This is a genomic window from Massilimicrobiota sp. An134 (assembly GCF_002160815.1).
In the GTDB taxonomy this organism is placed as follows: domain Bacteria; phylum Bacillota_I; class Bacilli_A; order Erysipelotrichales; family Coprobacillaceae; genus Allocoprobacillus; species Allocoprobacillus merdigallinarum.
The window spans coordinates 1-47,657 of record NZ_NFLH01000017.1 but is presented as its reverse complement, the minus strand read 5'-3'; the positions used below and the strand labels follow the sequence as shown (position 1 = coordinate 47,657).

Below are 47,657 nucleotides of genomic sequence, written 5' to 3'. Positions count from 1 at the left end.
GGATAGTATCGAGAATATTCTTATAAGTCACATCACGCATTCTATTGTCATTGTAAAGCTTAGTAATATAATCGATATTATCAAAAAAAATATAACCAAAAGATTCTTTAGTATTCTTTTTTATATAAGAAGATAAGACAGCAGAATCGTATAAAAGAGTATCAGGAGTAGAGAGATCAATCATAAGAACACCACCTAAGATGATTATACAATACAAAAAAGCGATAATCATCAAAGATGATTAATCGCCATGGACAAAATTTATTTTGTCCTTTTTTTATATAGACGACATCACTCATAGTAAGCTTTCACGTCATGATAATCATCCTTTGTGAATAATATCGTATAAAATGATTTCAGACAAAACATATCTATTATATAATAGAAATATAAAGGAGTTGTTTCATATGAAAAATAAATATGACTATCCTCGTCCACAATTATATCGAGAAAGCTTTCAATCATTAGATGGAGAATGGTTATTAAACCAACAGATTATCCAAGTCCCTTATCCACCACAAGCTCCTTTGTCTTGTTATCAAGGGGAAATTGGTGAACATCTTCATTATCAAAAGACATTTATATTAGATGATCATATGCTTGGAAAAGAAAAAAGTATTCATTTGCATTTTGGTGCTGTGGATCAAATCGCAAAAGTCTATATAAACCATCAATGTGTAGGAGAACATCAAGGTGGATATTTACCATTCTGGTTTGACATTACATCGTTTATTCAAGATGGAGAAAACCTTTTAGAAGTTCAAGTCACTGATCAGCTATCTGATCTTTATCCTTATGGCAAACAAAAGAAAAAATCAGGTGGTATGTGGTACACACCAGTATCAGGCATTTGGCAATCTGTCTGGCTTGAAGCTGTACAATCACATTACATACAGGATTTAAAAATAACCCCATCTTTAGATCAGATACATCTTCATATTGAAACAACAGCTGATTACTATCAAGTCAGTATTGTCGCAGATGAATTATTTTTAAAAGAAACATTTCATGATAAAGATATTGATATAGACATACCGTCTTCATATCGTCATTTATGGACTACAGAAAATCCATATCTATATAGAATATTTATAGATACGGATAATGATCATGTAGAAAGTTATTTTTCTTTAAGAACAGTAGAGGTTAAAAATCAGGATATTCTATTAAATGGAAAGCCTATATTTATACATGGTGTTTTAGATCAGGGGTACTTCCATGATGGATTATATTTGCCTCATCAAATGAATGAGTATGAAAAAGATATTTTAAGAATGAAAGAATTAGGATTTAATTGTCTAAGAAAACATATTAAAGTTGAACCTGAAGCATTTTACTTTGCTTGTGATCAACTTGGAATGTTAGTTATACAAGATCATGTTAATAATGGGCAATATCATTATATCAGAGATACAGTTTTACCAAACTTAGGATTCAAATATCGCTTGGATCATGTAAGAGGGAAACAACTTCAAAAATATATATTTCAAAAACATATGTTGGACACATTGAAGCATTTATATAATCATCCTTGTATTATTGGATATACTATTTTTAATGAAGGATGGGGTCAGATTCAAGCTGATAATATGTATCAATTATGTCAAGACTATGATTCATCTCGTTTCTATGATGCCACTTCTGGCTGGTTTCATCAAAAATTAAGTGATGTTCAAAGCGAACATGTTTATTTTAGAAACAAGGTATTAAAAAATAAACAAAATCGACCTATATTATTAAGCGAATGTGGTGGTTATACAAGAATTGTTGATCAGCATGTCTATTCTTCTCGTCATTATGGTTATGGAACAACCCATAGTGAAGAAGAATTAACGGATCAGATGATAAAAATGTATGAAGAAATGGTGTTACCATCTATTGATCATGGCTTATGTGGATGTATTTATACACAATTATCAGATATAGAAGATGAAATCAATGGTTTATATACATATGATCGTCAAGTATGTAAAGTCAATAAACAGCGTTTATTGAAACTACAAAAACAAATTCAAAAAACATTTGAGGAAAAGAAAAGAATATAATGATGTTTATTCATTATATTCTGATACATTTTCCTCTTTTTCATTTTGAATATAATATTGAGTATCTTTAATAATATCTGCGAGTGTGATGCTTTTCAATTCATTTTCTAAAGCTTTTTGAACCTGTATTAATTTGTTATCCAATATATGATGAATATTTCTACCTACTGGGCATTGTGGATTAGGGTTTTCATGAAAATGAAATAATTCACCATTTTCAATACAGTCAACAGCATGATAAATATCTAAAAATGTAATATCTTTTGGATCTTTAGCTATTGAGGCACCTCCACTACCACGTTGCACATGAACAAGACCAGCATTTCGTAACTGAGATAATATTTTTCTAATAATCACTGGATTTACATTGACACTTTCAGCTAAAAAATCACTTGTTATTTTGGTATCTTTTTCAAAAGTATCGATACAAGAAAAAATATGTACAGCAATAGTAAAACGACTTGAAATTTGCATATCTACTCCCTCTTTCTTTTCTGCTTTGATTATATAGGGCATTTGATGTAATGTCAATGTTTACAATTACAATATTTGTTCCATCATGATTTTTAAAGGCGTCATACCACATTTTTCATAGAATTTCATTGCTGATTCATTTAAACACCAGACATTTAACGTCACATGATAATAATGTTGCGTTTTCGCATAGTTTAAAACATATTCATAAAGCTGTTTTCCAATATGCTGACCACGACATTTTTCATCTACACATAAATCATCAATATAAAGTGTTTTTTTATTTTCATAATGATGTTGTTCTATACAAAAGACGTATCCAAGTATTTGATGAAGATGATCTTCATAAACAAAGATTGGTCTTGTATCATCTTGTATGACTTGGATAAGTTGTTCATCTGTATATTTTTTACTTCCATGTTGGAATAAATCAGGTCGTCCATCAGCGTGTACATTATTAACTTGAAATAATAAATGATTAAGACTTGCTAAGTCTTGTATTGTTGCTTCTCTAATCATAAAAATCCTCCAATCTTTATTTCTATTTGTCAATATGATATTATGATTATTAATAAAAATCAAGGAGGTATCATATGTTACATCAAGGAACAAAGCGATTAGAGAGTCAGCGTTTTATTTTACGTCCGTTTCAAAAAGATGATGCCAAAGCCATGTTTGAACGTTGGGCAAGTGATGAAGAAGTGACACATTTTTTAACTTGGAAACCACATCAGAATATTCAAGTCACACAACAGATTTTAGACGATTGGATTAAACAATATCAGAATTTGAATTATTATAATTGGGCTATTATTATCAAGGATTATGACCATTTACCTGTTGGCAATATATCAGTTGTAGAAGTGAATGAGAAAACTCATTTAGCTGTTATTGGATATTGTCTTTCACGCCAATATTGGCATCAGGGAGTCATGAGTGAGGTTCTGGATAGAGTCATTGATTTTCTTTTCAATGAAGTAGGCTTTGAATGTATTCAATCTCATCATGATCCTTTAAATCCACATTCTGGACAAGTTATGTTGAAATGTGGAATGACATATGAAGGAACTTTGAGACATAGTGACTGGAATAATCAAGGGATTGTAGATGCATGTTATTATTCCATTTTAAAAGATGAGTATAAAAAGAAAGGTTAGACTTTCTTTTTATATATATTTTAAATATGAAGTAAACTTCATATTTCTATTGTATAATTATAAATAAGAATATATAATATATATGAAGTAAACTTCATATTGGAGGTGCTTATGAAAACAAGAGTTAAAGAATTTAGACTTCAAAAGGGAATGACACAACAGCAGTTAGCAAAGATGGTTCATGTTTCCAATAGAACCATTATTTCCATTGAAAAAGGACAATATAACCCATCACTTATGCTGGCATATCGTCTTTCTCAAGTCTTTCATGTTTCCATTGAAGAATTATGTTGTTTAGAAGATAATTTAAAGGAGGAAGAATCTCATGATCAAAAATAAAAGAAATTTTTTCATAGCTATTATCATGACGCTATTATCTTTTGTTGCCTTCATTATTTATATGAAGACTAATGAATATCGTTATTTCATAACCATGCTAGTAGGTATATTTTATGCAATGATACAATATTATCAGGCATTTTCTACAAGCATCTTTGAAGAATTGAAGATATATAATGATGAAAGAGATGATTTCATTATCATGAAAACAAGTCATCTTCTTTTAAGAATAATGAATTATATTTTATTTATAATGGTTTTTATTTTTTTAATGAGTTATGCGTTATTTGGTATTGGCACATTGCTGATTATATCTTTAACATTGATTGGAATATTAGTCTTTATATTTTTAGGGACACTGTTTATCAATATTTATTTAGAAAAAAGAAATTAAAAACACAGAAATACTACTTCTGTGTATAAATATGATGATTTTCATATAAATGAATATGTGCCGGTAAAGAATGATCAAGGACTCTTTTGACATTGATGCCATCAGAGTTTTCATAGAATTGTTTGGCTAAATGATAAGGAATACCACCCATCATTTTACGTTGAATCAAGCGTTTCTTTAGCTCTTGAATAGGAGCTTCAATAAAAAGAGAATCGTCAAATAAAGTGTGAATATCTTTCCATTTCTCTTCATTGAGCAATAAGTAATTACCTTCTAAAAGAACTATTTTTTGACAGATATGAATTTGATCTTCAACAGGATTATGCAAAACTCTGTCATATATAGGAAAATCAATATCATTTGTTTGCATATCTTTTATCTTATTAATGAATCTATCCACATCAAAAGTTTCTGGACAACCTTTGACATCTTTCATGCATATTTTTTGTTGATCTTTAATGATATAATGCGTATCCAAATAATCCTGATAACGATGAAAGCCATCCATGCCTAAAGCCTGTAAAGGTGTCACATTAGAAATATTTTGTGATAAATATTCAAGAAATAGTGAAAGTGTTGTTTTTCCAGTTCCAGGCGGAGCAGCTAAAAGAATCAATAATCTTTGATTCTTTTCTTTTTGCATTTGTGTCCATTTTTTCAATAAAGGAATAAATATATTTTGAATATTCTGTTCATCAAATTGAGCCTTTATAAGATGTCCATTGACATTAAGTTCATAAGTTTTCATAAGTCCTCCTAAGGAATAATAATTTTTCTTCTCTTTTTATGACAAGTTTTTTCATAGAGTAAAGATTGTATATTCATCTTGATGAGTTCATTACGACGAAAAGATAATGAATGGATTGTCTGTTTTTGAATATCAAAACAATAAAGTTTTGTGACACAATTGATAAAAAGATAATGATAGAAATCATGAGGAACATCTTTTTGGATTAAAAATGTTTTCAAGTTTTCTTGAGATAAATTATGACAGTGAGAAAAAATATAAAGTCCATTATGCAAATATCTTTCATACTTTTTACACTTGATAAGTTTACGTTCAATAGCATCATCTATTTTTTCAAAAACAAAAGAAATGTTTTGATCATCATGATCAAAGGGTGTCATATCCAATGTTTTATATAAAGGTTTTTTCATATCAGCAACCGCTTCTTCAGGTGTTAAAGCCTGAGTGACTTCTATGCCATGATGATAAAGAGGAATACGCAAATCAGGACGATCTGATAATAAGATGTCTTTTTCATCAATATCAAAGAAAGTAGCTAATGTTAAGGCAGCATATTTTTCAAAATAATTTTTACTATAAGTTTCACTCATTTGGACACCATCCTTTCTTCTATTATCTCATAGAATACAGGAAAACTCTAGAATCTATGCTATAATAAAAAAAGATTGGAGATAAAAATATGTGTGGAAGATATTATTTAATCAAAAGGATATATGAAGTTTTAAAAGATATGGAGATGGATGTTGCTTCATCATTACAAGTGACAGGAGATTGTAGGCCTCATCAGATGTTGCCAGTCATCATTCAAGAAGGAAATCATTGTCAGATAAAAATGATGCAATGGGGTTATACAATCAATTCAAAACTGATTATTAATGCCCGTAGTGAAACGATTTTAGATAAGACATTATTTCGAGAAGATATTCAAAATCGTCGTTGTCTTATTATAGCGAAAGGATTTTATGAGTGGGATATTCATAAACATCAGATATCTTTTGAACCAATGGAAGATATTTTATTGATGGCAGGCTGTTATAATAAACAAGGAGAATTTGTTATTATAACAAAAGAGGCTAATGATGTGATGCAACCTGTTCATTCGCGAATGCCAGTTATGTTATCACCTTATCAGATCAATAGTTGGTTTGATCAACAAAGCTATCAAAAATATCTTCAGTGTGAAATACCTTTTCATATTGTATCAGGCATCTTACAGCAATCTTTATTTTAAGCAAATGGATTGCATTTTCATAGCAGAGGTATTATGATGAAACAAAGGAGTGAAGGAAAGATGTTAGAAGTTGGAACAATGGCCCCAGATTTTACTTTATTAAATCAAAATGGTGAAGAAATATCATTAAGTCAATATCGAGGACAGAAGGTTATTTTATATTTTTATCCAAAAGATAATACACCTGGATGTACAAAACAGGCTTGTGGATTTGCGCAATTATATCCTGATTTTGTCAAAAAAGGAGCTGTTATTTTAGGTGTCAGTAAAGACAGTGTCAAATCTCATAAAAAGTTTGAAGAAAAATATCAGTTACCATTTACATTGTTATCAGATCCAGATTTGGTAGCTATACAAGCTTATGATGTATGGAAAGAAAAAAATATGTATGGTAAAAAGGTTATGGGAGTTGTTAGAACAACATACTTGATTAATGAAGAAGGGATTATTGAAAAGGCATATACAAAAGTCAAAGCAGCTCAAAATCCAAATGATATGTTAGAAGTTTTAAACGCATCTTTATAGATGTGCTTTTTTTTGTTATAGACTAGAAACAAGACTTGAATTTCTTTATAATAAAGCATATAAGGGGAGGAAGACAAATGATTCGATTAATTGCGACGGATATGGATGGCACTTTTTTAGATTCACAAAAAAAGTTTGATAAATCTTTTATAGATTTGTCTTATCAAATGAAAGAGAAAAATATAAAGTTTGTTATAGCGAGTGGGAATCAATATTATCGCTTATATCAAAAATTTTTACCTCTTAGTGATCAGATGTATTTTATTGCTGAAAATGGAAGTTACATTGCGAAAGGAACAACAGAATTGCATTGCGATGTGATTTCATATCAAAAAGTGAAAGAAATGGTACATATTTTATCACAATATCAACGTATTTTTATCATTTTATGTGGGAGAAAAGGTGCTTATATTTTAAAAGATTATTTTGCATATAAAAATGAAGTCAAAAAATATTATTGTGCTTATTCATTTATAGATTCTTATGATGAGATTCATGATGATATTATGAAGATTGCCATCTATGATAAAGAACAGCATATTCAGGATTTATTAGATGAGATTCGTCAACAGTTACCAGATGGCGTTAAGATTGTCACATCAGGAAATGAATGGATGGATATTCAAAATCAGCACATGCATAAAGGGGTAGGTATCAAATTTTTACAAGATACATACCAGATTAATCCAGATGAATGTGCAGCCTTTGGAGATCAAATGAACGATTATGAAATGTTGCAGGAAGTCAAATATGCTTATGCTATGTCAAATGCAGTAGAACCTATTAAAAATATTGCTTATGAGGTCATTGGATCAAATGATGAGCAAGCTGTGCTCAAGAAGATTCATGATATTTTAGAAGAAACTGAGGGAAAAATGAAGAAAGTAGAATTTGAACGTATGCAATCCGTTACAGTTGGATTTGGTGGAATAAAAGGAAGTAAATATCAGTTTGAAGGCATTGAAGAAAAAGTTAAGCAACGTATCTTGGATGGCTGGACTTATCTGGGGTATGTTCCAATCATAACGAGATCAACAGGAGATGTTGAAACAATTTCTCTTATTTTTGAAAAAGAGGAGACAGCATGAGTCAACGTATTCTAGATCGATTAAATGAAAACTATCATTTAAGTGAAAATGATCAGGTCATTGTCACATATCTGCTGGAACATTTAGAAGAAATTCCACAGCTTTCATCAAGAGAACTCGCCAAAAAAACTTATACCAGTGCAACAACAATCATTCGTTTTATTAAAAAAATAGGATATAAAAATTATAGTGATTTTAAATATCATATCGTTTTGATGTTGAAAAATATGAACTTAGATAATTATGATATCTTTTCTGGTGAAGATATACTTTCTATTTCACAGAAAGTAAGCCAATTAGAAAATGATACGATTCAAAAAACGAAAGATTCTTTAAATCAAAAGGATTTACAGGATATTGTTTCATCTATTGAATCACAAAAATATGTTGATATTTATGCTAATGATACAAATTCAACGATTTGTTATTATGCTGCGCATATTTTCAGTCGTCTTGGTATCTTTGTTCAAGTTTATAAAGATACAGATTTACAGATTAATCATGCTTTAAACATAAAAAATAATCATGTGATTATGATTGTGAGTAAGCATTCTCGAAATCCTTATCTCATTGATTTAAGTCAAACTTTATTACGCAGACATATTCCATTTATCGTTTTTACAGGACAAAATCAAAATCGTTTATCCCAAAATGCAACATATACGATTCATACACCTTTTGATCCACAATCATCCAGTATTCAAGAGTGGGTTTTTTATACATCTTTAAAATATATTTTTGATTTGATTTATAGTCTTTTATATTCTATGTCTTATGAAAAAACAAAAAAATACGAACAACTTTATGATCAAATCTTTTTTAAGAATCTGTAACATTGTTGCAGATTTTTTATGTTTATTTAATGAAATTGGTTGACAATGTTCCTCGATCATGGACAGGTCTTGTATTTAAAAATGAAAGACTTTATAGTGGAACTATCAAAAGAAGGAGGAATCAAAATGTTGAGGATTTTACTAGCATGTGCAGGTGGTATGTCAACAAGTCTGCTGATGAATAAGATGAAAGAAGAAGCAGATCAAAGAGGTATTGAAGTCAGTGTGGATGCTGTAGGTGAAAAAACAATTGGTAATCACATAGGTAATTTTGATGTTTTATTGTTAGGTCCACAAGTCAGATATGTTTTAAAGAACGTCCAAGATGTTGTTGATGACAAAGCTCCATTTGATGTGATTGATATGCGTGATTATGGAACAATGAATGGTGCAAAAGTTTTAGATCGGGCAATCAAGATGTATGAATCATTTTATCATAAGAAAGTGGGGAAATAAGATGTCTTTACCAAAGGATTTTTTATGGGGTGGCGCAACTGCGGCGCATCAGTTTGAAGGCGGTTATTTAGAAGATGGAAAAGGGTTATGTAGTGGAGATGTTGTCACAAGTGGAGATGGTAGAAATGGTATTCAAAGACGAGTCACTTATACTTTACCAGATGGTGAATATGGTTCTCAATTTGTCTTTCCTTATCAAGATTTACCACAAGATACAAAATTATCTTGTCATGAAGATGAGTTTTATCCAACACATGAAGCCAGTGACTTTTATCATCATTATAAGGAAGATATTGCCCTTATGGCGGAAATGGGATTCAAATGTTATCGTATGTCCATCAATTGGGCAAGAATATTACCACATGGTGATGATGAAATTCCAAATGAAAAAGGTTTAGAATTTTATGACCGTGTCTTTGATGAATGTTTGAAATATCATATCGAACCAGTCGTGACTTTGTTACATTTTGAAACACCAGTTTCGCTCATCAATAGATATGGAGCATGGATTGATCGTCGTTGTGTTGATGCATTTGTCAAATACTGTGAATTTGTGATGAAAAGATATCAGCATAAAGTCAAATATTGGATGACATTTAATGAGATTAATAATATGGAAATTCTACCTCTTTATGCTGGAGGATTATTAAAAAATGATGATCAGTCTAAAGCCACTGCGACTTATCATCAATTCATTGCAAGTGCAAAAGTTGTGAAAATGGCTCATGAAATTAATCCTGAAATGAAAGTTGGCATGATGATTGCTTATACAGCAGCATATGCTTTGACTTGTCATCCACGTGATGAATTGAAATTGATGAAAGACAATCAGATAAGACATTTCTATTGTGATGTACAATGCCGTGGTCATTATCCACAATATAAGTTAAAAGAATATCAAAGAAATGGAATTCATTTGCCTGTTTTAGAAGGGGATCAACAAATTTTAAAAGAAGGGACAGTTGATTATATTGGATTGAGTTATTATTCAAGTTCGTGTGTCAGTGATGATGAAAAGCAGGAAACGACATCTGGTAATATGACAACTTCCATCATCAATCCATATTTAAAAACAAGTGAATGGGGTTGGCTGGTTGATCCTGTTGGATTGCGTATTGCCTTAAATCAGCTCTATGAAAGATATGAATTACCATTATTTATTGTAGAAAATGGTTTAGGTGCTATTGATCATATGGAAAACGGACAAATCCACGATACTTATCGTATTGAATATTTAAAAGAACATATTTATGAAATGAAAAAAGCAATAGAAGAAGATGGTGTAGATTTAATGGGGTATACACCATGGGGATGTATTGATGTGATTTCTGCTGGAACAGGAGAGATGAGAAAAAGATATGGTTTTGTATATGTGGATAAAGATGATAGTGGAAATGGAACAATGAAGCGTTATAAAAAAGATTCATTTTATTGGTATCAAAAAGTTATACAGTCAAATGGAGAAGAAATATAAGATAAAGGAGATGTGTGAAAATGGCAAAAGTTAAAGTGACAGTTATTGATAAGAAATGTTATCCAGAATTACAGAAGAAATATTGTATGGATCCAGATGTAGGACTATGTCCAATGTTTGAAGTTGGACAAGAATTTATCATTGAAAAGGGAAATGGAAAAGATGATTTCTGGCATATGCTAGATGGCAAATTTTGTAGTGAAGCATGGGATTGTGTCAGTCGTTATATTTATGCTGGACTTCAGGGTGGTTCTATTATGAAAGATTGGATGAGACATGAAAATGAAATGATTGCCTGTTGTAATGATGGGACTAGACCAGTCATTTTTAAAATAGAAAGAATAGATGAATAAGCACTCTGTAGTGCTTATTTTCATAATATGAAAGGGTTTTTAACGATAAATATTTGGTATTTGATTTTGAAAGTATTATAATGATAGTAATAGAAAAGGAGGTTGGTTTATATGTTTAGTCTTTTTGATATTAATCATCATTTACAGAAATTGACTTTAAAAAGAATCAAGCAAATGTGTACTTCTAATAAAACTGACATTGATGATCAAAATCTTAAAGTCATTTTAAAAATTATTAAAGATAATCCACATGCTGTAATTGATGAAGATTATCATCCTTTGTTATTGGTAGAGATTAGTAAAGAAACCAACCTAGAGGTTTCCAACCGATTTAAGCCAATATTAGAAAACTATATAATGCGTGAAATTAAGTAGGATATTAAGCTCAGAAATGAGCTTTTTTCTTTTGGCTTAAAAGCAATAATTCATTATATTATTTATTCTAAAGGTTTCTGGTAAAATTGTCCTTTAATATCTTTTGAACAAATAATGTTGATAAAAACAGAAGAATCAAGTTTTTTACATAGATGACTGACATGTCTAACTTCATCAGCACCTATGACAGTATATAAAATAGTTTTTTGTTCGTGTGAATAACATCCTTCTCCTTGAATTAATGTAACGCCATGATGTGTTTGTTCCATTAATTTTTGACTTAAAAGATTAGGCTTTTGTGTAATGATAATAAGAGTAATCTTATGATCCTTTTGGTGAAACTTTTCAATGATCTGAGTCGAAACAAATTGAAAAATAATAGAATACATTGCAGCTTCAAAGCCAAATAGAAATCCAGCAATAATCAATATCAGCATATTAAAAATAAAAATGAAATTCCATGATGGCTTTTTAAGTTTATATGATAGATAGATGGCTACAAAGTCTGTCCCACCACTAGAAGCACCACCATATAAAGCAATCACAATAGCGATACCATTCATAATACCTCCAAATACAGAGACAAGTAATGAATCATAAGTTATAGGTGTACTTGGAATTATATCAACAAGAAAAGAATTAAAAATGATCATTAAAATAGAATAGCCTGTGAATTTTTTACCTATAAAATAAAAGCCAATAAGAGCAGGAAATACATTTAAAGATATATTGATAATAAAGTAAGGAATATTAATTTCAAAGAATTGATAAAAGGTTCTTTGCAACAATAAGGATAATCCATTAAAACCGCTTGGAATGAGACCAACAGCATTGACAAAAGTTTTAATATTAAAAGACATTATAAGTGATGCAAACAAAACACATAGAAAACAAAAAAGATGTTTTTTTAGAAAGTTATACATTTTATTGATTTAAATATTTTTTAGGGATTGGACATACGTATTCTTGATTTTGAGTACGTTTTTTTTGTTCATGTTTTGCTTGCAAAATAATATTTGTGTCTTCAAATAAACAAATGCATGTTTGATAAAGTACTTCACTGGCATATAACATCCCCTTAATCGCATAACTAGATGTCCCTTGTGCGACTTGAATCCAAGAATGAGGTTGTGTTCCTAAACAAAAACAGGCGCAATGAAGTTGGATAAGAGGAACTATTTGACTCACATCACCCATGTCTGAAGAAGCAGTTTCAATAACATCTTGTGGAGAATAGGGAAGAATAAAGTCTCCGTATGGATGATCTTGACATAATTTTTGTCTGACATCTAATTGAAAAGCGGGGATTAATCCTAAATCTTGATACCAATCATCACCAATGATTTTACGATAATTATTAATATATTGTTTTTCTTCAGTGTTATATTGAGGTAAAGGAACCGTCTGCATAACATTATAAACAAGAGTTGCTAAAGTATCATTAGGAATAACATTGCTGACGGCTTTATCGAAAACAATATCAACAGTTGTATCAGTCATAAGAGCAGCACCCTTTGCAATATTTGAGACTCTTTCAAAAAGTTTTTGAACACTTTGATTATTTCGACTACGAATGAGATAGAGAACTTCAGCTTCTGATTGAACAACATTTGGAGATATTCCACCAGTATTTGTTATAGCGTAATGAATACGATCTGTCATCTCCATATGCTCTCTTAAATAATTAACTCCAATATCCATAAGTTCAACAGCATCTAGGGCACTTCTTCCTTTTTCAGGAGCCGCACCAGCATGACTACTTAATCCATGGAAACGAAAGTAATATTGACAATTAGCTAGCATGCTTCCCACCATAACAGTGTTCATAGTACTTGGATGCCATGTTAAAGCAACATCAATTTGATCAAAAACACCAGCTCCGGCTAAATAAGTTTTACCAGCTCCATTTTCTTCAGCTGGACAACCAAAAATAACGATTGATCCACAATCAGGATGAAGGTCAATATATTCTTTTATTAATAGAGCTGAGCCCACTATACCTGTTCCTATTAAATGATGCCCACAACCATGACCATTATGTGTTTCCTCTCTAGGACAATATTTTAAATAATCAGCTTTTTGACTTAGACCACTTAATGCATCGTATTCAGCCAATAAGCCAATAACTGGTTTTTGGTGACCATAAGTAGCTTTAAACGCAGTCGCTATACCAGCAATATTTTTCTCTATTTTAAAACCATATGAAGCTAAAGTTCTTGTCAATAATTTAACGGTCTGAAATTCCTGATAACCTATTTCAGAAAAAGACCAAATTTGAGAATTGATAGACTGTAATAAATGTTTATATTGGTGAATACTCATAGAATCAACCTCCTATATTAAAAAGAAATAAACAAGTAAAGGAATAGTAATAACGGAAAGCAATGTAGAAATAAAAATTGTTTGTACAGCTAATTGTTCATTTTGATGATAAGTTTTAGCATATAATGCTGCACTGTTTGCTACAGGCATAGCCAATATAATTAATGCAATACCTTTAACAATATTATTCTGAATGAATTGAAATAAAGGCATAAAACAAATTGGTAATATAAAGTTAATAAAGATACAAAATAGATAAACACGGCCTTCAAATAACATTTGTTTAAGATGATATTGTGACATAGTAAGACCAATTATGAACATGGATAATGGAGTTGTCATATTTCCAATATTTGTACAAAAGTTAGCAATAGGCGAAGGAATGGTAATTGAGAAGGCATATATGAATAAAGCTAATAAGGAGGAAATAATACCTGGAGTTATTATTTTTTGAAAAGAAAAATGAAATTCATGCTTATTTTGATAGTTCATCATAAATATACCAATAGAAAATAAAGAAATATTAAAACCGATATTAATAATAGCAGTATATAGTAAAGCACCTTGTCCATAAATAGATTGAATTAAAGGAAAACCCATAAAACCCACATTAGGGTAACTTATCATAAACATATGTAAGGATGCATCTTTTTGGATATGGAATACTTTGATGATAATATAGGCAATAATAGGTAATAGAATAACTAATAAAAAACTAGCATAGAGAATATCTAAAATAGGCAATTGATCAAAATGAGATGTTGTTACAGAAGATAAAATCAAAAAAGGCATAGTGATATTCAAAACAAATTTTGTTAAATCATTAGAAAAATGATGATGAAAAAGGTGGCATTTACCAATGACAAATCCTAAACAGATCATCATTAATAATTGAAACAATTGTAAGCAAATGATAGTTATACTCATATACGTAACTCCCAATCAACATATTGAAGAATCAATGCCATAGCAACTTGAAACCCAATAGGAATACTGTTAATGTCAATCCATTCATGATAAGTATGAGCATCACCGCCAATAATTGTTCCTATCGTATTTGCACAAATACCATATGATAGTGGGATATTGGAATCAGTAGAATTTTCACATAAAATAATATTCTTTTTATAAAAATGTTGAATTATATTAAGATTTCTACTTGTAAATTTTCTCATTTTTTCTTGTGATAAAGGTCCATTACCAGGACGCTCTCCTAATACTTTGATTTGAATATCAATATGTTTATCATTTATATTATTAATGATTTTTTGAAACGATTGTTCCATAATATTTAGGCATTGTTGACTTGATGAACGAAATTCATATGTTACAGAGGCATGATTAGCAATAACATTAATAGCACTTCCACCTTCTATTTTTCCAAAATTAAAAGTTGTTTTTGCTTCAGTTGGTAAAGAAATTTGATTTAATTGTGTAATAATCTTTGCAATCCAGGCAATTGCGTTTTCTTGACCAAAATTAACATAAGAATGCCCTCCATGTGTTTTTACATCAATCTGATAACGTTTTGAGCCAACTGCACAATAAGTACATTCATTGAGATAGCCATCCAAAGAAATAAATTCCTTAATCTTTGAATGATATTTTTCTATAATCTGACGGCAACCCATAGAATTACCTAATCCTTCTTCTCCTGAATTGATGACAAATAAGATTTGATATTTTGGTTGAAGTCTCATCTTGATAATATATTGTATGGTCATTAACATATTGACCATATTAGCCGTATCATCTCCAATACCAGGAGCAAAAAGTTTGTTATCAACTTGTTTGACTTGAATATTCTGAATATCAGGAAAAGCAATATCATTATGAGCCATAATAATGATTAATGTTTCATTATTTTCCCCATTAATTGGACAAATAACATTATTAACATTATCCATATAAGCATTCGCACCTATTGATTGCAGCCAATTCAAGCAAAAAGTAGCACGTTTTTTTTCATGAAAAGTAGGTGAAGGAATTTCTGTCAGTGTTTTTAATAATTGAATATTCTCTTCAAGATGTTGTTGAACATATTTTATTTCATTATGTGTTAAATAATCCATAAGCGACTCCTTATTGAATTTCTGTTTTAGCTAATTGATCATACAATGCAATGTGATTTCTATGACAAAGTATATAAATAATCATAACGAAAGATAAAATAAAAACGAAAGTGTTTATATAAGGTGTTAATGAAATGGAAGAAAATAAAGAGATAAACTGAATGATTAAAGATGTAAGAGAAGTTAAGCAAACCATATATATACATTGTCTAATACATAATGATGAAAAAGATGAGTAACAAATTTTATATTTCATAATTTTCTTTCCGATCGTTTGTCCATGAAAGAAATATGGGATAACTAGAAAATATAGGATTAATGCAAATATACTTAATAAGAGTAAAATAGAAGATATAGGTTTAGAAAATAACGTGATATCTTGAGATATTTGATGAAATTGATAATAAGTAGTAAGAGAAATAGGAATTGTAGATAAAAGTGTACCTAAATATAAATCAATCATATAGGCAATAGCTCTTTTTATAAGTGATATATTATTCATTTTTTTATTCCTCCTGTGAAAAAAGGCATGCTTTTCATGCCTTTTGTTTTATTGTTTTGTGGCAAGCTGTTCATTATCGTATTCTTGTTTATCTTGCATTTTAAAGAATGGATAGTAGATAGCCATACTCACAAGAATAAGAACAATTTGTAAAACAGCACCTTGCCAACCACATAATAAGAATCCTGAAATAATAGGTGGAGTTGTCCATGGAACTTCGACACCAATACTTACTGGAACTAATCCAAAGAATGTGGCAGCATAAGTTACTATAGCAACAGCAATATTAGCAACAATAAATGGAATAGCCATAATTGGATTGAGAACAATTGGTAATCCAAAGACAATTGGCTCATTAATATTGAATAAAGCAGGGACAATAGATAATTTTCCTAATGCTTTATATTGAGATGATTTAGCTGTGAGAAGAATAACAATAGCTAAACCTAAAGTTGCAGCAGTTCCTCCGATTTTGACAAAGTTAGCAATAAATTGATAATTAACAATATTAGTAGCAGCTTGTCCTAGTTCAAGTGCAGCAGCATTTTCTGCAGAGAGTGATCTCCAAATTGGATTCATAACAGCAGAAACAATAGAAGAACCATGTAAACCAAAACACCATAAAATAGCTTCAATGAATAAAACAATACAAGTTGCTGGTAAAGTACTACCAAGAGATTGTAAAGGTTGTTGTAACATTGTAAAGATAAAGTTTTGTGCACTACCAAAATCAGTATTTACAAAAATTAAACGAATAATATTAAAGATAATAAAGATAAAAGCAACTGGAATTAAAGCTTCAAATGGCTTAGCTACGTTTTGTGGAACAGCATCAGGAAGTTTGATTGTCCATCCTCTCTTTAAGATAAAACGATATATTTCAACTGCTAAACAAGATGAAATAATAGCTAAAAACAAACCAGAAGCACCGAAATTATCAATTGGTAAACCTTTAGCATTGTCTGCATCTACAATCAAAGGAGTTAACATAAAATAAGAGACGAAAGCAACGATGATAGATTCACGACTTCCTATTTGATAGTGATTTGCTAAAGACTTAGCAATCCCTACGACAACATATAGTGACATGAGTCCATAACTGATACGATATGGAAACATAAAGATATCATTCCAATTTTCTCCTAATATACCTGCCATAAACTCTTCATAACCATTTATTGGAATGCTTGTAAGTAGTAGGAATATAGATCCTACAATAATAATTGGCATAACACCGAAAAAGCCTTCTTTAATAGCTGTCAAATATCTATTACTACTAATTTTCATAGCAATAGGGACAAGCTTTTCGTTCATTTTTTCAAACACATTATTCATTTTTTTACCCTCTTTCCTTAATCGAATTTTGTTTGACCATTTGTTTCAATGACTTTCTTATACCAATAAAAAGATTTCTTTAAGTAACGTTTTAATGTTCCTTTTCCTTCATCATCTTTATCAACATAAATAAAACCATAACGTTTTCTCATTTCACCTGTTCCTACTGAAACAATATCAATAGGTCCCCAACAAGTATATCCAATCACATCTACATCATCTTCTTCAATAGCCTTTTTCAAAGCTTCAATATGACTTGCTAAATATTCAATACGATAATCATCTTGAATAGAGCCATCTTCTTCAATATGATCAATAGCTCCTAAACCATTTTCAACAACGAATAAAGGTAATTGATAGCGATCATACAGCTCATTTAATGCAACTCTAAGTCCGGTTGGGTCGATTGGCCAATCCCAATCATTACGTTGAAGATATGGATTAGAACGTTCAACAATAAGTTCCTTACCATCAGGACTTGAAGCAATTGAAGAAAAATAATAACTAAAGGCAATAAAATCAACTTTTCCTTCCTTTAGGATGTCTTTATCTCCTTCTTCCATAGAAAGAGTTGCACCCATACGTTTTAATTGAGCTGTACATGTATTAGAATAATAGCCTTTACACATAACATCTCCATAATAGAAATTCGGCATCATATGATATCTTCTTGCAAGAATATCATTTGGATGACAAGTTTTTGGATATGTTGTTGGATATTGGAACATACATCCTACTTTTAAAGTGGGATCAATACGATGAGCCAATATAACTGCTTTTGCACTTGCTACCATCATATTGTGAGAAACAAGTACTTTTACATCAGCTGGATTTTCATTATCTTGATAAATAATACCTGCTTGATGATAAGGTTGTTTTTGATTCATAGTTTCATTGATTTCATTAAAAGTCAACCAATATTTGACTTTGTGATGATATCTACGGAAAATAACATCACAATAATGTTCAAAGAAATCAATCAACTTTCTATTTCTCCATGAACCATATTTCTGAACAAGATATAATGGTGTTTCATAATGAGAAATTGTGACGATAGGTTGAATACCATATTTAAGTAATTCATCAAAAACTTGATCATAAAAAGCTAAACCTTTTTCGTTAGGTGTCTTTTCATCACCATGTGGGAAGATTCTTGGCCAATTAATTGACATACGAAAACATTTGAATCCCATTTTTGCAAATAAAGCAATATCTTCTTTATAATGATGATAGAAATCAACACCTTCATGACTTGGATAATAGCAATCCTCATGAACATAGCTATGGATTTCTCTTGGAACACCATGACGGGCTCCCATTTCCACATCAGCAATGCTTAAACCTTTTCCATCTTCTAAATAAGCACCTTCATACTGATTCGCTGCTGTGGCTCCTCCCCATAAGAAATTGTCTCTTATTTTCATAAAAAAACCTCCTTGCATGTTTAAATATACATGCAAAGAGGCTTGAAAAAAATATTTATTGAACAACATTTAACACTGTTAAAAAATTTGTCAAAAAATTGAAATATAAAACTGAACAGTGTTATTTTTTATGAGTATTATCAATTAAGATAGGATTAGTAGAACTACGCTTATTTTCAAATTTATGAGTAACATTCATTTTATATTCAAGATTGTCCATATAATTTAATGAAAAGTAAGTAGCGTATAAAATGTCTAAAAGAAAGAAAATTGATAAATTACTATTAAAATTTGCGATATTATGAGTTAATCGTTCTCTGGTAGAAATAAAGAGATTGATATCACTCATTTGACTTAATGTATTTTCTCCAAAAGATGTCATAGAAATAAAGGGAATCTTTTTTATAATACAGGTTTGGGCCATATCAATAATATTTCCTGTCTCACCAGAATATGAAATAAAGATCACACAATCACGATTGGTAATACAATTCATTTCATATCTTTGATAATTTAAATTGTTGGTGATATAAACATTTTTTCCTATTTTCATCATTTTTTCTTTAAACGATTCTGCAATATTAAGTGCGGTTCCAAAAGAGTAAATATGAATATTTTGAGCTTTGGATAATGTAAGGACAGCTTTTTGTAAGGAATCATGTTGTAATAAGGATAAAGTATCTTTAATAGTCTCTTCATATAGAGTTCCCATTTTATTAGCAATCATAAAAAAAGTATCATTTTCATGAAAAGGAATATTAGGATCAACGGTTCCAAACTGCTGATCAAGATATTGTATTTCTTTTAAATATGCACTTTTAAAATGATCAAATCCTTTAACACCAACTTTTTCACATAGATTTAAAACTGTTCCTGGGGAAGTATATGTTTCTCTTGCGATTTTTCTGGCTGAAATATCTTTGATATCTTCACCAAGATTAATAATATAATCAGCGATAATCATTTCACTTTTTGAAAAATTATCTTTTTGAATTAATTTATCAACTAAAAGCATAGCCTCACACTCCTTATATCATTATTGTAACATATTATTCTCAAAGAAATCACGTGATTTCAAGACTTATTATTTAGAGATATTTCAATTATTCATTTTGATAAGGAGAGATATCTTGTAAGTTATTCTTTTTTCTATTAAATAATAGATTTTATATAAATGGGGCTAAATATATGGGCATAAACTGTATACCATTTTCCTGTTTGTAGTCTTTTTGCGAAAAGATATAACAATTTTTTATATGTTTTGAATATTTTTTTTCAAATTTACATATAGAATCATGTTTACCCGAACCTGAAGATTTGACCTCAATAGCTGAAATTTTACTACCTTCAGAAATTAAAAAGTCTATCTCATAATAATGAGTGCTATTTTCTTTTTGCCATGTATGATAATATAATTCTCTATCTTTTGAAGCTAATAATTGTGCCATTAAGTTTTCATATAAATATCCTAAATTTGCTGGTAATTTATCAGAAAGAAGTTTAGCATATATTTCATTTTCTGTAATAGGTCGGTCTATAAACATAAGTGTTACGAATAATCCCGTATCAGATAAATAGAGTTTATAGCTATTTAAATCTTTCGTTGAAGTCAAACTCACTTTAGGATCGGTTGAATTGTAGCAGGGTAATACAGTTTTAGAATCAAATAAATCAAATAATAATTCTTCTTCTTTAATCGTCGTTCTCTTTTTTAGCGCAGTGGACATACGGTATTTCTTTTGATCTTTAGCTAATTGAGCGGGGATTGAATGATAAAGCGCAGATATTTTTCCTGATGGATCTATTTTTTTGAAATCTTCTTCATAAAGATGAATAATTTGACGCTTTACATTATCTATAGTGGAAAAATTATTCCCATTCACATATGCTTCAACAGCTTGAGGCATACCACCGACTGCCATATATATCCTAATATCTCTCATGAGTTTTCTATTCACTTCTTGACCAATTGCTCTTTTCATATCAAACAATTGCTTTATTAAATTATAATTATTTCCTGTGGCATTGCAGAATTCTTCATAATCCATAGGATAGACTTCAATTTTCATTTCTTCAGAAGGGATTAAGATATCTTTCACATTTTTTTTAATGGATATTAAAGAACCAGTTTCAATATAATGATATCGTCCATCTTTTACCAAGTGCTTAATTGCTTGTCTGGCTTTAGGAAATAACTGTACTTCATCAAAAATAATAACTGACTCATGTTCATATAAATTAATTCCAGTGATTGCCTGTAACCTTAAAAAAAACATATCCAAATTATTAATATCATCAAAGCAGGATAATATATCAGCTGAAGCAATTGAAAAATCTATCAAAATGTATGATTTATACTCATTTTCAGCAAATAATTTAGCTATTGTTGATTTTCCTACACGTCTTGCACCTTCTAACAAAACAGCATAGTTATCAGCATAATTTGATTTCCAATCTATTAATTTATCGTAAGCTTTTCTTTTGAAATACACTGCCATCACTCCTTTTTACATTTCTTCAATATTGTTTTGTTCTAAATCATACATTTCTTCAATATTATTTTATGCTAAATCATACATTTCTTCAATATTATTTTATGCCAAATCATACATTTCTTCAAAATTATAGGTTATGAGATTGGGTATTAATATGTAATGTATATTTTATATTATGATTGATGAGATTATAATTATTCATTAATATAGGATTTTGAGTTATATTTTATAATTGATTTCAACTCATATATCTATGTATAAAATGAATATATCGTTTACTCAAATACTCACTCATGATGTCGAGTAGAACCGTTTTATATTAATCATAACAATAATATTTGTTTATTATTGTAAAGCTACGAATATAGAATGCTTTTTAGAAAATCTTTCATAATTTTTTTCATTATTCTTCTTTTTTTTATGTATAGTGAAGATAGGAAAGGTGATATTATGAAAGTTTTATTATATTTTGAAAATCAGAATATGATTAGAAAATCTGGTATCGGAAGAGCACTTAAACATCAAATCATAGCATTGCAATCTCAAGGAATAGAATATACTTTAGATCCTCGAGAATCCTTTGATATTGCACATATCAACACAGTTGGACTTCAGAGTCAGTGGCTCATACATCGTTGTCATCAAATGCACAAAAAAGTCATTGTTCATGCGCATAGTACGGAAGAGGATTTTAAAAATTCATTTATTTTATCAAATCAGATGTCATCTCTATTTAGAAAACGATTAATGACAATCTATTCAAAAGCGGATTGTCTTATTACACCAACAGCATATTCAAAGAAACTTATTAGTCATTATGTCAATAAAGATATACCTATATATGCTATAAGTAATGGTGTTGATATTGAAGAATATAATGATAATGAAGAGAGAATTCAATTGTTTAAACAATATTTTCATCTTACTTCACAACAAAAAGTTATTATCTGTGTTGGCTTGTTTTTCCAAAGAAAAGGAATATTAGATTTTATTGAAATCGCTCAAAAACTCCCCCAATATACTTTTATATGGTTTGGAGATATCTCTTTATATACCATACCTCAACAAATTCGAAATGTGATTAAACATCATCCATCCAATGTGATTTTTCCTGGTTATATAACCGGTGATATTATTAAAGGTGCTTATTGTGGGGCAGATGCGTTTTTCTTCCCTAGTTATGAAGAAACAGAAGGAATAGTTGTTTTAGAAGCGTTGTCATCTTATCAACAGGTTATTTTGAGAGATATACCTGTTTATGAAGGTTGGCTTATACATGGAAAGAATTGTTATAAAGGAAAAGATAATGATGAGTTTATAGAATTGATACAAAATGTTGTAGAAAAGAAGCTTCCGTATTTAGGGAAAGAAGGGAGAAAAGTAGCTGAAGAACGTTCACTTGAAAGAGTAGGAAAACAACTAAAAACAGTATATCACTCACTTCTTTGATGTGCTTAGGCACATCTTTTTGATTAAGGGTTGCATTTTGGATTTTACCCATTGTACAATGGTTAGAAGAGGGAGGAAAACGATGAAAAATATAGATATGATTGTGATGGATATGGATGGGACATTGTTAACATCTCAACAAAAAATACTCCCATATACAAAAGAGATTTTAATGCACTTACAAAAACAAGGCGTAGCTCTTGTTTTAGCAAGTGGCAGAGATGTCAGTAGCTTAGAGTATTATGGAAAACAGTTAGATATGGATCAATATCCTCAAAGTGGTTATATTGTTTTAAACGGATTAGAAATTTATAATTCAAAAAAAGAATGTTTGCATCGAGAACAAAGACTAACAAAAGATGATTTAATGATTTTGAATGAAATAGCACAAACATCTTTCTTTGATATGATTATTTTCTTTGAAACATGTTTATATATTTTTGATTATGGACATACAGGGATTATGGAAGAGCATTTTATTGATAGAGAAAGACATATGGTTGATGATATTCATGAAATACCAGAACATCTTTTTTCTACAATAAAGAAAGTTGCATTTGTGCAAAGTGAAACAATGATGAGTGAAAAAATACCAATTCTTCAAAAACAGATGTCTTCACGTTTTAGTATATGTAGAGTAGAAAAAGATTGGGTAGAAATTAATCCAGTTCATGCTTCAAAAGGACAGGCTCTTTTGAAGTTAGCACAAATTAAAAATATATCGTTAGAAAATATTATTGCATTTGGAAATGGTGAAAACGATATAGATATGTTAAAAATAGCGGGAACAGGTATAGCTATGGATAACTCTTTTGATACAGTAAAAGAAGTTGCAGATGCTATTTGTGAAGATAATGAACATGATGGAATTGGAAAATATTTAGAGGGAGAAATAAAATGTTAGATCAAGAGAATATTTGTTTATCAGTAGAAAAAACACAAAGAGAATATAAGAGTGTTGCGCCTGAGATTGTGCAAACATCTTCATTTCAATTTGATGATTTTCAACACTATGTTGATGTTAATATGAATAAGAAAAGTGCTTATACATATACAAGGGGAGAAAACCCAACATTAACAATTCTAGAAGAGAAATTAGCTCAATTAGAAAAAGGAGAATGTGCTAAAGTTTTTGCTTCAGGAATGGGAGCAATCAGCGCCACAATATTGAGCTTGGTTCAACAAAAGGATCATATTGTCATTGTGAATACTGTGTATGGATCAACTGTCAAATTCATTCAAAATCTTGAACGTTTTGGTGTTGAAAGTACAAAAATTGATGTATCTTCTACTGAAGATATATTCGCTTTTGTTAAGGACAATACAAGAATGATTTATTTTGAAAGTCCTTCTTCTCAAAAGTTTGAAATGCTTGATTTAGAGATGATCAGTCAATTTGCGAAACAAAGAAATATTATCACAGTTATTGATAATACATGGGCAACACCATTATTTCAAAATCCTTTGGTGCATGGAATTGATATTGTTATACATTCTTGTTCAAAATATATTGGAGGACATAGTGATTTGGTTGGTGGCGTTGTCATTTCTAATCAAAAATATATACATGAAATCAATGAATTTGGTCAAATCTTTTTAGGAGCAACAATGTCCCCAATGAATGCCTGGTTAGCATTAAGAGGATTACGAACATTGCCTGTTCGTTTAAAATCTCAAGAACAAAGTGTTAAACAAGTGATACAATTTTTAAAACAAAGTCCATATGTTAAAAAAATATATCATCCTATGGTCCATACATCTACTGATTTAACAGATAAGTATTTAAAGGGATATGGAAGTTTATTAAGTTTTGTGTTAAAAGATGCAACCCCAGATGTTATTGAAAGATTTGTTGATTCTTTAAAACATTTTACTTTGGCCTATAGTTGGGGTGGCTTTGAAAGTTTAGTCATGCCTGTATGGAAAGGAAGCAACGAGGAAGAATTGAAAAAAAGAGGCTTAGATATTGGACATATCAGAATGTATATTGGATTAGAAGAAGTAGAACTTCTTATAGAAGATTTACAAAATGCTTTCAATCATGCCTACAAATAAATATCTTTGTTATATGATATAGAAAAGGAATTGAAATAAACTGCTTGCGTATTTCAATTCCTTTTTCTATTGAATGTTAATAATATCTAAATCATCAGGGATCCATATATTTCCCTGGAAATATTGTTTGGCTTCTTGCATGTAGAGAGAATGACGTTGTTTGATATTTTTATCTTCAGTGTGATACAAAAGAAGATTTTGAATATTTAAAGACTGAGCTAATTGACAGGCATCTTTCACTGTCGAATGATGTTTTTCATAAGGATGAAAAATATCAGCTTCACTATGTAAACAAAAAGCTTCATGAAGTAACCAATCACTATTTTGAATATAATCTTCATTGATTTGATGACATGGTTCATCTCCACAACAAGATAACTTTTTATTGTGATCTAATTGCATTTGAAAACCAAATTGTTTTGTTTTTGTAGAATGAATATCAAAAAAAGTGACTTGATGATTGATAATCATATGACTATCATGATCTTGAATTTCAATCAAGTAAATGCGTTTGTTAATAAATTGTGTATGCTTTGCTTCTAAAACCAGATGAACCATTTGCATGATAATATCAATAAGTTCTTTATGAGCATATATACGCACTTCACCTTGATATTTTCCTTGACTCATATGTTGACCAATCATACGAATCATCCAGATAATTCCCATCAGATGATCAATATGTTTATGTGTGACAAAGATATCTTTAATATCCTGCCAATTAATATGCGCTTTTTCTAGCTGTGATAAAAGGGTATTTCCGCCACCACCATCAACTAAGAAATATTGATTTTGATTTTCAAATACAAAACAGGTATTATAACACTTTGTTACTAAAGCATTTCCTGTACCTAGCATAATTAATTTCATAGAAAACCTCCATTTCTTTTTTGATTTTACAAAAATGAGAATCATGAATCAAGATATTTTTTCGTTGGATTTATATGGATTTTCAAAGAAGAGAAATGATATAATGATGGCAAGGAGAATGATAAAATGAAAATAGTTTTCTTTGATATTGATGGAACTTTAATAAATGCTCAAGAAGGTATGACGCAACCTCGTCATCAAACAAAACAGGTTTTAAAAGATTTTCAGAAACAAGGCAATAAGATCGTCATTGCTTCAGCAAGAGGGGCTATCCCTGAAGGATTAAAAGATATTCCATTTGATGGTTATGTTTTATGTGATGGACATTATATCATTTATAATAATGAGATTCTGGTTGATGAAGTTTTAACCACTCCAGAAATACAAAAACAAATGGAAGTTTATCAAAAATACCAAGGGCGACCTATGTTTTATGGACATCATGGAGAATGGTGTGATTGTTTGGATGATGAATTGATCGTTAAACATCGTGTGATGTTTCAGGGAACAGATCAAAGACCTGAGAATGTAGTAGAAAGATATGAGGCTCAGGATGTAGATGCTATCAGTTGCTGTGTTTTGTTTGAAACAGTGGAACAAATGTGGAAAGCATATCATGAATTAGAAAATGACATGACAATTGTTGCTTATGATCATGGATTGATTCGTATGGATGTTTATCATAAGGGATTTAAAAAAGGAACAGCCTGTAAGTATTTATATCAAAAATTAGGAATTGATCAAAAAGATACTTATGCTTTTGGTGATGGTGTGAATGATATGGAAATGTTTGAGTTGGTTGGACATGGTATTGCGATGGGAAATGCAGTAGATCGTTTAAAAAACATTGCAGAATTTGTTACTGATTATGTTGATTGTGCGGGTATTGACAAAGCATTTTATAAATATTTTGGAAAGGATTTATCATAATGGCATTAGTACAAGTTGATTTTTTCTCAGAAAAGTTAATGCGCACAGTCACAATTAATGCTATTATTCCTGTTGATAAAAAGGTAAACCAGCCAAATAAAAAATTCAAAACATTATACTTATTACATGGGATTTTTGGAAATTATACAGATTGGGTATGTGGTACACGTATTCAAAGGTGGGCACAGGATCATGATTTAGCTGTTATTATGCCTTCAGGAGAGAATAAATTTTATGTTGATAATGAAAACTCCCATGAATATTATTCACAATTTATTGGTGAAGAACTTGTTTCTATCACAAGAGCCATGTTCCCTTTATCACAACGTCGAGAAGATACATTTATTGCAGGGTTGTCTATGGGTGGATATGGAGCTATTATCAATGGACTCAAATATTATCAGACATTTGGTTATATTGCCGCATTGTCTTCAGCGTTATTGATTGACACTTTTATTAATGCTAAGGATGGTGACGACGTACCTTATATGTATAAAAGAAGTTATTTAACTTCTGTTTTTGGTGATTTACATAAGTTAAAAGGAAGTGACAAAGATTATAAGGCACTGATTCAAAATATGGCTATAAAAGATGTGCCTGCGATATATATGGCATGTGGCACTGATGATTCACTGATTAAAGAAAATCGTGATTACCGTGATTTTTTACTTCAACAGGGAATCAATGTCACTTATGAAGAAGGACCAGGTGCGCATGAATGGGATTTTTGGGATCGTTATATTGAACGTGTTTTAGAATGGTTACCACTTGATAAGAAGAATGAAGGAATCAGCAGTGGTCATATAGAATAAGATGAAGAAAGGTGATCCTTTCTTTTTTCTTGACCTAAAGTTAACTTTAGGGTGTATAATAAATAATCGAGTAGGAGGAAATGATATGACAAAGAAATTAGGTTTTGGATTAATGAGATTACCATCACTTGATGAAAACGATCCTTCAAAGATTGATATTGAACAAGTGAAACAAATGGTAGATACTTTTATAGAAAATGGATTTACTTATTTTGATACAGCGTGGATGTATTGTGGATTTAATAGTGAAAATGCAGCGAGAGAGGCATTAGTGAAACGTCATGATCGTCAGACTTATACACTTGCTACAAAATTACATTCAGGTTTTATTCAGACAAAAGAAGATAGAGATAAAATCTTTAATGAACAGTTAAAGAAAACTGGTGTAGAATACTTTGATTATTATCTTTTACACGATATTAATACACATAGTATTGAAACATATGAAAAGCTTGATTGTTTTACATGGATTCAAGAAAAGAAAAAACAAGGATTGGTTAAAACTATTGGATTTTCATTCCATGATGGACCAGAATTATTAGAAAAGGTATTACAGGAACATCCAGAATTTGAATTTGTTCAATTACAAATTAATTATTTGGATTGGGATAGTGTAGGTGTTCAATCTCGTCAATGTTATGAGGTGGCAACAAAATATCATAAACCTGTTATTGTGATGGAACCTGTTAAAGGTGGAACATTAGCGAAAGTTCCTGAAAAAGTTGAAAATATGTATAAAGAATATCATCCAGATATGTCAGTACCTTCATGGGCTATTCGTTTTGCGGCAAGTCTTGATAATGTCATGATGGTATTAAGTGGGATGTCTAATATGGCTCAATTAGAAGATAATATAAGCTATATGAAAGATATGCAGCCACTTCATGATGATGAATATCAATTGATTCGTCAGGCTGTTGATATTATTAATTCAACGATTGCTATTCCATGTACAGGATGTTCATATTGTACAGAAGGATGTCCAATGCATATAGCTATTCCTAAATATTTCTCATTATATAATGCTGATTTACAGGAAGTAGAAGAAAAAGGATGGACACCTCAAGGTGAATACTACAATAACTTGACAAAGACTTTTGGTAAAGCAAGTGAATGTATTGGATGTGGGCAATGTGAAAATGTATGTCCACAACATTTACCAATTATTGAAGACTTACAAAAAGTAGCACAGCATTTTGAAAAATAAAAGTCAGCATTAGCTGGCTTTTTGCATGTATTCATATTCAAATAAAAAGTGAATAAGATATTGTAAATCATATTTATGTATAAGATATGATTTTTATGATATATTGAATTGATATAAAAGAAGAAAGGAGAAAAGTATGAAAAAGAGAATTGGAGTAACATGTAGTGAAGAACTACAAAATGATAAATATATACATTTTATTAAACAAGATTATTTACAGGCTATTATTGCAGCACAAGGAATCCCAGTTTTATTGCCGCCTGTTCCTATTGAAGATATAGATATGCAATTAGATATGATTGATGGTTTAATGATTATTGGTGGTTGTGATGTCAATCCATTACTCTATCATGAAAATCCATTACCCTTATTAGGTGAAACAGATTATCCTAGAGATTTATATGAGATTGCCTTGATAAAAAAAGCAACACAAAAAAATATACCTATTTTTGGTGTATGTCGAGGACTTCAAGTGATCAATGTAGCTTTTGGTGGAACGCTTTATCAAGATTTATCTTATGCTCCACAGAAAATACTTTTACATTCTCAAAAAGAAAGAAGAGAATGTGCAAGTCATACAATAAACATTCAAGAAAATAGTTTTTTATATCCTATCTTTCAAGATAGAGGATATGTGAACAGTTTTCATCATCAAGCTATTGATCATTTAGGAAAGGGATTAAAAGCTGTCGCATACAGTGAAGATCAGATGATTGAAGCTATTGAACATATATCTTTACCGATTACAGCAGTTCAATTTCATCCTGAAGATATGTGTAAAACTGATCAAAAAATGCAGGAGATTTTTAATCAGTTTGTCGCCAAATGTTAATGCTTTTTAAGCATTGTTGATAATAAAAAATAGGTATTAGATATTTTTGTTTGGTAGATATATAATAGAAGCAGATAGGAGGTTAGAAGAGTATGAAAGATGTTAAAACATTATTTCCCGTTGGAGAAGAAAATACAGCGTTTGCTCAATATTTTATTGGTCAAAGTTATTTACAGCCCCTTGCTGAAAGTTTACCAGTAAGTAATGTCACATTCGAACCAGGTTGTCGCAATAATTGGCATATTCATCATAAAGGTGGACAAATTCTACTGGTTACTGATGGTAGAGGATGGTATCAGGAATGGGGGAAACCTGCTAGAGAATTAAAACCAGGTGATACTGTGGATATTCCTCCAGAAGTGAAACATTGGCATGGTGCTGCTAAAGATAGCTGGTTTGCTCATATTGCAATTTCTGTACCGGCAGAAGGGGCTTCTAATGAATGGTTAGAACCAGTAAGTGACGAAGAATACAATAAGTTAAAATAAATATGATATTGAAAAGGATGAAATGAATTCCGTTATTTGGGAACTATTTCATCCTTTTTTATAGATGATATAATAAAGTTCTTAATTGAGCTTCGTTTTCTCTAAGATACCAGCAGTAGAACGTCGCATGTGACTGGGCATCTGAAATAGGGATGATCACTCTATTTTGAGGCATGATTTCAGTTTTCATAACATAGTCAGATGTAAATGAAGGTAATGTAGACAGTTCTACCAAATCATAGAAAACAGAACGATCGTTTTGAATCAGAAATTTTGTATGGGGCATTGTTTTTTTATGCATATCATTCCAAAAACCAATATTTGACATTAATAACATTTTCTCTCCATCCATTTCCTTTAATGAGATGGATTTTTTATGAGCTAAAGGATGCGTTAGAGGTAAAGAAAAAAATAATTGTTCTTCCATAAATGGAATACTTTCAATCTGTTCATCTTCTATGTCATAAGGCATGATAATGATTGTATAGTCTTTTTCCTTTAGACCTTTGATTAAGATATGCATATCTTTAATTTCTGTTAATAGTGTTCTTTGAGGATAGAACTGTGAAAATTTACGACTTAAATAAGATAATGGTGCTGGCGCACATGAACCAATCGCAAAAGTATGTAGTTTTCTATCAAAATCTACAAGTTGTTTTTTCATATCTTTTGTATCATCTAAAATACGTTTTGCTAGAGAAACAGCTAATAGACCTGTTTCATTAAAAGCAATTTTATTTTTAGTTCTGTTAAATAAATTGACTTCTAACTCTTCTTCTAATTTTTGCATAGAACGTGTTAAAACAGGTTGTGATATATGAAGCTGTTTAGCTGCCTTGGATAATGTCTGACATTCTTGAAATGTAACTAAATGTTGTAGTTGTTCTAATTCTATCATATGAGGACCTCACTATTCTATTTCATTATAGCAGATTTCCATATTGATATTGTACAAAAACAATAAAAATGCTTACAATATCATTGGAAAGAAGGTAGAAACATGATATTTTATTATACGGCAACAGGAAACTGTTTATATGTAGCAAGACAGATTGAAGAAGATCTTTACAGTATTCCACAGGAATTGAAAAAAGAAGATTTACGATATAAAGCTGATAAGATTGGGATTGTCGCTCCTATTTATGCTGGAGAGCTTCCTCAAACTGTTAGATGTTTTTTAGCAAAAGCCAAATTTGATACACCTTATTTTTATATGTTATTGACTTATGGAAATAGAGATACAGTAGCTGGTGTATGGAGTGAAAACTTTTGTAAAGAGCATGGAATACATGTTGATTTTATTCAAACAATTAAGATGGTTGATAATTATTTACCTTCATTCGATATGGAAGAACAGATGGCTATCAATAAGCATGTAGATGAACAAATTCAAGAAGCGAAAGCTAGACTTGAAGCTCAAGAAAAGGATATACCTCAACCAACAAAAGAAAGCCAGGAAGCTTACCAAATGGTGACAAAAAGATTTACGGATCATCCTGAATTGAATAATGGAGAAACAATTCAAATAACAGATCAGTGTGCGGGATGTACAATATGTGAGCAAGTCTGCCCTATTGGTAATATTCAAATGGTTAATGGAAAAGCTCAAAGAAAGTCAAAAACATGTGATTTTTGTTTGGCATGTGTACAAAACTGCCCATTTCATGCGATTGCGTTGAAGTTTGATAAGAATCCAAATGCAAGATATCGTCATCCAAAAATCACATTAAAAGATATAGTGAAATCAAATCATCAGGGAGGAATAGAAAAATGAAAAAAACACTTTATTTAATGCGACATGGACAAACTTTATTTAATGTTCAACACAAGATACAAGGATGGTGTGATGCCCCTTTAACAGAACTTGGGATTAAACAAGCAAAGATTGCAGGTGAATATTTTAAAAATAATCATATTACATTTGATCATGCTTATTCTTCTACATCAGAAAGAGCTTGTGATACTTTAGAAATCGTTACTGATTATCAGATGCCTTATACAAGAGTGAAAGGTTTAAAAGAATGGAATTTTGGTGTTTTTGAAGGAAAAGATGAGTGTTTGAATCCACCTTTACCATATGGAGATTTTTTCAAAGGATTTGGTGGAGATAGTGAAATGGAATTAAGAGAAAGAATGTCAAACACATTAACTGAAATCATGAATAAAGAAGATCATGAAGTCGTTTTAGCCGTTTCTCATGGTGGGGCATGTGCTCAGTTCTATCGTGCATGGGAAGAATATGCAAAAGTAAAGAAAACAGAAAGATTTTATAACTGCTGTATTTTAAAATATGAATACGAAGATGGAATTTTTACATTAGTAGAAATTATCAATCGTAATGTGACTGAATAGAGGTAGACATATGGAAGGTGCAAAAAGAAAAAGCTTTTTTCAGGCTGATGTTGATCTGATTCATGGACCTATATTTCAATCATTGATTACTTTTGCTCTTCCATTACTTGTTTCTAATGTGTTCCAACAATTATATAATACTGTCGATACAATGGTTGTTGGAAATTATTTAGGTGATGTATCATTAGCTGCTATTGGATCATGTACATCTATTTATGACTTATTAGTAGGGTTTGCATTAGGAATAGGTAATGGATTGGCAATTGTTACAGCCAGAAGTTTTGGATCACAAAATCGAGAACTGTTAAAAAAATCAGTAGCAAGTTCTATTGTTATTGGATTGATTGTTTCTATCGCTTTAACAACAATAGGAATGATATGCTTACATCCTTTACTTGAATTATTAAATACACCAGTAGATATTATTCAGGAAGCATATAGTTATATTTCAGTTATTGTTTTATTCATTGTTGTTATGTTTGCTTATAATCTCTGTGCTGGTTTAATGAGAGCCATTGGAAATAGTGTGATGCCACTTGTTTTCCTTATCGTTTCGTCTTTATTAAATATTGTATTAGATATTTTCTTTATTACACAACTCAATATGGGAATTCAGGGTGCAGCTGTCGCAACGGTTATTTCTCAAGGTGTATCAGTTATATTATGTATTATTTATATTTTCAAAAAGACACAGATCTTATTACCATCAAAAAAACATTTTGCAGTCGATAAAGAATTATATAAAGAATTATTAGGACAAGGCTTTTCAATGGGATTTATGAGCAGTATTGTTTCTGCAGGATCAGTCATTCTTCAGTATGGAATCAACAATTTAGGATATCTGATTATTGCGGGACATACAGCAGCCAGAAAACTCTATATGTTCTTTAATATGCCTTTTACAGCTATGGCGCTTGCAATCTCAACATTTGTCTCACAAAATAGAGGAGCAAATCAGCGCGAAAGAATTCAAAAAGCGATGAAATATGCTTATATTTATGATGTTGTTATGGCAGCTATTGTGACTATCATTATTCTATTATTTGGGTCATCACTTGTAAAATTAATTTCAGGTTCTAGTGAAAGTGTTGTTTTAGATAATGGAACACTTTATTTAACAATTGTGGGACCATTCTATGCAGTATTAGGAATTTTGATGCAAACACGTTATGCATTGCAAGGATTAGGACAGAAATTATTACCGTTGATATCAAGTATTATTGAATTTGTAGGAAAAATTATATTTGTATTTATTTTTATCCCTCAATTCCAATATATGGCAGTTATATTCTGTGAACCCGTTATATGGTGTGTGATGTGCATACAGCTTGTTTATTCTTTATATACAAATCCATATATGCGAGGAATCAAAGAAGATTAGGAAATGCTATCAGGCATTTCTTTTTTTGTTATAGTTATAACTATTGATATTACAACTAAAGAGTGATATATTTTGTGTGAGGGTTGTAATGATTTTTGTTACATTAAAAGTGTTATAAATTTTAAAATCATAAAGGAGTTTCAATATGATGACACATGAAATACTGAAAATTTTACAGGAAGATATTCATACAACTGTTATAGCAACTATAGATGATCAGGGAATGCCGTATACCTGTGCTATTGATATGATGTTGTTAGAGGATGATTATTTATATTTTTTAACCGCAAAAGGGAAGTCTTTTTATCAAAGATTAATGAAACATCCCCATATTGCTTTAACAGGAATCAAAGGTAAAGATACGTTATCTGCAGTTGCTGTTTCTTTAAATGGAAAAGTCAAAAATATAGGTCATGATAAATGAGAGGATATTTTTGTAAAAAATTCTTATATGAACCAGATTTATACTCCTGAATCAAGGGATGTTTGAGAGGTCTTTCAAATATATGAAAGCAAAGGAGAATACTTTGATTTAAGTCGAAAACCTATATATAGGCAAAGCTTTACGGTGGTAATGACGATAGAAAATGAAGGCTATATAATTACAGACAAGTGCATCAATTGTCAAATGTGTTATGATATCTGTCCCCAAAAATGTATTCATTTATCAAGTCAATCTTTTATGATTGAACAACATCATTGTTTACATTGTGGAAAATGTCAGGAAGTCTGTCCCGTACGTGCGATTATCAAAAGGTGGAGAAAATGAAAAATAAAGATATGCTTATCAAACAAATTGTTAAAATCATGACATCATGTGATGCTATTGTTATAGGGGCGGGATCAGGTTTATCATCTTCAGCTGGACTCACATATTCTGGAGAAAGATTTGAAACTTATTTTAAGGATTTTATTGATACATATCATTTACGTGATATGTATTCAGCAGGATTTTATCCGTATGAGACATTAGAAGAATATTGGGCTTACTGGTCTAGACATATTTATTATAATCGCTATATTGATTCTCCTAAAAAGACTTATCAGATTCTTTTAGAACTCGTTAAAGACAAAGACTATTTTGTTATAACGACAAATGTAGATCATCAGTTTCAAAAAAATGGCTTTGATAAGACAAGATTATTTTATACACAAGGAGATTATGGTTTATGGCAATGTTCTAAGCCTTGTCATCAGCAGACTTATGATAATGAAGATATAGCAAAAGCTATGTTAAAGCAACAAAAAAATATGAAGATTCCATCTCAACTCATTCCATATTGTCCTCGTTGTGGAGCACCAATGACAATGAATTTAAGATGTGATCAGACATTTGTACAAGATGAAGGATGGTATCAGGCACAACAACGTTATCAAAACTTTCTTCAAAAACATCAACATAGAAAGGTATTATATTTAGAATTAGGTATAGGAGCCAACACACCAGTGATTATAAAATATCCATTTTGGAATTATGTATCCCAAAATAAGAATGCAGTATATATCAGTATAAATTTAGATGATCTCTATTGCCCTGAAAACATTCACAAACAATCTATCTTAATTCAAGGAGATATCCATAATATTTTAAATTCTGTAGCGAATGAAATGAGGAATGACCATGACACAAAATGAAAGATTAATCTATTTAATTCAATATTTATTAGATGAAAACAATATGCATATAGACTTACCTCAAGGTCATGATGAGTTATTTGCGCTTTATCGTGCTTTAGTGAATATCAGGGAAGCCAAATCAGTTTCACAGACATTCTTAAATATTCAAGATGCTATGTTACAAGAAGAAAATGCGAAAAAGGGCGTTGTTTCTTTTGACGAGGCTTCTGATCGTATTCTTTTATGGAGAGGGGATATTACAAGATTAAAAGTAGATGCCATTGTTAATGCTGCTAATAATCAGATGGAAGGATGCTTCGTACCTGGACATCAATGCATTGATAATGCCATTCATACATTTGCTGGAGTACAACTCAGGAATGAATGTCATCATCTTATGCAAAGACAAGACTATTTAGAACCAACAGGTCAAGCAAAAATAACGAAGTCTTATAATTTGCCTTCTCGATATATTTTGCATACTGTAGGTCCAATAGTAACAGGAGCGGTTACCCATAAAGATGAGGTTTTACTGGCATCATGTTATGAAAGCTGTCTAAGATTAGCAGAAAAGTATCAGCTTCAATCAATAGCATTTTGTTGTATTTCAACGGGTGTTTTTCATTTTCCCAATGAACATGCAGCGAAAATCGCATTCAAGACAGTTCATGAATATCTTCAACATTCTACAATTGAAAAAGTTATTTTTAATGTTTTTAAAGAGTGTGATGAAAAAATTTATTTAAAATTATTTGATTGAAAAGATAAATCTGATATTTAAAAGGCTTACTTGTGTTTAAGTAAACCTTTTTAACGTTGAATAATATCTTTTTAACCTGTTTGTACTAAAGAAGTTCAATGATTTTATCTTCAATTTCATAGGGTGTGACTAATGGTTCAAATCTTTCAACAACATGACCGTTTCGATCAAGTAAGAATTTTGTAAAATTCCATTCAATCCTTTTTGATAACTCAGGTTTTTGTTGTTCTTTCAAATATGTATATACGGGAGATTCTAATGGACCATTCACATCAATTTTAGCAAATTGAGGGAAACTGACACCATAAGTATCGGCACAAAAAGACATGATTTCTTCCATTGTACCTGGGGCCTGTTCACCAAACTGATTACATGGAAAATCTAAAATTGTAAAGCCTTTTTCATGATACTTTTCATATAAATCTTCTAAATGATCATACTGTTCTGTAAATTCACATTCTGTGGCAGTATTGACAATTAACAAAACTTGACCTTTATATTTTGATAAGGATTCTTTTTGATTATGACTATTTATAACTTCTATATCATATAAATTCATTTTTATCACCATTTTTACTATAACAAGTTCAATATCAAAAGTCAAAGCATGTGTTTTGTTAAAAAGATATTGACAGGCATGGAATAATAGGTTTATTATATAACTGTTTAAAATAAAACAGTTAAGGAGAGAACTATGAAAATCAAAACAGAAAAGGGAATTCAAAAGTTTTTTTCACTGGGAATGCACCCTTATATCATTAAAAAGTATAATTCATTATTTGATGAATTGTTAAAAGAGTATCAGATGACACAAGTTGAAATTGATGTCTTGGCTTTTTTAGCAAATAATCCAGAATATAATCATGCACAAGATATTGTCAATGTGCGTGGTATTTCAAAAGGACATGTCTCATTAGCTATTGAAAAGTTGGTGAAACGAGGTTTAGTGACAAGAAATCCTGATCCTGTCAATAGACGTTGGAATATTTTATGTGTTGAAAAAAAGGCAGGTGAGTTAGTAAAAAAAATTCAAAATATTCAACATGCTTTTGATGAACAGGCATATCAGAATATTTCACAGGAAGATATTGTCAAATATCATGAAATTTTACAACAGGTTTATCATAATTTAGGAGGTGGACAACATGAATGAAAGACTGGAAAATGAGAAAATATCAAAATTATTACTTTCACTTGCGATACCCTCTATTCTTGCTCAACTGGCAACGCTTATCTATAATATGGTAGATAGAATATATATTGGACAGTTAGCTGATGGTGCTTTAGCCATTGCAGGGATTGGATTATGTACATCTATTATTACAATTATTACAGCTTTTACCAATTTATTTGGAAGAGGCGGAGCTCCTTTGGCATCTATTAGAATGGGTGAAAAGAGAATGGATATTGCTGAAAAGATACTTGGAAACTGTGTCTTTAGTTTGGTGATTTCTTCACTTATTATTATGGCAGCCCTGTTAATTTTTGGTGAAGATATTTTAATGTTATTTGGAGCCAGTGAGAATACATTACCTTATGCTATGGACTATCTTTCTATTTATTGTTTAGGAACGGTCTTTGTTCAATTGAGTGTTGGTCTAAATTATTTTATCAATGCACAGGGTTTTGCAAAATATGGAATGTTTACATTACTTATTGGTGGTGTTTTGAATATTATTCTTGATCCTATCTTTATTTTTGGTTTACACATGGATGTTGCAGGAGCTGCAATTGCAACTGTGATTTCTCAATTTGTTTCATGTGTTTGGGTTATGAAGTTTTTATTAGGAAAGAAAACAACTATCCAAATCAAAAAAGAATATTTTAAATTTGATTTAGATATCATGAAAAGAGTCTTAGGTTTAGGTTTTTCTCCTTTCTTTATGAGTGCAACTGAAGGCATACTGCAAGTTTCCTTTAATCGTCAACTTTTATTCTTTGGGGGAGATTTAGCAGTCAGTTCTATGACAATTATGTTATCTATGAATCAGATTCTCCAATTACCAATGGAAGGTATTGCACAAGGAACACAGCCTATTATCAGTTATAATTATGGGGCTAAACAATATGATCGTGTTAAAAAAGCTATCTCTTTAGCTATGAAAGTATCATTAATTTATTCTATTGTGGGTGTTTTGTTGATGGAATTTGTACCACAAGTATTTGTACAGTTATTCTCTAATGATCCAGAGTTAATTGAATTAGCAAGTCGTATGTTAAGAGTTTATATCTTTGGTTTCATTATTATGGGAGCGAACTCAACTTATCAACAATCATATACATCACTTGGATTTGGTAAGATTTCATTTTTCTTTGCTTTTTATCGAAAGATTATCTTATTAATACCACTCATCTATATCTTACCAATATTTATATCAGATGGTGTTTTTGCGGTTATGTTAGCTGAACCTCTTTCAGATTTAATCACAACAATAACAAATACATTCTCATTTAGAAGATTTATGCATAAGCATTTAAAAACAGAGTAGTTCATAACTTTTCTTGTTCTTGAATATGAAGATATGCTAGAATAAGGAAAGAGGAAGTGAATGTAGATGAAAAAAGCAGTTATATTTGATATGGATGGTTTGATGATTGATAGTGAAAGAGTGACATATAATGAATATGTAAAAAAATTGGCGCAATTAGGACACCATGATTTTACAGAAGAATTATATAGAAATTGTTTAGGAAAAAATAAACCGGGAATCTGTCAGGTATTTATTGACCATTATGGTCAAGACTTTCCTATGACAGAAGTCTGGGATGATGTTCATGTATGGATTGATGAAAGTTTAAGACAATATGTTCCTAAGAAAAAAGGATTAGTAGAATTATTAGAATACTTAAAAGCAAATAATTATAAAACAATTGTGGCAACATCAAGTGGGAGAGCACGTGTTGATGAAATCTTAAAAAATGCAGATCTAACAAAATATTTTGATGATACAATTTGTGGAGATGAAGTGACTCATGGTAAACCTCATCCAGAAATCTTTTTAACAGCATGTCAAAAACTCGATGTCAAACCAGAAGAAGCTTTGGTTTTAGAAGATAGTGAGGCAGGTATTTTAGCAGCATATGATGGACGTATTGATGTGATTTGTGTACCCGATATGAAATATCCTGAGCCACAATTCGTTGAAAAAGTGACCAAAATTGTTGATTCATTAGATGAAGTGATTGATTATTTAAAAGCACAATAAAAGAAGATGTCATAGGGTAGAGTTAATGTAAATGGACATCTAGAATGACAAAGGCTATACAATGACTGGAATCTATATTATTGTGAGGTCAATCACACACCAAATAATTGAGGAGTTATGAAGATAGAGATTTACAAAGGACGTTAATAAATGCGTCCTTTTTATATTAATGAAAACATATTTCATGAAAAACTATTTAGAATTAATCTTGAAATGTGCTGGATTTGAAGAAAAATATATAAGATGTATTAGAAGATAATAAGAACTATCTACATTGAATAAACTCGTATTTTTAACGACACTATCAAAAATAGAGAGGAGGGACAAAATCCAACACTCAAATTTCTTTTTTTGCAGGAGAAAATCAGTGCGATTTTTGGAGGTTTATGTAGAAATTTTATTGCGATTTTTGGATATAATAAATTTATAGGAGGAATTTGCCAATGTTTAAGCGAAAAATTTATGAAAAAACAAAAGAGTGGAAAAGAGAATCAAATGGGAAGACAGCCCTACTTATTGAAGGAGCACGCCGTGTTGGGAATCAACTATAGTAGAAGAATTTGCAAAGATGGAATATGATAGTTATATCCTCATTGATTTTTCTATTGCTTCTGCACAAATTAGAGAGTTATTCGATGATATGTCTGATTTGAATTATTTTTTTCTTCAACTTCAATTGCAATATAAAGTAGACTTAATCGAAAGAAAGTCTGTTATTATTTTTGATGAAGTACAGCTTTGCCCTTATGCAAGACAAGCAATCAAGACATTGGTAAAGGATGGAAGATATGATTATATTGAAACTGGTTCAGTGATTTCAATCAAAAAAAATGTGAAAGATATTCTCATTCCAAGTGAAGAAAGAAAACTGCAAATGCATCCAATGGATTTTGAAGAATTTCTTTGGGCTTTGAATGATAATTCTACTATGAAGTTATTGAAAAGCGTATTTGATAATAAGAAGAATTTTGGAGACAGGCTGAATCGAAAGTTGATGCGTGATTTTCGTTTATATATGCTGGTAGGTGGAATGCCACAATCTGTCAATGAATACATTACAACGAATAATTTTAGAAAAGTAGATATGGTAAAAAGAGATATTCTAAATTTGTATGAGGATGATTTTAGAAAAATTGATTCTACTGGAAGATTGGCAATGCTTTTTGAAGCAATTCCATCCCAGTTAAACAAGAACACCAGAGGATTTCAAACGAAGAAAATGTTGAATTCATATAAAACGACTGATAACTCTATTTTAAGTATGATTTCAGAGCTAAAGGATTCTAAGGTCGTGAGTGTTGCATATCATGCAAATGACCCTAATGTAGGATTGTCTGCATATAAAGATTTAAACAAATTCAAGTTGTATCTGGCCGATACAGGACTGTTTGTTACACTTCAATTTAAGGATAAAGACTTTACAGATAATATTATCTATGAAAAATTATTGAATGACAAACTTTCTGCAAATTTAGGCTATTTATATGAAAATGCAGTTGCACAGATATTAACGTCAACAGGAAATGAATTATTTTATTATACTTTTTCTAATGTTAAGCAAAAGAAAAATTATGAGATTGATTTTATACTATTTAGGAAAAATAAGATTTGCCCTATTGAAGTCAAATCATCAAATTATAAGGTTCATACTTCTATTGATGAATTTTATGTTAAATTTTCTGACAGAATTCTTAATCGCTATATTATTCACTCAAAAGATGTATCTAAAGATAAAGATATATTATGTATTCCATTTTATTTGACACAGTTTATTGCTAAAAAGAAGATATATAAACTAGGGTATTAACTAAAGGGTCAAATCAAAAATAAGTTCATCTAAAAAAGTAAGATGAATCAATTATTTTGATATAATCAAAAAGGTACCAATTTTCAATTGAACCAGTACCTTAACTTAATCCTTAAAATCTTATATCATTCTTATTGACTATAATTATCATTTCATAGCTTTGATTTCTTCACCACCACTACCCATGGCTACACCAACGTGGCAATATTCCAACATTGGGATATCAATTTTAGCATCTCCAAAAGCTAGGGTATCTTCTATACTGGCATGAAGATGTTTCAGAAGTTCATCAATTACATGAGCTTGTTGGATGGCAATGGCAGCAGATTCAGGTAATTTGTTTTCATAGTTTCATAATGTTCCATCAACATTAATAAATACGATTTTATTCATTTTTTCACTCGTTTGCTTGATACCTTTATTATAGAAAACAATACACGTAAAGCTATATGCTTTTATGAAATCAAAAAAATATGCAGAAATAAGATATGAACTTTAATTTTCATGAAAAAAATTATCATTTAGAAAAGTATATCTCTCATTATAAAAGAGATATATTTTGCTAAACATATAACAAGAAGTCATCATTCTATTTTGTTATAACATTTTAAATTGGCAATCGCTTCAGCAACACTATGAACATGATACAGGGTAATATCTTGTAATGTTTGAGGAGCATCAACAAAAGTGATAGGAATATCAACATTTGTCAGCATTGATAAATCATTATAAGAATCGCCAATACCCGCTAAAGAAGTTATTTGATAATAGTCTTTAACTCTTTTTAATGCCTCTCCTTTAGAACAACCCTTTGGCACAATATCAATGGAATCTTTGTTTTGAAAGGCTTCTATTTCTTTAAATGTTTGATTTATTTTTTGTGTTTCTTGTAATGCTGTTGTTTCATCATGAAAAACCAAAGAAATTCCATAAGCAGAATCCTCAAAATCTTGAAGGTCAGATATCAAATAACAATCATCTTCTACAAATTCTTTATCTGTTTTATATGTAAGATGATGACTAGCATGAATAATAATCAGGGCATGCTAATTATATTGATAAAATAACTGATGCAGTATTTGATAATCTATAAACTTTTCATAAATTACATGTAAAGCACGATCTAAAATAAGAGCTCCACTTGTGATAATATAGAAATCAGGGTGAATCTGGTCAGATAGGTGTACAACACCTTGATAAGGACGACCACTACATAGACCAAAGAGATGTCCAAGGCTTTGATAATTTTGAATGGCTTGGCAGTCTTGAATTGAAATTTGTGGATTTCTTTCTTGGAAAAATAAAGTGTGATCAATATCACTTGCTAGAGCCTGCAACATCATAACCTCCTTTTGAATCGTTTCTACTTTATAAAATAATGTATCAAATCAGTCTTGTCAAAAATAAATCTTTTTCATGTCAATCAAAACATGATATGATACATATAAGGAGGAAAACATCATGAAACCAAAAATACATTTTACAGCACCATATCATTGGATTAATGATCCTAATGGTTTAATTTATTATAAAGGAAATTATCATATTTTTTATCAGCATTTTCCATATGAAAATTTTTGGGGAACAATGCATTGGGGACATGCAACGACAAAAGATTTTATTCATTTTCAGCATTACCCTATTGCCTTATATCCATCAAAAATTTATGATCGCAATGGTTGTTTTTCAGGTTCAGCTATTGAAAAAGATGGAAAATTATATCTTTATTATACGGCTATTCGCTATGCGAAAGAAAATCCTGAGTATGTACACATCCAATATAGTGATGATGATTTGATTGCATCACAGGCATTAATGATATCTGATGATGGTTTTCATTTTGATAATAAGGATGGAAAACAAAAGATTATTGATGTCATAGAAGATAAAGCTTTAGGAGATGTGAGACATACAAGAGATCCGAAAGTGTGGAAAATGAAAAATGGGAAATATGCTTTAATTGTAGGTAGTAAAGTTCCAAGTGAAACAGGCTATTGTGGAGAAGTTTTATTATATGAAAGTGAAGATGCTGTTCATTTTACATATAAGAATCGTTTTTTAGATGATTGTATTGGTGATATGTGGGAATGTCCTGATTTGTTTGAAATCAATGGACAATACTTTATGATTTTTTCGCCAGAACATATTCGAGATTCACAGCCAGATAGTGTTGCTGTTATTATGCCTGTAAGCTTTGATGAAGAGACTATGACAATTACAAAACAGGGAGATTATATGTATCTGGATTATGGTTTAGATTTTTATGCGCCTCAAACTTTTCTAGATGAGAATGGTCAGCGCACAATGCTAGCTTGGATGCGTATGCGTGAACCAGTTGAAAATGAATCATGGACAGGATTATATATATTGCCAAGGGTTTTTGAATATAAAAATCATCATGTTTATCAGTCAGTACATCCACATGTTCAACAATACTTCCATCGTCAAGTAGATAGTGTCAGTTTGAAAGAACCATTTTATATGCATGTCAAATTATACTCAAATAGTCAAATTTGTTTAGGTGGCATGAAGCTTTTTATACAGGATGATTGCTTATGTTGTGATAGAATGGAAGTTTCCATTCAACATGATAAAGTTTGTAATGTGAATAAAACACCACCATTAAATGGACATTATGATTTAGAAATTTATTATGATTATCATATTTTTGAAATTTATATCAATGGTGGATATTATGTACTGAGTCAAATTGTCTATGACATCAATGATCATATTGATTATCAAAATGTAGATATCATAGAGATGAAAATGAATTAATGAAAAAAGATTCTAACGATAAGTTAGGATTTTTTTATATGATAATCAATGACATTTGATTTATGATAGCTTATAATAAAATTATCAGCTTGCCCCTTGCAAAAATATCGGAAGGGGGGTATATAATAAAAAAGAAAGAGGAGGGATGATATGATAGAAATACGACACCTGACAAAAAAATATGGAGATTTTAAAGCAGTCGATGATGTTGAACTGATTGCTGAAAGTGGAAAGATTACCATCCTATTAGGACCTAATGGAGCAGGAAAATCAACCACAATTAAGAGTATAGCGAATCTTTTAAAGTTTGAGGGGAGTATTGACATTTGTGGTTATGATAATGCCTCAATTGAGGCGAAACGATGTTTTGGATATGTGCCAGAAACACCAGTTCTCTATGATTTATTAACTGTTGAAGAACATATTGATTTTATTGGTCATGCCTATCAGATTGAAAACTATAAACAAAAAGCAGAAAAATATTTAGAATTATTTCAATTGACTGAAAAAAGAAAGAAGATGGCCAAAGAATTAAGTAAAGGTATGACACAGAAATTAAGTATGTTATTGGCCTTTATGATTGAACCAAAAGCATTATTGGTTGATGAGCCAATGGTGGGGTTAGATCCAGCAAGTATTGAAGAAACACTTAAATTATTAAGAAATATAGCTGATAATGGATGTGCCGTTTTAATCAGTACACATATTATTGATATTGTCAGTGATATTTTTGATGAAGCATATATTATGAAAGAAGGACATATTATCAAAAGAATCAAAAAAGATGAACTTCAAGAAGAGAGCTTAAAAGATTACTTCTTTGAATTAACTGAAGGAGAATAGTATGAAATCATTATGTTTATTATGGTTTATGAAAACAAAAGCGACAGTGAGAAATCTCTTTAAGAAGCCATCAAGTGCAATCTTTACGATCTTTATTGTTCTTTTATATGGTTTTGTATTTTATAGTTTCTTATTTTTGCCAAAAGATCAAAGTTATATGGCTGTGAATTTTGAATTGCATTCATCTATTTTACTATTTGTTGGATTTTTGGCTTTAATGTTATTTTCTACGATGCTTTCTTCAAGAAAAGCTTTGTTTTCTGGAGAAGATGCTTATTTCTTATTTAGTGGACCCTTTCATAAAAAGCAAATTATGACATTCTTAACATTTCAAACCTTTTTGCAATCCATATTGTTATCATTTTTTGCATTGATTTTCTTTATTGGTATGAATATGGGAATGAGTGTAGATTTTGGATTTATAGGACTAGCATTATTAGGTAGTATGTTAACTATTATGATCTTTCTTGTTTTTATTGATTATAGCTATATTTTATCAATAGGTGATCAAAAATATAAAAAGATAAATTATATAATCGCAGGAATATTTGGGATTGTGCTGGTGATTATTTTAGGACTGACATATTTAGAAACAGGAAGGATTCAAACAATTATGATTGATTTTATTGAATCACCACTGTTTTATTTTGTACCTGTTTTTGGTTGGTTAAAGTTGACTTTGATTTCTTATGTGACCTCTCAAATGGGGATGGTTTGTTTAGGATTATTGCTTTTGGTTATAAGTTTAGTCATTATCTATCTATTATTTATTACTTACAAAGGTGATTTTTATGAACAGGCATTACAAGATTCATTAGAGTTATCTAAACAATTAAAAGAATTTAAAGCAGGTAATCAGGATGCTTTAAGAAATGTGAAAGTGAAAAAAACCAGTGTAAAAAGGTTTTATGATGGTGCTTATGCAGTGTTATCAAAAAATCTATTATTGATGAAAAAGAAAGGGAATATAATCTCATGGAATGATATTATTTCCATAGGTATTTATTTGGTTATAACTATTTTTTCTGATTTAGGATTTGGTTTCTTTATCTATATGATGATAATCTGGTTATTTATGATGATGCAAACCAGTGATTTAGTAGGTGAATTAAAAAATTATCAGATCTATCTTATACCTGATAAACCTTATAAAAAGCTTATTGCTGTGATGATTCCAACTTTTATGAAAGTATCCATCATTGGAACTTTGTCTTTTATTGTTGTGGGAATGTATTATCATGAAACATTTTTAACCATTTTCATGTATCTGATCAATATGTTTGGTTATATTTTTATCTTTATGAGTGCCAGTGTGCTGACAATACGATTGTTAAAAAGTCGTACAACACAAGTCTTTGAAAACATGATGCGTATGTTGATTATGATTGTCAGTGCTTTACCAAGTGTTATATTAACAGTGATTTTTATGATGACAAATGCATTAACGCCAACGGTTCTTACTATGCTTTCAATGGCCTCATTAGCAATGAATTTTATATTAGCGCTTATTATTCTATGGGCATGTCAAGGTATGATGAATGGCAGGGAGTTAAAGAGTGAATAAAATAGATTTAACAGATATGAAAATCAAATGGAAAAGAAAAAATCAAATTCTTTTTTCAAGGGAAAGTGCCTGTTTACAGGACTTACTGGCAGATATCAAAAAGCAATCTCATCAGGCCCTCGTTTTGTGGGCATTGAAATTTGTAGAAGAAATCGTCATCACATTAGAAAATAAATATCCAGATGACAATCGACCTAGAGTCGCTATTGAAAAAACACGTCAATGGGCAAGAGGAGATATCAAAATGCTAGAAGCCAAAAAAGCTATACTTGCTGTACATGCAATGGCTAAAGATATAACAGATGTATCAGATCAGGCTTTATGCCATGCTGTTGGACAGGGTTGTGGAACAGTTCATGTAGAAACACATGCAATTGGACTGGTTTTCTATGAATTAACAGCTATTGTCAGAAGGTATGGTATTGATGATTGTGAGCAGATGTTAATCAAAAGAATCAATGAATATCAGACATATCTTCCTGAATGTGCTAAAAAGACACATCAGTATCAATGGGCAAAATTTATTAGTGATGATTCTCATGCGAATAAGGAATATTTATTAGGACTAAAAAAAGGATAAGTTTAAAATACCCCGTTATGAAAATAGACAAATAACGGGGTTTACTCTTATTCTTTTAATAGTTTTTGATGTAAATATTGAATCATATGTTCAATTTCTGCTTCATTTAATGAATAATAAATACGATTATTCTCTTTTCTAATACGAATAAAATCTCCATCCAACAAAGCATCCATATGATAAGAGATTGTTGGAGTTTTGAGATTCATAGCTTTCGCAAGTTCATGACCATACATAGATTTCTTTTTCAACAAAGTTAAAATTTCAAACTTGGATTTATCACTTAAGACTTTTAAAAAGTATTCTAATTTTTGTTGTTCACTACGTGATTCATGATATGAAGTTAATGCTGTATTTTCTAGACCTGCTCCTATCAATAAAATATAATGATAATCTTCAACCATTAATATAAGCTTATTGTAATTAACAAAAGTAGGATAAATAGAGATAGGTGTTTCATCTATTTTTAAACCAATATGTCCAA

General features: G+C 30.4%; 53 protein-coding genes and 2 pseudogenes. 35 read left to right on the top strand and 20 right to left on the bottom strand.

The window, feature by feature from the left end:
* Positions 1 to 184, bottom strand: a pseudogene (locus B5E79_RS08265) (IS91 family transposase); the annotation flags it as partial.
* Positions 185 to 407: 223 nt separating this feature from the next.
* On the opposite strand from B5E79_RS08265, the gene B5E79_RS08260 reads away from it, so the two are divergent.
* Positions 408 to 2,045: a glycoside hydrolase family 2 protein gene (locus tag B5E79_RS08260; protein ID WP_087297646.1), complete on the top strand. Its 1,638-nt coding sequence runs from the start codon at positions 408 to 410 to the stop codon at positions 2,043 to 2,045.
* A 6-nt stretch (positions 2,046 to 2,051) separates the two neighbouring features.
* On the opposite strand, the gene B5E79_RS08255 is transcribed toward B5E79_RS08260, so the two are convergent.
* A complete protein-coding gene (locus B5E79_RS08255; RefSeq protein ID WP_087297645.1) occupies positions 2,052 to 2,519 on the bottom strand; it encodes an Rrf2 family transcriptional regulator in 468 nt (155 codons plus the stop codon).
* A gap of 66 nt (positions 2,520 to 2,585) precedes the next feature.
* A complete protein-coding gene (locus B5E79_RS08250) occupies positions 2,586 to 3,038 on the bottom strand; it encodes a GNAT family N-acetyltransferase (RefSeq protein ID WP_087297644.1) in 453 nt (150 codons plus the stop codon).
* 74 nt (positions 3,039 to 3,112) lie between these two features.
* Here B5E79_RS08250 and B5E79_RS08245 point away from each other — a divergent pair, with 74 nt between their 5' ends.
* The 3 genes from B5E79_RS08245 (at position 3,113) to B5E79_RS08235 (ending at position 4,409) form a co-directional block, all read left to right on the top strand.
* Positions 3,113 to 3,676: a GNAT family N-acetyltransferase gene (locus B5E79_RS08245; protein WP_087297643.1), complete on the top strand. Its 564-nt coding sequence runs from the start codon at positions 3,113 to 3,115 to the stop codon at positions 3,674 to 3,676.
* 111 nt (positions 3,677 to 3,787) lie between these two features.
* Positions 3,788 to 4,015, top strand: coding sequence for a helix-turn-helix transcriptional regulator (locus tag B5E79_RS08240; protein ID WP_087243620.1), 228 nt, complete (start codon positions 3,788 to 3,790; stop codon positions 4,013 to 4,015).
* Entirely contained in the window at positions 4,002 to 4,409 is a 408-nt protein-coding gene (locus B5E79_RS08235) for a hypothetical protein (protein ID WP_087243621.1), read from the top strand. Before B5E79_RS08240 ends, B5E79_RS08235 begins: the two co-directional genes overlap by 14 nt.
* A 13-nt stretch (positions 4,410 to 4,422) precedes the next feature.
* Here the strand turns inward: B5E79_RS08235 and B5E79_RS08230 are convergent, their stop codons facing one another.
* Together B5E79_RS08230 and B5E79_RS08225 are read right to left on the bottom strand one after the other, a co-directional pair.
* On the bottom strand, positions 4,423 to 5,157 hold the full coding sequence (locus B5E79_RS08230) for a nucleoside/nucleotide kinase family protein (protein WP_087297642.1): 735 nt from the start codon (positions 5,155 to 5,157) through the stop codon (positions 4,423 to 4,425).
* A gap of 8 nt (positions 5,158 to 5,165) precedes the next feature.
* Positions 5,166 to 5,747 carry a hypothetical protein gene (locus B5E79_RS08225; protein WP_087297641.1) on the bottom strand — a complete coding sequence of 194 codons (582 nt, stop codon included), beginning with the start codon at positions 5,745 to 5,747 and terminating at the stop codon, positions 5,166 to 5,168.
* 89 nt (positions 5,748 to 5,836) lie between these two features.
* Here B5E79_RS08225 and B5E79_RS08220 point away from each other — a divergent pair, with 89 nt between their 5' ends.
* The 8 genes from B5E79_RS08220 (at position 5,837) to B5E79_RS08185 (ending at position 11,492) form a co-directional block, all read left to right on the top strand.
* Positions 5,837 to 6,388, top strand: coding sequence for an SOS response-associated peptidase family protein (locus B5E79_RS08220; RefSeq protein ID WP_087297640.1), 552 nt, complete (start codon positions 5,837 to 5,839; stop codon positions 6,386 to 6,388).
* 60 nt (positions 6,389 to 6,448) lie between these two features.
* Positions 6,449 to 6,913, top strand: coding sequence for a thioredoxin-dependent thiol peroxidase (bcp, locus tag B5E79_RS08215; RefSeq protein WP_087297639.1), 465 nt, complete (start codon positions 6,449 to 6,451; stop codon positions 6,911 to 6,913).
* Between the two features lie 77 nt (positions 6,914 to 6,990).
* The gene (locus tag B5E79_RS08210) at positions 6,991 to 8,001 is read left to right on the top strand and encodes a Cof-type HAD-IIB family hydrolase (RefSeq protein WP_087297638.1); all 1,011 of its coding nucleotides are present in this window, start codon (positions 6,991 to 6,993) and stop codon (positions 7,999 to 8,001) included.
* The gene (locus tag B5E79_RS08205) at positions 7,998 to 8,834 is read left to right on the top strand and encodes a MurR/RpiR family transcriptional regulator (protein ID WP_087297637.1); all 837 of its coding nucleotides are present in this window, start codon (positions 7,998 to 8,000) and stop codon (positions 8,832 to 8,834) included. The genes B5E79_RS08210 and B5E79_RS08205 overlap by 4 nt, the downstream gene beginning before the upstream one ends.
* Before the next feature lie 126 nt (positions 8,835 to 8,960).
* The gene (locus B5E79_RS08200) at positions 8,961 to 9,290 is read left to right on the top strand and encodes a PTS sugar transporter subunit IIB (RefSeq protein ID WP_087297636.1); all 330 of its coding nucleotides are present in this window, start codon (positions 8,961 to 8,963) and stop codon (positions 9,288 to 9,290) included.
* Between the two features lies 1 nt (position 9,291).
* Entirely contained in the window at positions 9,292 to 10,764 is a 1,473-nt protein-coding gene (locus tag B5E79_RS08195; protein WP_087297635.1) for a family 1 glycosylhydrolase, read from the top strand.
* 20 nt (positions 10,765 to 10,784) lie between these two features.
* Positions 10,785 to 11,117, top strand: coding sequence for a TIGR04076 family protein (locus tag B5E79_RS08190; RefSeq protein ID WP_087243629.1), 333 nt, complete (start codon positions 10,785 to 10,787; stop codon positions 11,115 to 11,117).
* A gap of 111 nt (positions 11,118 to 11,228) precedes the next feature.
* Positions 11,229 to 11,492, top strand: coding sequence for a hypothetical protein (locus B5E79_RS08185; RefSeq protein WP_087243630.1), 264 nt, complete (start codon positions 11,229 to 11,231; stop codon positions 11,490 to 11,492).
* Positions 11,493 to 11,554: 62 nt separating this feature from the next.
* Here the strand turns inward: B5E79_RS08185 and B5E79_RS08180 are convergent, their stop codons facing one another.
* The 9 genes from B5E79_RS08180 to B5E79_RS08140 all read right to left on the bottom strand — a co-directional run bounded on the left by B5E79_RS08180 (position 11,555) and on the right by B5E79_RS08140 (position 21,639).
* Positions 11,555 to 12,415 carry a YitT family protein gene (locus tag B5E79_RS08180; RefSeq protein WP_087243631.1) on the bottom strand — a complete coding sequence of 287 codons (861 nt, stop codon included), beginning with the start codon at positions 12,413 to 12,415 and terminating at the stop codon, positions 11,555 to 11,557.
* Position 12,416: 1 nt separating this feature from the next.
* Positions 12,417 to 13,814 (bottom strand): amidohydrolase, encoded by a 1,398-nt coding sequence (locus tag B5E79_RS08175; protein WP_087297634.1) that lies wholly within the window; start codon positions 13,812 to 13,814, stop codon positions 12,417 to 12,419.
* Between the two features lie 12 nt (positions 13,815 to 13,826).
* On the bottom strand, positions 13,827 to 14,741 hold the full coding sequence (locus B5E79_RS08170; RefSeq protein WP_087297633.1) for an AEC family transporter: 915 nt from the start codon (positions 14,739 to 14,741) through the stop codon (positions 13,827 to 13,829).
* The gene (locus tag B5E79_RS08165; protein WP_087243634.1) at positions 14,738 to 15,886 is read right to left on the bottom strand and encodes a M20/M25/M40 family metallo-hydrolase; all 1,149 of its coding nucleotides are present in this window, start codon (positions 15,884 to 15,886) and stop codon (positions 14,738 to 14,740) included. Before B5E79_RS08165 ends, B5E79_RS08170 begins: the two co-directional genes overlap by 4 nt.
* A gap of 10 nt (positions 15,887 to 15,896) precedes the next feature.
* Complete coding sequence (locus B5E79_RS08160) at positions 15,897 to 16,388, bottom strand: RDD family protein (protein ID WP_087243635.1); 492 nt, start codon at positions 16,386 to 16,388, stop codon at positions 15,897 to 15,899.
* A gap of 48 nt (positions 16,389 to 16,436) precedes the next feature.
* Positions 16,437 to 17,723, bottom strand: a complete 1,287-nt coding sequence (locus tag B5E79_RS08155) for a PTS sugar transporter subunit IIC (RefSeq protein WP_087297632.1) — start codon at positions 17,721 to 17,723, stop codon at positions 16,437 to 16,439.
* 17 nt (positions 17,724 to 17,740) lie between these two features.
* Positions 17,741 to 19,147 (bottom strand): 6-phospho-beta-glucosidase, encoded by a 1,407-nt coding sequence (locus tag B5E79_RS08150; RefSeq protein ID WP_087297631.1) that lies wholly within the window; start codon positions 19,145 to 19,147, stop codon positions 17,741 to 17,743.
* A 121-nt stretch (positions 19,148 to 19,268) separates the two neighbouring features.
* Positions 19,269 to 20,162, bottom strand: a complete 894-nt coding sequence (locus B5E79_RS08145; protein ID WP_087297630.1) for a MurR/RpiR family transcriptional regulator — start codon at positions 20,160 to 20,162, stop codon at positions 19,269 to 19,271.
* A 151-nt stretch (positions 20,163 to 20,313) separates the two neighbouring features.
* Positions 20,314 to 21,639: an ATP-binding protein gene (locus tag B5E79_RS08140; protein WP_087297629.1), complete on the bottom strand. Its 1,326-nt coding sequence runs from the start codon at positions 21,637 to 21,639 to the stop codon at positions 20,314 to 20,316.
* Between the two features lie 453 nt (positions 21,640 to 22,092).
* Between B5E79_RS08140 and B5E79_RS08135 the strand changes: the two genes are divergently transcribed.
* The 3 genes from B5E79_RS08135 (at position 22,093) to B5E79_RS08125 (ending at position 25,146) form a co-directional block, all read left to right on the top strand.
* Positions 22,093 to 23,091, top strand: a complete 999-nt coding sequence (locus B5E79_RS08135; RefSeq protein WP_087243640.1) for an LTA glycolipid anchor biosynthesis glycosyltransferase, IagA/BgsA family — start codon at positions 22,093 to 22,095, stop codon at positions 23,089 to 23,091.
* Positions 23,092 to 23,173: 82 nt separating this feature from the next.
* Entirely contained in the window at positions 23,174 to 23,995 is an 822-nt protein-coding gene (locus B5E79_RS08130; RefSeq protein WP_087297628.1) for a Cof-type HAD-IIB family hydrolase, read from the top strand.
* Complete coding sequence (locus B5E79_RS08125; protein ID WP_087297627.1) at positions 23,989 to 25,146, top strand: trans-sulfuration enzyme family protein; 1,158 nt, start codon at positions 23,989 to 23,991, stop codon at positions 25,144 to 25,146. Before B5E79_RS08130 ends, B5E79_RS08125 begins: the two co-directional genes overlap by 7 nt.
* 66 nt (positions 25,147 to 25,212) lie before the next feature.
* Here the strand turns inward: B5E79_RS08125 and B5E79_RS08120 are convergent, their stop codons facing one another.
* Positions 25,213 to 26,016 carry an MBL fold metallo-hydrolase gene (locus B5E79_RS08120; RefSeq protein WP_087297626.1) on the bottom strand — a complete coding sequence of 268 codons (804 nt, stop codon included), beginning with the start codon at positions 26,014 to 26,016 and terminating at the stop codon, positions 25,213 to 25,215.
* Positions 26,017 to 26,142: 126 nt separating this feature from the next.
* Here B5E79_RS08120 and B5E79_RS08115 point away from each other — a divergent pair, with 126 nt between their 5' ends.
* From B5E79_RS08115 to B5E79_RS08095, 5 genes are all read left to right on the top strand, one after another.
* The gene (locus B5E79_RS08115; protein WP_087297625.1) at positions 26,143 to 26,946 is read left to right on the top strand and encodes a Cof-type HAD-IIB family hydrolase; all 804 of its coding nucleotides are present in this window, start codon (positions 26,143 to 26,145) and stop codon (positions 26,944 to 26,946) included.
* Entirely contained in the window at positions 26,946 to 27,758 is an 813-nt protein-coding gene (locus B5E79_RS08110) for an alpha/beta hydrolase (RefSeq protein ID WP_087297624.1), read from the top strand. The genes B5E79_RS08115 and B5E79_RS08110 overlap by 1 nt, the downstream gene beginning before the upstream one ends.
* 85 nt (positions 27,759 to 27,843) lie before the next feature.
* Positions 27,844 to 28,965 carry an aldo/keto reductase gene (locus tag B5E79_RS08105; RefSeq protein WP_087243646.1) on the top strand — a complete coding sequence of 374 codons (1,122 nt, stop codon included), beginning with the start codon at positions 27,844 to 27,846 and terminating at the stop codon, positions 28,963 to 28,965.
* Positions 28,966 to 29,101: 136 nt separating this feature from the next.
* Complete coding sequence (locus B5E79_RS08100; protein ID WP_087297623.1) at positions 29,102 to 29,797, top strand: gamma-glutamyl-gamma-aminobutyrate hydrolase family protein; 696 nt, start codon at positions 29,102 to 29,104, stop codon at positions 29,795 to 29,797.
* A gap of 92 nt (positions 29,798 to 29,889) precedes the next feature.
* Positions 29,890 to 30,285, top strand: coding sequence for a cupin domain-containing protein (locus tag B5E79_RS08095; protein WP_087297622.1), 396 nt, complete (start codon positions 29,890 to 29,892; stop codon positions 30,283 to 30,285).
* Between the two features lie 58 nt (positions 30,286 to 30,343).
* Here the strand turns inward: B5E79_RS08095 and B5E79_RS08090 are convergent, their stop codons facing one another.
* Positions 30,344 to 31,183: a LysR family transcriptional regulator gene (locus B5E79_RS08090; RefSeq protein WP_087297621.1), complete on the bottom strand. Its 840-nt coding sequence runs from the start codon at positions 31,181 to 31,183 to the stop codon at positions 30,344 to 30,346.
* 102 nt (positions 31,184 to 31,285) lie between these two features.
* Between B5E79_RS08090 and B5E79_RS08085 the strand changes: the two genes are divergently transcribed.
* The 7 genes from B5E79_RS08085 (at position 31,286) to B5E79_RS08060 (ending at position 36,395) form a co-directional block, all read left to right on the top strand.
* A complete protein-coding gene (locus tag B5E79_RS08085) occupies positions 31,286 to 32,059 on the top strand; it encodes an EFR1 family ferrodoxin (RefSeq protein WP_087297620.1) in 774 nt (257 codons plus the stop codon).
* Positions 32,056 to 32,637, top strand: coding sequence for a histidine phosphatase family protein (locus tag B5E79_RS08080; RefSeq protein ID WP_087297619.1), 582 nt, complete (start codon positions 32,056 to 32,058; stop codon positions 32,635 to 32,637). The genes B5E79_RS08085 and B5E79_RS08080 overlap by 4 nt, the downstream gene beginning before the upstream one ends.
* A gap of 10 nt (positions 32,638 to 32,647) precedes the next feature.
* The gene (locus tag B5E79_RS08075) at positions 32,648 to 34,018 is read left to right on the top strand and encodes an MATE family efflux transporter (protein ID WP_087297618.1); all 1,371 of its coding nucleotides are present in this window, start codon (positions 32,648 to 32,650) and stop codon (positions 34,016 to 34,018) included.
* 145 nt (positions 34,019 to 34,163) lie between these two features.
* The gene (locus tag B5E79_RS13685) at positions 34,164 to 34,442 is read left to right on the top strand and encodes a pyridoxamine 5'-phosphate oxidase family protein (protein WP_206393168.1); all 279 of its coding nucleotides are present in this window, start codon (positions 34,164 to 34,166) and stop codon (positions 34,440 to 34,442) included.
* Positions 34,443 to 34,592: 150 nt separating this feature from the next.
* Entirely contained in the window at positions 34,593 to 34,787 is a 195-nt protein-coding gene (locus tag B5E79_RS13680; RefSeq protein WP_206393166.1) for a DUF362 domain-containing protein, read from the top strand.
* A complete protein-coding gene (locus B5E79_RS08065; protein ID WP_087297617.1) occupies positions 34,784 to 35,653 on the top strand; it encodes an SIR2 family NAD-dependent protein deacylase in 870 nt (289 codons plus the stop codon). The genes B5E79_RS13680 and B5E79_RS08065 overlap by 4 nt, the downstream gene beginning before the upstream one ends.
* Positions 35,640 to 36,395, top strand: coding sequence for a protein-ADP-ribose hydrolase (locus tag B5E79_RS08060; protein WP_087297616.1), 756 nt, complete (start codon positions 35,640 to 35,642; stop codon positions 36,393 to 36,395). The genes B5E79_RS08065 and B5E79_RS08060 overlap by 14 nt, the downstream gene beginning before the upstream one ends.
* Positions 36,396 to 36,480: 85 nt before the next feature.
* Here B5E79_RS08060 and B5E79_RS08055 read toward each other — a convergent pair whose 3' ends face one another.
* On the bottom strand, positions 36,481 to 36,954 hold the full coding sequence (locus tag B5E79_RS08055; RefSeq protein WP_087297615.1) for a glutathione peroxidase: 474 nt from the start codon (positions 36,952 to 36,954) through the stop codon (positions 36,481 to 36,483).
* Between the two features lie 135 nt (positions 36,955 to 37,089).
* On the opposite strand from B5E79_RS08055, the gene B5E79_RS08050 reads away from it, so the two are divergent.
* The 4 genes from B5E79_RS08050 to B5E79_RS08035 all read left to right on the top strand — a co-directional run bounded on the left by B5E79_RS08050 (position 37,090) and on the right by B5E79_RS08035 (position 41,408).
* Positions 37,090 to 37,548 carry a MarR family winged helix-turn-helix transcriptional regulator gene (locus B5E79_RS08050; protein ID WP_224762494.1) on the top strand — a complete coding sequence of 153 codons (459 nt, stop codon included), beginning with the start codon at positions 37,090 to 37,092 and terminating at the stop codon, positions 37,546 to 37,548.
* Positions 37,541 to 38,884, top strand: coding sequence for an MATE family efflux transporter (locus B5E79_RS08045; protein ID WP_087297614.1), 1,344 nt, complete (start codon positions 37,541 to 37,543; stop codon positions 38,882 to 38,884). The genes B5E79_RS08050 and B5E79_RS08045 overlap by 8 nt, the downstream gene beginning before the upstream one ends.
* A 66-nt stretch (positions 38,885 to 38,950) precedes the next feature.
* On the top strand, positions 38,951 to 39,601 hold the full coding sequence (locus B5E79_RS08040; protein ID WP_087297613.1) for an HAD family hydrolase: 651 nt from the start codon (positions 38,951 to 38,953) through the stop codon (positions 39,599 to 39,601).
* Between the two features lie 568 nt (positions 39,602 to 40,169).
* Entirely contained in the window at positions 40,170 to 41,408 is a 1,239-nt protein-coding gene (locus B5E79_RS08035) for an ATP-binding protein (protein WP_343286457.1), read from the top strand.
* A gap of 147 nt (positions 41,409 to 41,555) precedes the next feature.
* On the opposite strand, the gene B5E79_RS08030 is transcribed toward B5E79_RS08035, so the two are convergent.
* Together B5E79_RS08030 and B5E79_RS13840 are read right to left on the bottom strand one after the other, a co-directional pair.
* On the bottom strand, positions 41,556 to 41,720 hold the full coding sequence (locus B5E79_RS08030) for an HAD hydrolase family protein (RefSeq protein WP_224759535.1): 165 nt from the start codon (positions 41,718 to 41,720) through the stop codon (positions 41,556 to 41,558).
* A 272-nt stretch (positions 41,721 to 41,992) separates the two neighbouring features.
* Positions 41,993 to 42,748 (bottom strand): annotated as a pseudogene (locus B5E79_RS13840) (HAD-IIB family hydrolase).
* A 121-nt stretch (positions 42,749 to 42,869) separates the two neighbouring features.
* Here B5E79_RS13840 and B5E79_RS08015 point away from each other — a divergent pair.
* From B5E79_RS08015 to B5E79_RS08000, 4 genes are all read left to right on the top strand, one after another.
* Complete coding sequence (locus tag B5E79_RS08015) at positions 42,870 to 44,186, top strand: glycoside hydrolase family 32 protein (RefSeq protein ID WP_087297610.1); 1,317 nt, start codon at positions 42,870 to 42,872, stop codon at positions 44,184 to 44,186.
* Positions 44,187 to 44,336: 150 nt separating this feature from the next.
* Positions 44,337 to 45,029 carry an ABC transporter ATP-binding protein gene (locus B5E79_RS08010; protein ID WP_087243664.1) on the top strand — a complete coding sequence of 231 codons (693 nt, stop codon included), beginning with the start codon at positions 44,337 to 44,339 and terminating at the stop codon, positions 45,027 to 45,029.
* Between the two features lies 1 nt (position 45,030).
* Entirely contained in the window at positions 45,031 to 46,593 is a 1,563-nt protein-coding gene (locus B5E79_RS08005; RefSeq protein ID WP_087297609.1) for a putative ABC exporter domain-containing protein, read from the top strand.
* Complete coding sequence (locus tag B5E79_RS08000; RefSeq protein ID WP_206393164.1) at positions 46,586 to 47,173, top strand: putative immunity protein; 588 nt, start codon at positions 46,586 to 46,588, stop codon at positions 47,171 to 47,173. Before B5E79_RS08005 ends, B5E79_RS08000 begins: the two co-directional genes overlap by 8 nt.
* Positions 47,174 to 47,220: 47 nt before the next feature.
* Here B5E79_RS08000 and B5E79_RS07995 read toward each other — a convergent pair.
* Positions 47,221 to 47,657 (bottom strand): ArsR/SmtB family transcription factor (locus B5E79_RS07995; protein WP_143746775.1); only part of this gene is annotated, 437 nt, incomplete at its 5' end.

Bases quoted from the DNA above. Each gene is read 5' to 3' on its own strand.
- B5E79_RS08260 (WP_087297646.1), top strand. From the start codon at position 408: ATGAAAAATAAATATGACTATCCTCGTCCACAATTATATCGAGAAAGC.
- B5E79_RS08255 (WP_087297645.1), bottom strand. From the start codon at position 2,519: ATGCAAATTTCAAGTCGTTTTACTATTGCTGTACATATTTTTTCTTGT.
- B5E79_RS08250 (WP_087297644.1), bottom strand. From the start codon at position 3,038: ATGATTAGAGAAGCAACAATACAAGACTTAGCAAGTCTTAATCATTTA.
- B5E79_RS08245 (WP_087297643.1), top strand. From the start codon at position 3,113: ATGTTACATCAAGGAACAAAGCGATTAGAGAGTCAGCGTTTTATTTTA.
- B5E79_RS08240 (WP_087243620.1), top strand. From the start codon at position 3,788: ATGAAAACAAGAGTTAAAGAATTTAGACTTCAAAAGGGAATGACACAA.
- B5E79_RS08235 (WP_087243621.1), top strand. From the start codon at position 4,002: ATGATCAAAAATAAAAGAAATTTTTTCATAGCTATTATCATGACGCTA.
- B5E79_RS08230 (WP_087297642.1), bottom strand. From the start codon at position 5,157: ATGAAAACTTATGAACTTAATGTCAATGGACATCTTATAAAGGCTCAA.
- B5E79_RS08225 (WP_087297641.1), bottom strand. From the start codon at position 5,747: ATGAGTGAAACTTATAGTAAAAATTATTTTGAAAAATATGCTGCCTTA.
- B5E79_RS08220 (WP_087297640.1), top strand. From the start codon at position 5,837: ATGTGTGGAAGATATTATTTAATCAAAAGGATATATGAAGTTTTAAAA.
- bcp (WP_087297639.1), top strand. From the start codon at position 6,449: ATGTTAGAAGTTGGAACAATGGCCCCAGATTTTACTTTATTAAATCAA.
- B5E79_RS08210 (WP_087297638.1), top strand. From the start codon at position 6,991: ATGATTCGATTAATTGCGACGGATATGGATGGCACTTTTTTAGATTCA.
- B5E79_RS08205 (WP_087297637.1), top strand. From the start codon at position 7,998: ATGAGTCAACGTATTCTAGATCGATTAAATGAAAACTATCATTTAAGT.
- B5E79_RS08200 (WP_087297636.1), top strand. From the start codon at position 8,961: ATGTTGAGGATTTTACTAGCATGTGCAGGTGGTATGTCAACAAGTCTG.
- B5E79_RS08195 (WP_087297635.1), top strand. From the start codon at position 9,292: ATGTCTTTACCAAAGGATTTTTTATGGGGTGGCGCAACTGCGGCGCAT.
- B5E79_RS08190 (WP_087243629.1), top strand. From the start codon at position 10,785: ATGGCAAAAGTTAAAGTGACAGTTATTGATAAGAAATGTTATCCAGAA.
- B5E79_RS08185 (WP_087243630.1), top strand. From the start codon at position 11,229: ATGTTTAGTCTTTTTGATATTAATCATCATTTACAGAAATTGACTTTA.
- B5E79_RS08180 (WP_087243631.1), bottom strand. From the start codon at position 12,415: ATGTATAACTTTCTAAAAAAACATCTTTTTTGTTTTCTATGTGTTTTG.
- B5E79_RS08175 (WP_087297634.1), bottom strand. From the start codon at position 13,814: ATGAGTATTCACCAATATAAACATTTATTACAGTCTATCAATTCTCAA.
- B5E79_RS08170 (WP_087297633.1), bottom strand. From the start codon at position 14,741: ATGAGTATAACTATCATTTGCTTACAATTGTTTCAATTATTAATGATG.
- B5E79_RS08165 (WP_087243634.1), bottom strand. From the start codon at position 15,886: ATGGATTATTTAACACATAATGAAATAAAATATGTTCAACAACATCTT.
- B5E79_RS08160 (WP_087243635.1), bottom strand. From the start codon at position 16,388: ATGAATAATATATCACTTATAAAAAGAGCTATTGCCTATATGATTGAT.
- B5E79_RS08155 (WP_087297632.1), bottom strand. From the start codon at position 17,723: ATGAATAATGTGTTTGAAAAAATGAACGAAAAGCTTGTCCCTATTGCT.
- B5E79_RS08150 (WP_087297631.1), bottom strand. From the start codon at position 19,147: ATGAAAATAAGAGACAATTTCTTATGGGGAGGAGCCACAGCAGCGAAT.
- B5E79_RS08145 (WP_087297630.1), bottom strand. From the start codon at position 20,162: ATGCTTTTAGTTGATAAATTAATTCAAAAAGATAATTTTTCAAAAAGT.
- B5E79_RS08135 (WP_087243640.1), top strand. From the start codon at position 22,093: ATGAAAGTTTTATTATATTTTGAAAATCAGAATATGATTAGAAAATCT.
- B5E79_RS08130 (WP_087297628.1), top strand. From the start codon at position 23,174: ATGAAAAATATAGATATGATTGTGATGGATATGGATGGGACATTGTTA.
- B5E79_RS08125 (WP_087297627.1), top strand. From the start codon at position 23,989: ATGTTAGATCAAGAGAATATTTGTTTATCAGTAGAAAAAACACAAAGA.
- B5E79_RS08120 (WP_087297626.1), bottom strand. From the start codon at position 26,016: ATGAAATTAATTATGCTAGGTACAGGAAATGCTTTAGTAACAAAGTGT.
- B5E79_RS08115 (WP_087297625.1), top strand. From the start codon at position 26,143: ATGAAAATAGTTTTCTTTGATATTGATGGAACTTTAATAAATGCTCAA.
- B5E79_RS08110 (WP_087297624.1), top strand. From the start codon at position 26,946: ATGGCATTAGTACAAGTTGATTTTTTCTCAGAAAAGTTAATGCGCACA.
- B5E79_RS08105 (WP_087243646.1), top strand. From the start codon at position 27,844: ATGACAAAGAAATTAGGTTTTGGATTAATGAGATTACCATCACTTGAT.
- B5E79_RS08100 (WP_087297623.1), top strand. From the start codon at position 29,102: ATGAAAAAGAGAATTGGAGTAACATGTAGTGAAGAACTACAAAATGAT.
- B5E79_RS08095 (WP_087297622.1), top strand. From the start codon at position 29,890: ATGAAAGATGTTAAAACATTATTTCCCGTTGGAGAAGAAAATACAGCG.
- B5E79_RS08090 (WP_087297621.1), bottom strand. From the start codon at position 31,183: ATGATAGAATTAGAACAACTACAACATTTAGTTACATTTCAAGAATGT.
- B5E79_RS08085 (WP_087297620.1), top strand. From the start codon at position 31,286: ATGATATTTTATTATACGGCAACAGGAAACTGTTTATATGTAGCAAGA.
- B5E79_RS08080 (WP_087297619.1), top strand. From the start codon at position 32,056: ATGAAAAAAACACTTTATTTAATGCGACATGGACAAACTTTATTTAAT.
- B5E79_RS08075 (WP_087297618.1), top strand. From the start codon at position 32,648: ATGGAAGGTGCAAAAAGAAAAAGCTTTTTTCAGGCTGATGTTGATCTG.
- B5E79_RS13685 (WP_206393168.1), top strand. From the start codon at position 34,164: ATGATGACACATGAAATACTGAAAATTTTACAGGAAGATATTCATACA.
- B5E79_RS13680 (WP_206393166.1), top strand. From the start codon at position 34,593: ATGACGATAGAAAATGAAGGCTATATAATTACAGACAAGTGCATCAAT.
- B5E79_RS08065 (WP_087297617.1), top strand. From the start codon at position 34,784: ATGAAAAATAAAGATATGCTTATCAAACAAATTGTTAAAATCATGACA.
- B5E79_RS08060 (WP_087297616.1), top strand. From the start codon at position 35,640: ATGACACAAAATGAAAGATTAATCTATTTAATTCAATATTTATTAGAT.
- B5E79_RS08055 (WP_087297615.1), bottom strand. From the start codon at position 36,954: ATGAATTTATATGATATAGAAGTTATAAATAGTCATAATCAAAAAGAA.
- B5E79_RS08050 (WP_224762494.1), top strand. From the start codon at position 37,090: ATGAAAATCAAAACAGAAAAGGGAATTCAAAAGTTTTTTTCACTGGGA.
- B5E79_RS08045 (WP_087297614.1), top strand. From the start codon at position 37,541: ATGAATGAAAGACTGGAAAATGAGAAAATATCAAAATTATTACTTTCA.
- B5E79_RS08040 (WP_087297613.1), top strand. From the start codon at position 38,951: ATGAAAAAAGCAGTTATATTTGATATGGATGGTTTGATGATTGATAGT.
- B5E79_RS08035 (WP_343286457.1), top strand. From the start codon at position 40,170: ATGGAATATGATAGTTATATCCTCATTGATTTTTCTATTGCTTCTGCA.
- B5E79_RS08015 (WP_087297610.1), top strand. From the start codon at position 42,870: ATGAAACCAAAAATACATTTTACAGCACCATATCATTGGATTAATGAT.
- B5E79_RS08010 (WP_087243664.1), top strand. From the start codon at position 44,337: ATGATAGAAATACGACACCTGACAAAAAAATATGGAGATTTTAAAGCA.
- B5E79_RS08005 (WP_087297609.1), top strand. From the start codon at position 45,031: ATGAAATCATTATGTTTATTATGGTTTATGAAAACAAAAGCGACAGTG.